This window comes from Pantoea sp. SJZ147 (assembly GCF_007828605.1).
In the GTDB taxonomy this organism is placed as follows: domain Bacteria; phylum Pseudomonadota; class Gammaproteobacteria; order Enterobacterales; family Enterobacteriaceae; genus Pantoea; species Pantoea allii.
Genome location: NZ_VIVB01000014.1, coordinates 1 through 57,671 on the forward strand (window position 1 = coordinate 1; position 57,671 = coordinate 57,671).

The following is a 57,671-nucleotide window of genomic DNA, read 5'->3' on the forward strand; positions in this document are numbered from 1 at the left end:
GTGGGGTCTCCCCATGCGAGAGTAGGGAACTGCCAGGCATCAAACAAGTGAAGAAGCCCTGAACGAAAGTTCAGGGCTTTTTTACGTCCGTAACCTGCGGAAAGCGGGGCGTCAGGACGGTTATGCTGCGCAGCCGGGACCGCGCGAGCGCCGTCCGCGTCATTAAAACCGCCGGGCCGGGATAAAATGGCGCGTGAGAAAGCCGGATGGCGTGTCCGTAATAACGTAAAAAACTTACTCACAGACGCTCTCACTCCCTACAATAAGTGAAGAAGCCCTGAAAGAAAGTTCAGGGCTTTTTTACGTGCGTAATCTGTGAAAAGCAGGGCGTCAGGCCGGTTATCTTGCACTGCACCTGGCGTTATAAACCTGCACCACCGCTAGACCGGCAACGGATGCGTTTTTTTCACTTCTCTCAGTGATATAGAAGAATTAATACTCAGAATTCCGGGTAATTTACGCAATTCCTTTTCAATAAACAGACTGTAATGGTCTAAATCCCGCGCCACGACCTGTAAAAGAAAATCGGCTTCACCGGTGATGTTGTGACAGGAAAGTACGTAAGGATTAGCCGTGATCCGTTCTTCAAAGTCCCGGGTTGCTGCCTCACTGTGCTGACTGCAAACCAGACGGACAAATGCCATCACGCCAAAGCCCACCTTTCTGCGGTTAATCACCGCCTGATAGCCTTCAATAAATTCCTCATCTTCAAGCCGTTTCAGTCGTCGCCACGCCGAGGCTGGGCTCACGTCCAAATCCTGAGAAAGCTTAAGGCTCGATACTCTGCCGTCCTGCTGAAGATAACGCAGCAGCGCCAGATCTTTCCTATCCAGAATGCTCACTGACATATCCACTCATTTTTAGCGTATTTAATGAAGGATAATTTCATAATTAATTATTCAGCTGCAATAGCTGAAAAGTAATTTCCTGATCGAAAGGTATAATTTTAAAGACACCTACGATGAGGGTTTACTGATGAAAGCTGTCATATACGAGTCATTTCTGTCGCCACCACTACTGAAAACGGTGCCGGACCCCACTCCCGAGCCCCACGGCGTGGTGATTCGGGTCAAAGCGACCGGGGTTTGCCGAAGTGACTGGCATGGCTGGGTGGGGCACGATCCCGATATCCCTTTGCCGCATGTGCCAGGACATGAATTTGCGGGCACGATAGAAGCCGTTGGCAGCGCGGTGACAAAATGGCGGCCTGGCGATAATGTCACGGTGCCCTTTGTGTCGGGCTGTGGTTTTTGTCACGAGTGTCACTCGGGCAATCAGCAGGTTTGCGATCGTCAGTTCCAGCCAGGTTTCACTCACTGGGGATCTTTCGCAGAATATGTGGCGGTACAGCAGGCGGACTTGAACCTCATTGCGCTGCCGGAGACACTTAACTTCACTACCGCAGCGAGCCTCGGATGCCGTTTCATCACCTCGTTCAGGGCAGTGGTCGATCAGGGAAGAACGTCTGCAGGGCAGTGGCTTGCCGTCCACGGCTGTGGTGGGGTTGGCCTCTCCGCCATCATGATTGCGAATGCACTTGGGGCAAACGTGGTAGCGATTGATATCGCGGAGGATAAATTGCAGCTGGCCCGGGATTTGGGTGCCGTCGCCGTCGTGAATGCTGCACGTGTGCACAATGTGGCGGAAGCCATCAAAGACATTACCCAGGGTGGAGCGCATGTTTCCCTGGATGCACTCGGTCATACGGTCACCTGCGTGAACTCCATTAACTCGCTAAGAAAAAGAGGCAGGCACATCCAGATCGGCCTGATGGCGGGTGAACACAGTGCACCGCCTATCCCAATGGCCAGGGTGATTGCTAATGAACTGGAAATTATTGGCAGTCATGGCATGCAGGCCCACCGCTATGACGTCATGATGAATATGATAGCGGCGGGAAAACTCCGCCCTGAAAAGCTCATTGGCAGAACCATTAACCTTGAGCAATCCATAGAAGCGTTAATGAATATGGATAAGTTTGAATCGCCGGGGGTAACGGTAGTCACCGCGTTTTAACGGGTTAACACGACCTCTTCCTCGTCATTGATGTGCATGTGGACGGGAAGAGGCCGCTGGCCTCCCCTGCCTGCGCGACTGAAGATTTCAGTTGTTTCAGGGAATTAACAACGCATGTCACATTTTGTCATATTCAGACAACACATCTTTCCGTTTCCGCCATGACCGTGCTTTACTCAACGCTTTAACGCTGCTTATCAGCAAGGAGCCGAGACATAGCATGTCAGACGTGATCAAGAATCAACAAGCGCAGGTGCTTGACCAAAAAAAACGTATCTGGGCCATCGTAGGCGCATCTTCAGGTAATCTTGTCGAATGGTTCGACTTTTATGTGTACTCGTTTTTCTCACTCTACTTCGCCCACATTTTCTTCCCGCAAGGTGATACCACAACCCAGTTATTGCAAACAGCAGGCGTATTTGCCGCAGGCTTTTTAATGAGGCCAATTGGCGGCTGGTTATTTGGCTATATCGGTGACCGCCACGGGCGCAAAAAATCGATGCTGATCTCTGTCTGTATGATGTGTTTCGGCTCCCTGGTGATTGCCTGCCTGCCGGGCTATGACAGTATCGGGATCGCCGCACCGATCCTGTTATTGCTGGCGCGTATGTTTCAGGGACTGTCAGTGGGCGGAGAGTACGGTACAAGCGCAACGTATATGAGTGAAGTGGCGCTGGAAGGGCGGAAAGGGTTTTACGCATCGTTCCAGTACGTGACATTAATTGGCGGACAATTAGCTGCTGTGCTGACGGTGGTAGTGCTGCAGTTTATGTTAACCGATCAGGAGCTACGTACATGGGGCTGGCGCATTCCGTTCTTCCTGGGGGCGATGCTGGCCGTGGTAGCGCTGTGGCTGCGTCGCTCTCTGGACGAAACTTCCGATAAACAGAGCCGTGAGCATCGCGATGCCGGCAGTGTCATTGGCTTATTACGTAACCACACGAAACCTTTCCTGATGGTGCTGGGTTTTACGGCGGGCGGTTCGTTGAGCTTCTACACCTTTACCACCTATATGCAGAAGTACTTGGTGAACACTTCAGGCATGGATGCCAAAACCGCCAGTGGATTGATGACCGGCGCTTTACTGGTTTACATGCTGCTACAGCCCATTATTGGCGGCCTTTCCGATAGGATTGGCCGACGCACCTCCATGATGATTTTTGGTGCGGGTGCGGCGATTTGTACGGTACCTGTCCTGACGCTGCTGCAAAACGTACAAAGTCCCGGTATTGCCTTTGCCCTGATTATGCTGGCATTACTGATTACCAGCTTTTACACCTCAATCAGTGGGATTTTGAAAGCAGAGATGTTCCCGCCGGAGGTTCGAACGCTCGGCGTTGGGCTCTCTTATGCGGTGGCAAATGCGATCTTCGGTGGATCTGCAGAGTACGTGGCGTTACTGATGAAGCACAACGGTATGGAGACCACGTTCTTCTGGTACGTTTCCGTCATGGGGGCGTTGGCGTTCCTGGTGTCGCTGCTGCTACACCGGCACGGAAAAGGCATTAAGTTGTAACAGGGCAGACAGAATGCCGCAGTCAGGCTGCGGCATTCTGGATCTTCACAGGATACGGCTGATGAGCCGATCGATACGAATACGGCGCAGACGGCGAATCAGCTTACGCACCTTCGCCGGGTAGTCAGCAATGCTTTCCAACTCACGGAAGTGCCCAACAACCCTGGTGTGTTGACGAATCAGCATCAGCTCATGCTGTCGCTGCTCGGTCAACTGCTGCAGAGGATCGTGAATCAGGACCGCATTCTCCAGATCCAGTCGCCATGCGCGCGGATTAAGATTGTTGCCCGTAATAAGCTGCCACTCATCGTCAACCCACATGCCTTTCAGGTGATAGCTGTTTTCACCGTCTTTCCAGAGACGCACGGTCAGTTGACCGTTGCTGACGTAATACTGCAGGCGGCTTAAAAAACGACGCAGGTTAATTTCGTAGAGATAGGGCAAGGCACCGATGATTTTAAACGGCTGATCGGGCGCGATATAGAAGTCATTCGCCGTTTTATCCCCCACGATAATCTCAACTTCTTTACCCTGGCGTAAAAGGGCAATGATATTGCGCACCAGCAGTGCTGGCAGGTTGAAGTAGGGGGTGCAGATGGTGAGCTTCTTTTCGGCGCACGGCATTAAATGAAAAATGGTCTTATTCAGCAGGCTGCGCTTACCTAACCCGACCAGCGGTGTGACGGCGAGTTCATCGTTACCGGCATTACCTTCAAACTGATAGTTAAAGCCGCGTAAGTCCTGACGAAACTGACGCGTTTCATTTTTGATTTCCGGGCTGGATGGACGGTCAGCATAGTCCAGGCGATTGACCGCCTCTGCATCTTTCAAATGCACGTTCATCCATTCGAACATGGTATCGGTCAGCGCGGCATTACGGATGAGTTGATAGCGGTCGTAGCGGTATTTGTCGTGCTGATGCAGGTAAACGTCATTAATGCTGGCACCGCTGTAGAGCAAGGTATCATCGATAATGAAACCTTTCAGATGCAGTACGCCCATTGCTTCGCGAGTATTAACCGGAATGCCATAGACTGGAATCACGTTATCGGGATGTTGCTGGGCCATCTCGCAATACCAGTCGGCATTAGTAACACCGCGTGCGGCACCAATGCGACCCCGTTGCGCGCGGTGCCAGTCGACTAAGATACTGATATCCAGCTGTGGACGAGCCATTTTCGCGGCATATAATGCATCCATAACGGCCCGACCCGCATCGTCATTTTCCAGATAGAGTGCGACGATACAAATGCGCGATTGCGCTGACGCAATCTTTTCCAAAAGCGTCTCGCGAAATTCGGCAGGCGAATATAACGTCGACACATCCGCAACAGATTGTGACAGTTTAGGCAGCTGTGCGAGATGTTGTTGGTGTTTATTGCGTTTAAATTTAGACAACATCACAGTGCACTTCTTCTCGGTTCATTGTATGGCCTTTTGCCACCAAATCAGGGTCATAACGCTAAATAATAACATCAACCACGGCGGACGGGGCGATTTTTACTTTTCTCTACACGGCAAAGTGACATTATCCTGTAACAAAAGCTTCAGGCTGACGATGCCATCGTCCATCTGCACATCTACGCTAAAGTTGAGTTTTTTCGCCAGTGTGACCATGCCGCGGTTGCCAGGCATGGTAATGCCATTCAGTTGTTGCAGACCATGGGCGCGTGTGTAACGAATCATTTTTTCAAGTAAACGTCGTCCCATTCCCAGCCCTTTGAGATCCGAGCGCACCAGCACCGAAAACTCCGCGTCAATGTTGTCTGCATCAGAAATGGCGCGAGTGACACCGATAATTTCCGGCTGCCCCTGATGCTGACGAACCGCAACAATTGCCATTTCCCGGTCGTAATCAATCTGCGTCATATTGGCCAGATCCTCATGGGTGAACTCATTAATTTCACTGAAATAGCGGTAGTAGAGATCTTCTTTGGTGACCTGACTGATGAAGTCGCGCAGAAGCGGTTCATCTTCGGGCAGGATGGGGCGGAATAAACAGTGCTGACCGTCCTTCAGTTCTACCTGCTCTTCCAGATGCTGAGGATAAGGACGTATGGCCAGACGCGTTTCACTGTCACCGGTAAAAGGCGCAAGCGTCAGCGTGACGTCCAGTAAGGTGAAATCACTGCCCGCCGCCAGCAGCGGATGAATATCCAGGCGTTGTATTTCCGGGCAATCCACCACCAGGTTAGAGACCTGCACCAGCAGTTGGCTCAGGCCAGCGACATCCAGCGGGATCAGGGCACTCCGGCTGCGGATCTTGCCGCTTTTGATTGCCTGAATCACCAGATAACGCGCCAGCGTCATATTGAGCGGTGGTAAAGCCACGGCAGCCTGCTTCTCGGCCTGCCACTCCACGCCGCCTTCACCCAGCATGATGATGGGGCCAAACAGGGCATCCTGCTCCACCACGACCCGCAGTTCCTGAGCACCGGCCCGGTTGGCCATGCTCTGTACGACCAGCCCTTCAATCCGTGCGTGCGGCAGCGTTTGTGTTACCCGGTCAACGATAGCATCAGCCGCTCGCTTTACTTCCGCGGCGTTACGCAGATAGAGCATTACGCCCTGTACCTCAGACTTATGCGCCACATCGGGCGAACGCAGCTTCAGTGCCACCGGATAACCGATTTGTTCGGCGATAGTGACCGCGTCCTCACTGTCTTTGGCAATCCAGGTCGGTAGCGTCGCCAGACCGTAGGCTTTGAGGACGGGCTGCACTTCATGCGTGTCCAGAGACAAAATGCCCTTGTCCAGCGCCTGGGACAGCAGTTGGTGAGCCTGAGCGCTATCCTGCGTCAGGTTTACCGGCAAGGCAGGGGTTTCCCGCAATAACTTCTGGTTACGCCGGTACTCAACCTGATGCATAAACGCGGTGACGGTTCCTTCCGGCGTACGCCAGGTGGGAATGCCAGCCTGGGTAAAAGCCCGTCGTGCCGCCAGAGAAGAGTATTCGCCGCACCAGTTGGTCAACAGCGTAAGCTGTTTGCCGCGCGGATGCTGATGGATCAGCTGGATGATTTTCTCTGCGGTTTCAGTCGCCGGAGCGACGGCACTGGGGGCATGAATAATCATCAGGGCATCTAAATCGTGGCTGTCGAGCAGAACGGTCAGACAGGCCAGGTAGCGTTCCGGCGTTGCATCATCTTTTAAATCAACCGGATTGCCGTGGCCAACGCCTTCTGGCAGCACGGCATTGAGCTGCTGTACCGTTGGCTCACTCAGCGTGGCGAGCTTCCCGTTGCGGGCATAGAGTTCATCCAGCGCCAGTGCAGCGGGTGCCGCGCCATTGCTAATAATCATTAGCCGATGCCCGCGTGGTGGACGCATATGGCTTAACGACTCCACCGCCGTAAACAGCTCGTGCGTATCCTGTACACGTAATAAGCCCGCGCGCTGGATAGCCGCATCCCAGGCGGCATCCAGACCGCTGTGTGTGCCGAGCAGCGCCTGCGCCTGACGGCTGCGTCCGCTTTTGATGATCAGAATAGGCTTGTTACGGGAGGCGCTGCGGGATGCTGAAACAAAGCGACGGGCATCACTGAGGTGTTCAAGATAAAGCAGAATCGCGCTGGTTTTACCGTCGCGGGCAAGAAAATCCAGCAGATCGTCCACATCGGTATCCAGGCTGTCACCCAAGGCGATAAACCACGAAAAGCCAAGGTTGCGCTGCTGCGCCCAGTCAAGGATGGTATTGGATACGGCTGACGACTGCGAAATAAACGCGATGCGGCCTTTGGCGATAGGAACAGGAGAAAAGCTGGCGTTAAGGCCCTGCCAGGGGGCCAGTAATCCCAGACTGTTGGGACCCAGCAGACGAATCTGCCAGCGGCTGGCACACTGTTTTAACTCGGCTAACTGACTGGCGGGCGCGGAGAGGATAATACAGGCTTTACACCCTTTCTCGCCAAGCTGCTGTAACAGCTCAAGGTTTCTTTTATGATGGGTACAGATCACCGCCAGGTCCGGGGCGAAGGGCAGGCTGTCAATGTCAGGCCAGGCCAGCACACCGCTAACCGCTTTATATTGTGGCGTCACCGGCAGCACCGGGCCGCTAAAGCCACCCGCCAGCAGATTACGCATCATAAAATAGCCTGCCCGTCCCGGCTTGACCGAGGCGCCGATTACCGCAATCGATTTGGGTCGTAACAGCGCTTCCAGCCCACGTTGACTCATCACCTTCTCCATTCATCGAGATTTAGGTGAGTGTAAACGCTTTTAGACTTTTTTACCGTCGGGCAGATCCCAGCCTGAATAACGACAATCAACCTGCCAGGGCGCGCATTACCGCGCCTGGCCGGGATGATGCGGCTTACCCGCAAGGTAAGCCTGACGGAACTGCTCAAAATGCTGTGTTAATGCCTGTGCCGCCTCCGTATCGCCCGCCTGCTCCAGAAGTGCCGCCGCGATCTCTGCGGTACAGTGCTGGCCTTCGCCATGCGCTTCGCGCAGCCGGTAGCGAGAAGGGGCCGTAACATTGAGCGAGATCAGCGGAAAGCGGTCAAGCCAGGGGCTTTTACGAAACATCTTCCGCGCTTCGTTCCAGGTGCCATCCAGCATAATAAACAGCGGCGGTTTACCCGCAAGCGGCGGCGAGTGGATAACCTCGCGGCCTTCATCCGCATACGAGGCAGGAAAAACCACTAGCGGTTGATAAGCCTCATCGGCAACAGCTTCCAGCAATGCGGGATCGGGCTCGGTACGTGACCAGCCAAATGCCTGGGTGTCCGGTAACACATCGGCAATCAACCGGCCCGTATTGCTCGGCTTCATGGGTTCGGTATCAAACATCACCAGGCAAAAGCGACTGCGGGCAGACTGCACCTGGATGCTGGCGCACAGACAATTTATTTCAGGCAACAGGCATCCCTGGCAGCGGAGCACACGATTCCCGCGTGCCAGAAAGGGACGCGTGGCACGGGCCAGGCGTTGGGCTCGTAAACGCAAAACGGCATTATCAGACATGATTATTCAGGACAGGAAAAAGCGTAGTGTAATCGAAGCGTCGAACAAAGGGAAAAGGCCAGCCAGGCTGGCCTGTCGTGCTTACAGGGATTCGTCGAGCCACTCGTTGAAAGGGGCTTTCGGCATGGCACCGTTTAAGACATCCACCATCTCGCCGTTCTTAAACACCATGATGGTCGGGATGCTGCGAATGCGGAAACGACTGCTCAAAGCCGGTTCTGCCTCTGTATTCACTTTGATAAAGCGGACTTTACCGCTGCGCTCCTGAGCGACATCTTTAAATACCGGGGCGAAGTTAACGCAGGGTCCGCACCACGGGGCCCAAAAATCCACCACGACCGGCAGATCGTCCCGCAGATAGCTGTCCAGCGTTGCGGCCGTCGCGTTAATGACATCGCCCGAAAACAAGGCTTCACCGCAGCGACCACATTTGGCACCCTCGGCAAGCCGTTCTTCGGGAACGCGATTGGTTGCCTGGCAAGACGTGCATACCGTATTCATAAAAACCTCTGATAATGATGTAGAGCACTTTGCTCAATATTACCCATTATGAAAGGGTGATAAGATCGGCTCAATGTGGATTGCTCTATAGGTTCAATAGTTGATAGCTAAGCGCAGTCACATCAGGTAATCTTCGCGCTCTCAATGCAGGAGGAAGAAATGAACGACGAATTTAAAGGCAAAAGTGGTAAGGTCAAAGTCATGTATGTGCGTGGCGAAGATGAGCAAAGCGCGCGTGCGCCGAATCCTCGTACAGGCAAAGGTGGCCGTCCTGCTGCTCGTCGTGAAGACAATCGTCGTTCATCTGGCCCGCGTACTGAGCGTAGTGAAGACGGCGGACGCAGTACGGGCCGTCGCAGCGACAGCGCACCACGCCGCAGTGACAGCGCACCGCGTCGCAACGATCGTGGCAGCGACAATCGTGATGCCTACGGCAGCAGCGATTCACCCTGGCGCACCGTATCCCGCCCACCGGTAGCCGAAGATACCAAACCCGAAAATCCTGGGATTGGCGGTAAAGGCGTGGTTGACGTAGAGCAGATTCGTCGTCAGCGTCTGGAAGAAACCCGTGTTTATGGCGAAAACGCCTGTCAGGCACTGTTCCAGAGCCGTCCTGAATGCATCGTCCGTGCATGGTTTGTGCAAAGTGTGACGCCGCGTTTTCGCGATGCGCTGCGCTGGCTGGCGGCTAACCGCAAAGCCTACCACGTTGTGGATGACGCAGAGATCACCAAAGCTTCCGGTACTGAGCACCACGGCGGCGTCTGCTTCCTGATTAAAAAACGCATGGGCATGGACGTGGCCGAGTGGCTCAGCAAGGCCGAAACCAAAGACTGCGTGCTGGCGCTTGAAGATGTCAGCAATCCCCATAATCTTGGCGCTATCATGCGCAGCTGCGCGCACTTCGGTGTGAAAGGCCTGCTGGTCAACGATGCCTCGCTGCTGGAATCGGGTGCGGCGGTTCGCACGGCTGAAGGCGGAGCCGAACATGTTCAGGCCATCAGCGGTACCACCTTCAATGAAGGCCTGGAAGCGTTCCGCAAAGCGGGTTACACCATAGTGACCACCTCAAGCCATCAGGGGACGCCGCTGTCTAAAGCTGAGTTGCCTGCCAAAATGGTACTGGTGCTGGGACAGGAGCGTGAAGGTTTGTCCGACAGCACCTTCCAGCAGGGTGATATGAGCCTGTCAATTGGCGGCACCGGGAATGTTGAAAGCCTGAACGTGTCGGTGGCAACCGGCGTACTGCTTGCCGAATGGTGGCGTCAGAACGCCTGACCGTACTATTAAATGATGGCGCCGTTAAACGCGCCATCCGTTGTCTGTTTCCCGGCGCTGTCCGGGAAACATCTTCCGCGTCAGCCCGCATCTTTTTCAGCGCCAGATGCCGCGCGCTGAACCTGTTCATCCATCTCATCAAGCGCCCGCTGATTATCCAGCCCCCACTGATAAAGCTGTTCCACCGGTTTTGCAAAATGGTTGCCCAGGGCGGTTAACTGGTACTCCACTTTGGGTGGGATCACGTCATAAACATGACGGGCGATTAACCCTCGCTGCTCAAGCTCCTTCAGCGTCTGAAACAGCATCTTTTTCGATATTCCCTGCAGGCTCCGCTGAAGTTCGCCCGTGCGCGCCCGTCCGCCGGGCCAGTGGTACAAGGCATGCAGCACCATCGGATTCCACTTGGCAGAAAAAAGATCCATCAGTCGGCGCGGTGGCGAATCCACATAAAAAACCAGTTTACCTTCTACCCAGGCAGGCATCGTCAGCACACTCCTTTTATGGTCACCAAATGGTAACTACTATCAATAATGAACCCGTTTAAGTAGAGTTTGCCGCCCTCAGTTATATAAAGCCAGTCACTATGAGAGGCACGATGAAAATTAATGCACTAGTCGCCCAGGATGCAACCCAGCCGCTTACGTCTGGGCAAATAGCACTGCGCCCGCTTCAGCCGCAGGATGTCAGAATCGAGATTCTTTACTGTGGCGTTTGCCACTCAGATTTGCACATGGCACGCAACGAATGGGCGGCAAGCCATTATCCCCTGGTGCCGGGACATGAAATTGTGGGACGGGTGGTTGAAACTGGTCACGCTGCCAGTCGGTTTGCGCCTGGTGATATTGTGGGGGTGGGCGTAATGGTGGATTCCTGCCGCACATGCCATTTTTGCCAGCATCAGGAAGAACAATATTGTGAGGCCGGCTTCACTGCCACCTATAACGGTACGGATAAATACACCGGTGACCGCACATGGGGCGGCTATGCCGAGCACGTGGTGGTCGATCAGGACTTCGTGGTGTCGGTGCCACAGCACCTGCCGCTGGCTGGTGTTGCGCCATTGTTGTGCGCTGGCGTAACCGTGTGGTCACCGCTGCGCCATTTTAACGTTAAAGCGGGCGACAAGGTCGGCGTCATTGGCTTAGGCGGGTTAGGGCATATGGCCGTGAAGCTGGCACGTGCCCTGGGCGCTGAGGTCACGCTTTTCACCACGTCGCCAGGCAAAGCCGAGGACGCCCAGCGTCTCGGTGCCCGTCATGTGGTGGTGTCACGCGATGCCTCGGCGATGCAAGCCAGCCGGAATGGGCTGGATCTTATCCTTGACTGTGTGGCGGCCCCTCACGATCTTAATCCTTATCTGGCGACGCTTAAAACCAATGGTCGCCTGGTGCTGGTGGGGATCCCGGACAGTCCGCACGTTTCACCGGACGTGACGCCGATGGTGTTCCGTCGCTTAAGCATTAGCGGCTCATCGATTGGCAGCATTAAAGAAACGCAGGAGATGCTGGATTTTTGCGGCGAGCAGAATATCACGGCGGACATTGAGATGATTCGCGGAGAGCAGGTCGAAGAGGCCTTCACGCGAATGCTGAAAGGTGACGTGAAGTACCGTTTCGTGATTGATATGAAAGCGACGCGCTGGTAGCCAATACAGGTTCTGGCGTGCATCACCGCCACGCCAGAACCTGCCACAAGGCTACGCGCTGTTGCGACTAGTGCGCGCCACCCGCACCGCCACCGGCGGTAAAGGGTGGACGGGCAAACCAGATCAGCACCAGCAGTATCAGAAACACGCCTGCCGAGGCCCAAAAAATCTCGTTGGCAGAGATGATCAATCCCTGATTGGTGATCTGCTGCGCAATGTACGCCGAGGCTTGCTGATGCGTCATGCCCATCCCCTCCAACTGACTGTACGTCTGCTGCGCATTGACGTTATAAGGCGTCACCGATTCGCTGAGAGTACTGTGGTGCATTGCCTCACGATCCGTCCACATCGTGGTGGTGATCGAGGTCCCGATTGAACCCGCCAGCGTACGCACAAAGTTTGACAAACTGGATGCCGCCGCCATCCGGTCGGGTGTCAAACCCGACAGCGTAATCGTGGTAAGTGGCATAAAGAAGCAGGCGACCGCGAAGCCCTGAATAAATTGCGGCCAGGCTGATGCACCAAAATCCATGCCCGGTTCAAACGTGTAAGCGCGCCAGTAGAAACAAACGGCATACATGATGAAACTGAAGGTGACCAGTTTCCGCATATCAAGCTTATGGGAGAACCGACCAATAATGGGCGACAGGATGACAGGGATAATCCCAACCGGAGCCGAGGCCAGCCCTGCCCAGGTGGCGGTGTAACCGTAGACCTCCTGTAGCAGCTGCGGCAAGAGAACGATCGATCCAAAATAGAGCATGTAGGCCAGGCTAAGGGACAAACAGCCTATGGTGAAGTTGCGCGATTTAAACAGGGCCAGATCGACGATAGGGTGATCGTCTGTCAGCTCCCAAATCAGTAACATCACCAGCGCCAACACCGCCGCAATCGTCAGGACGATAATTTCTGTGGAGTTAAACCAGTCCAGCTCTTTACCGCGATCCAGCATCACCTGCAACGAGCCAACCCCGACAACCAGCAGCACCAGGCCAACGGTATCAATGGGGCGAATCTGGGTAGCGGTTTCACGACCACGCAGGGTTTGCAGCGTGAGCATAATGACCACAACACCAATCGGCACGTTGATAAAGAAGATCCAGCCCCAGTGATAGTTATCACTGATCCAGCCGCCGAGAATGGGGCCGCATATGGGGGCCACAATCACCGTCATCGCCCAGAGTGACAGGGCGATACTGCGTTTTGCGGGCGGATAGTTATTCAGCAACAGGCTTTGCGACAGCGGGATCAACGGACCTGCAACGATCCCCTGAATCACCCTGAAGAAAATCAGCATTTCCAGGCTTTTCGACATGCCGCAGGCCCAGGAAGCCAGCGCAAACAGGATGGTCGACCAGGTAAAAAGTTTGACTTCACCGATGCGTTTGGCCAGCCAACCCGTTATCGGAATCGAGATGGCGTTTGCCACCCCGAAAGACGTGATGACCCAGGTGCCCTGGGAGTTTGAGGCCCCCAGATTACCCGCAATGGTCGGTATAGCAACGTTAGCAATGGTGGAATCCAGAACCTGCATGAACGTCGCCAGGGATAGCGCAATGGTCATTAAGACCAGCGGCATCCCTTTGAGCGGTGCTTGTGCCATTACAGCCTCCGGGTCATCATCCGGCGTTCGCGTGGACGATATCGGTAATCAGCTTATTGACCGGTGCAAGGTCAATGGCCAGGGCGTTGCTGCTGTAGGCAGCCTGCTGACGAACGCTGGTAGCCAGTGCGCTGCCGTCTTTATTATCGGTATCAATTTCTACCAATGTTGACAGCCCGATACGCAGAGGATGTTTAGCCACTTCGTCCTGGTTCAACTCAATACGGACCGGCAGTCGCTGAACCACTTTGATCCAGTTACCAGTGGCGTTCTGCGCCGGTAACAGCGAGAACGCGCTCCCGGTGCCCATATCCAGACCCACGACTTTACCGTGGTACACCACATCGTCACCGTAAATGTCCGCCACCACGGTGGCCGATTGTCCGATACGCACGCCAGCCAGCTGTGTCTCTTTGAAGTTAGCGTCCACCCACAGGTTGGTTGCGGGTACGATCGCCATCAATGGGGTGCTGGTGCTGATCTGTGAACCGACCTGCACGCTGCGGCGAGACACATAGCCATCCATCGGACTGCGAATCTCAGTACGTTGCAGCGCCAGCCAGGCGTCACGCAGTTCTGCCGCACTTTGCTTCACTGCGGGTTGGTTTTCCAGAGACGTATTCAGGATCACCGCCTGATTGGCGTTGTACTGCTGAACCGCCACATCCAGCTCCGCTTTCGCTGAAGCCACTGCATCGCGCGCGTGTTGCAGTTCTTCACGCCCAATCAGGTTAGAGGCACCCAACGGCTCGCGACGTTTCAGATCGGCCTGTGCCTGATCTAACGCGGTCTGACGGAGATTAATCGTCGCCTGATATTGCTTTGCATTGATCATCTGTTGGTGCACCTGACGCACGCTGGTTGCCAGCCCGGTCTGCGCTTTTTCAAACGCCTGCTGTGCGTCGGTTTTATCCAGCGACACCAGCACATCACCTTTTTTGACGTAATCGGTATCATCAAACCAGACTTTATTCACGCTGCCTGACACCTGGGCCATGACCTGCACCTGGTTACCGGCGACATAAGCATCATCCGTTTCCTGATAGTGGCGCAACACTAAATACCAGTAAACGCCCCACGCAATGCCAAGCAGTATGACCACCAGCGCCAGTAATATCAGCGCACCTTTGCGCTTTTTCTTCTTGTTATTGACTGGTTGATGCGGGCTTTGCGCCTCTGTTGCACTCATTTATTTCTCCACGTTTTCCACTATGTCGGCGGGTTAAACTCCGTTTTCACCTTCGCCCGAGCCAAAAAAGCCAGCGACTAAGCGCTGGCCGGATAAAAGAGGGTTAAAATAACGATTTCGTCAGGTGATTGTGTCGCAGATCTTGCTATTACCGTGAAAGGGAAGCCGTTAGTTTATCTTCTTCCATTTTATCCAGACGGGTAAGCAGCTTGCGGGTGATGTTTTCCAACTGCGATTTCTCATCGCCGGTCAGAGAAGACCACAGGTATTGCAGGCTCTGATGCTGAGGTGGCAGCACCTGTTGCAGAAACGCATTGCCTTTTTCGGTCAGATGAAGATGCAGGCAACGACGATCCTGAGCGCTCTCACGACGTTCAATCCAGCCGCGCTTTTCCAGCTCATCAGCGATACGTGTTGCATTCGTCCGTGATGAACCCAGCGCGGTGCTCAGTTCAGAGGGCTGGATGCTCTGATCTTCCTGCGCATCAAGCGTCAGTAACGCCATAAACAGGGTTTCATTAATCCCCTGTTCTTTAAGCATTTTGTTGCGATTGTCCAGCAACTTACCCTGCATGTGCATGCAAAGACGCGTCAGGAGAATCTCCTGGAAGGGAAAATCTGCATGACGATTTGCACGGATATTTAACATCTGCTCAATGGGCGTAAACGAACTTTCCATTAGAAAAAACCTCACTAATTTCAACTTTTATAGTAACCACGGTGGCAGCATTATGGGTGAGTGACCGGGTTCTGAAACCCCATCCTCAGGCTGTCGCACTGTGGTGATTCACGATCTGTCCTTGACCCCAGGGTAAAGGTTTTGCGCATCGATTCCATACGCGTTGGTCGTACAGTGAAACGGTACGACATCAAATGATTACGAAAGAAAAAATAACTTACGTGAATAACTTTGGGCCAACGATAGCAAACTCACACTCTGCTGAACAGGCTAAATCACACTATTCGGGCTATTCGCCTGTTCCAGACCACGATTCCGCCACCAGATGATCAAATTCAGTAAAGTCAATATCGCCCCGGCCACACAGACGCCATACCAGCCTGCCAGATGGTAGGCATTTGCCGACAACAATGAGCCTAGCGCACCGCCAATAAAGTAGCTGGTCATATAACCGGCATTCAGGCGATTGCGTGCTTCAGGCAGACGCGCATAAATGACGCTCTGGTTGGTGATGTGCACGGCCTGAACGGCAAGATCCAGCAACAAAATGCCGATAATCAGCGCCACAAGATTCTGCGCGCCCCAGGCGATAGCTGCCCATGACAACAGCATAATCAGCAAGCCTGCGCTGGTGGTGAGTCCGGCCTTACCTTTATCCGCCAGCGAGCCTGCCTTCCTGGCGGCCAGGGCACCGGCTGCACCGACCAGCCCCAGCAGTCCGATTTCCCCTTCCGTGAACCCATAGGGTGCGGAGGAGAGCAGGAACGCCATGGATGTCCACAGGATGCTGAAATTCGCGAAGGTCAGGCAGCCGCTATAAGCCCGGGTACGCAGCACCGGATCGACCGCATACAACTGAAAGATGGAAACCAGAAGCTGGCGGTAATTTAGCGAGACAGACGGCGTAATGCGCGGCAGAGTGCGCCACAGGGCCAGAGCCATCAGCAGCATCAAGACGCTGGCGACCCAGTAGACGGTTTGCCAGCCACCCAACTGTGCCAGACCGCCCGAAACGGTTCGTGCCAACAGGATGCCTAGCAGCAGTACGCTCATCACCGTGCCAGTGACTTTTCCCCGTTTTTCCGGCGCGGCCAGCGTTGCGGCCAACGGCACCAGAATCTGTGCCGCGACGGAAAAGAGCCCGGTGATCACCGTTCCCAGCAGCAGAAAGAGGAATGATGAAGAGAGGGCAATGATCACCATGCCAACCGCAGCCATCACGATCATGCCAACAATCAGGCCGCGCCGTTCCAGCATGTCGCCGAGCGGGACCAGTAACAGCAGCCCACAAGCATAGCCAAGCTGTGCGGTGGTCACAATGAACCCGGCGAGCGCGACAGATAAGTCGAAGTGCTGCGCAATGGTGTGGAGCAGTGGCTGAATATAATAATTGCTGGCGACACACAGGCCGGTGGCAACGGACATCAGTCCCACCAGGGCGGGCGTTAAACCAGGACGAGAGGTTGTCATAGAGAGGCAGAGGTAAAAATTAATAATGTGACGTTAATAATAACCTAAAAAATTATTTGAGGGCTATGTTTATGTGGCGCGTGGATGGATGTGTGATGGCGAAAAAAAAGGGCGAACCACCGTCCGCCCTTCGTCAGTCAGTTGTGCCTTATTTAGCGGCAGCGCGGGCGTCGCTAATCCACTGATCAAACTGGGCCTGATGGCCTGTGATCCAACCGTCTACGTGACGATTGATATCCTCTTCCGAGTTTTGCCCGGCATGCATGGCTGCATTTTCCGCATTGATATCATTAATCGGCAGTTTCATGTCGGCAAACAGTTTGGCCGCGGCCGGATTTTTTTCCGCCCAGGCTTTGTTGGCAACGATGTGCATGGTGTTGACCGGGAAGCCATAGTTCGCGCCGTTAGCCAGTTTGGTATCCACGCCTTTTTGTTCGCCCGGTAATGAGGAGAACGGCACCTGGAGCCAAACGACGTCGCGGCCCGGTTTAAGCACATCACTCAGCCAGTAAGGCGTCCAGGTGTAGTACAGAATAGGTTTTCCCTGTTTAAAGCGCGCCAGGGTGTCCGCCACCATTGCCGAGTAGTTGCCCATGTTAGCGGTAACGGTTTTGCTCAGACCATAAGCTTCATTCTGGTGATTAATCACCGCCTCACAGCCCCAGCCTGGCGTACAGCCGGTCATATCCGCTTTACCATCCCCATTACTATCAAACAGCTGGGCAATTTTCGGATCTTTTAGCTGGGCGATATTGGTGATGTGATACTTCTCAGCGGTTTTCTTGTCGATGAGATAGCCTTGAGCCGCACCGGAGACGTAGGTTCCCTGGCGATAAAACTTATTGCTACCGCCTGCGGCTTTATACATATCGTCATGCAGAGGCTGCCAGTTGGTCGCCAGGAAGGTCGCATCGCCAGACGCAATGGTGGTATAGGCAACGTTGTAATCCACTTCACTGGGTTTCTCGACGGTATAACCCAGTTTCTCCAGGCCACGGCTCACCAGCAGCGTCTGAAACGTTTCTTCAGCAATCGTACTCTGTACCGGTTTAACCGTAATGCCTTTACCGGGCTGATCGGCGGCGAACGTCTGAGAAGCGGATAAGGCCGCCAGAATGGCAACTACGGCAGGGATCGTCTTGCGCATGGTTATTCCTCGTTTTTGTTGTCGCGTTAAAGGCGGCAGATAACGGCCGCCTTTACTGTTCAGGATTTACGGAAGGGACGTGTCAGAAGGCCAATTGGCCCGGTGTGATACCAGTGGCGGCTGCCACGGCTGCGTTTGTCACGCGCCACCGATTGGGTCAGGCGGTCAAGGATGATGGCCAGAATCACGATGCCGACACCGCCCACGGAGGCCAGGCCCATGTCCAGACGACCAATGCCGCGTAGCACCATCTGGCCCAGTCCACCGACGGCAATCATGGAGGCAATCACCACCATCGACAGCGCCAGCATCAGCGTCTGATTCACGCCGGCCATAATGGTTGGCATCGCCAACGGCAACTGGACTTTGAACAGCAGCTGATGCGGGCTGGCACCAAAGGACTCACTGGCTTCGATCAGGTCGGCAGGAACCTGCTTAATCCCCAGAATGGTCAGCCTGACAATCGGCGGCAGGGCAAAGATAATGGTGACGACAACGCCCGGCACATTACCAATACCAAACAGCATGACAATCGGAACCAGATAAACGAAGGCCGGTGTGGTCTGCATCGCGTCCAGCAGCGGGCGCACAATTCTTGCCGCGCGTTCACTGCGCGCCAGCCAGATCCCCATCGGCAAGCCAATGATGATACAAAACAGCAGGGCCGTGAGCACCAGCGCCAGGGTAATCATGGCCTGCGACCAGGCACCAATAGCGCCAATGGCGATCAGCGAAATCAGCGTGGCAATGCCCATTGCCGGACTGGCGATTTGCCAGGCGATTAACGCAAACAGCGTGATAGCAACGGGCGCGGGCATACCCAGCAACAGCTGTTGAAACGCGCTGAGGATATAATCCACCGGCACGCGGATACTTTGAAAGACCGGGCGGAAATGATTCACCACCCAGTCGATCCCTTCGGTTACCCAGTGGTCCAGCGGAATCCAGGTTTTATGGAAGGGGTCCATGAGCGAGAAATGGTCCGCATGGGGCGCGGGCGCGTTGTTCAACCAGTCGGTGCTGCTGGTGGAGCCTGTCGCGGCACTGCCATCCGGGGTGCCCCATGCATCTGCACCGCCAGTGGCTGCATGATGGCTGCTGTCGGCGGCACTGCTCTGGTCTGCGGCACCAGACCAGGGATCGCTACTCTGGCTGCGCTGTGTATCCGTTGCCGCCGCGTTATCCCATGGGGTTGATGTCTCTTTACTCATTGCTGGCTCCTTCACGATCTAAAGCACGTAAGAGCGTGCTTTTGGAGATCACGCCGACGTATTGATTTTCTTCTCCCACCACCGGAACGGCACAGGGTGCCTGCGCCACGTGTGAGAGCAGTTCATTTAACGAGGTCGTGGCAGGAACCGCCGTGGGCGCGTCGAGCAGGGCGCTTTCCAGCCCTTGTCCTGCCGCCAGCGCCGCTTTAAGAGAGTCGGTTGACACTACACCGATGAATTTCTGTTTTTCCAGCACGTAGCCGAACTCACGATCTTCATCCTGCAGCAGTTTTATGGCCGAGCGCGGGCCTAAACCAGCCGCTTTACGGATCAGCGCACCAGCATTACGGCGTGCAATATCGTTAGCGCTGAAAACATGGCTTATATCGACACCGCGGAAGAACGTACGGACGTAATCATTGGCTGGATTATTCAGGATTTCGTCAGGTGAACCCACCTGGACGACTTCGCCATTTTGCATAATGGCAATGCGGTCGCCAATGCGCATGGCTTCATCCAGATCGTGTGAAATAAACACGATGGTGCGCTGATGTCTGGCCTGTAATTTCACCAGCTCATCCTGCATTTCGGTACGAATTAAGGGATCGAGCGCAGAGAAGGCTTCATCCATTAATAAAATATCGGGATTAATGGCTAAAGCACGAGCCAGACCTACACGTTGACGCATTCCGCCTGACAGCTCATCAGGATAGGCATGAGCATAATTTTCCAGCCCAACCTGACGCAACGCCTCAAGGGCTTTTTCCTGCCGTTCCACCAGGGGCGTTCCGGCTAATTCCATACCAAACGCGGCATTATTTAACACGTTAAGATGCGGCATTAATGCGAATGACTGAAACACCATGCTGATCTTATTTCGGCGAACCTCCCGCAGTTCGCTGTCCGATATTTTCGCAATATCGACACCGTCAATAATCACCTGGCCGCGCGTCGGCTCTATCAGACGATTGAGAAGGCGAACCATGGTGGATTTTCCTGAACCGGATAACCCCATGATGACGAATATCTCGCCTTCTTCAATGGCCAGACTGGCATTTTTGACACCCAACGACAAGCCTGTCTTTGCGAGTATCTCCTCTTTGCCACAGCCCTTATCAATATATTTAAATGCCCTCTGTGGATTATCGCCAAATACCTTATAAAGATTTTTTACTTCTAATTTAATTGTCATGCGATAGTGAAGCCCTGATTAAATTATTTTAATGTGAAATGACGTGTCCTGGTCGAATTTAAGCAGGCTATAACCTGACATACTCAGATTATCTGTCAACCCTGACGTGAAATATCCATGGCTAAAAATTACCCGTCATGGCGATAATTTCCAGCGCTCACAAGGGATGAGGGAAGGTGAATTTTTTGTGATTTATTTGAGAAATAGCAGATAATTAGCCTGCTCAGACGAAGGGAATTGCCACAATGGCGTGAGGATCAGAGGAAAGGGATAAGAAATAATGATAGCGATAAGGCTGAAATAACGGATTATAAATCAGTGTCATTAATGATTAATGACTGTGCCGCAGAATCACGGCACAGGGTTCACTAAAAACTCCAGTCTTCGTCTTCGGTTTCTACCGCTTTTCCCATCACATAGGAAGAACCCGAGCCCGAAAAGAAATCATGGTTTTCATCGGCGTTAGGGGACAGGGCAGACAAAATCGCCGGGTTGACGTTGGTCATTTCTGCCGGGAACAGCGCTTCGTAGCCCAGGTTCATCAAGGCTTTGTTGGCGTTGTAGTGCAGGAAGGTTTTGACCTCTTCCGCCCAGCCGACATCGCCATAAAGCGCTTCGGTATAAACCACCTCGTTTTCATACAGCGCCAGCAGCAAATCAATGGCGAACTGCTGCAAGGCTTCGCGGCGACCTTCATCAACCTGCTCAAGGGCTTTCTGGTACTTGTAGCCGATATAATAGCCGTGTACCGCTTCATCACGGATGATGAGCCGAATCAGGTCGGCGGTATTCGTCAGTTTGCCACGACTGGACCAGTACATCGGCAGCCAGAATCCCGAATAGAACAGGAATGACTCCAGAAAAACGCTGGCAATTTTTTTCTTCAACGGATCGTCAGCACGGTAATGGGTGAGGATGATCTCGGCTTTGTTTTGCAGCGCCTGATTCTCTTCGCTCCACTGATAAGCGGCGTCCACATCGCTGGTGTTACACAATGTCGAAAAAATCGAGCTGTATGAGCGGGCATGTACCGCCTCCATAAAGCTGATATTCGACAGCACCGCCTCTTCATGCGGCGTCAGCGCATCGGGCATCAATCCCGGTGCACCCAGCACGTTCTGAATGGTATCCAGCAGCGTCAGGCCGGTAAACACGCGAATAGTCAGCTGCTGCTGCTGTTTATCCAGCGTCTGCCAGGCAGGCAGATCGTTGGACAGCGGCACTTTTTCCGGTAACCAGAAGTTGCTGGTCAGACGGTTCCATACCTCAAGATCTTTCTCATCCTGAATACGGTTCCAGTTAATGGCTTGAATTTGTCTGAGTTGCATAATGTGTTCTCACAGTGCGCAGGAGACGCAGCCCTGAACTTCAGTGCCTTGCAGGGCCATCTGGCGCAGTCGAATGTAGTAAAGCGTTTTGATCCCTTTTTTCCAGGCGTAAATCTGCGCTTTATTAATGTCGCGCGTGGTCACGTCATCCCGGAAGAAAAGCGTTAATGACAGGCCCTGATCCACATGCCGGGTCGCCTCAGCGTAGGTATCAATAATGGCTTCCGGCCCAATCTGGTAAGCATCCTGATAGAGTTCCAGATTGTCATTGGTCATAAAGGGCGCCGGATAGTAAACACGGCCGGTTTTACCCTCTTTGCGGATCTCTATTCGCGACACAATCGGATGAATACTGGACGTGGCGTGATTGATGTAAGAGATCGAACCGGTGGGCGGTATCGCCTGCAAATTCTGATTGTACAAACCGGACGCCATCACCGAGTCCCGCAGTGCCAACCAGTCATCCTGCGTGGGTAAGGTGATGCCCGCACTGGCAAACAGGGCAGCGATGCGGGGCGTGCGCGGTTGCCAGTCACACTGCAGATATTTGTCAAAATAGGCACCGGTAGCATAGGTTGACGCCGCAAAGCCATCAAAGGCCTGTTGGCGCTCTTTTGCCAGCTGATTTGAGGCGCGCAGCGCATAATAGGTCACACAGTAAAAATAGAGGTTGGTGAAATCCAGCGCTTCCGGTGAACCATAGGCGATGCCTTCGCGGGCCAGATAGCCATGCAGATTCATCTGGCCCAGGCCAATAGCATGGGAGCGGCGATTGCCTTCTGCCACGGAGGGAACCGAACCGATATCACTCATATCTGACACCGCCGTTAGCGCACGTATTGCCGTCTCCACCGTGTGCGCCAAATCGCCAGAGTCCATCGCATGGGCAATATTCAGCGAACCAAGGTTACAGGAAATGTCTTTTCCCATCCGGCGATAGCTGAGATCCTCATTGAATTCACTGGCGCTGTTCACCTGCAAAATCTCTGAGCAAAGGTTGCTCATATTGATGCGACCGGCAATCGGGTTATCCCGGTTGACGCTGTCCTCATACATGATGTAGGGATAGCCCGATTCAAACTGGATTTCCGCCAGCGTCTGAAAGAAATCGCGCGGCTGGATATAGGTTTTACGGATTCTGTCGTCCGCCAGCATCTCCTGGTATTTTTCGCTGATGCTGATATCCCCAAACGCCTGACCGTATATCCGCTCAACATCGTAGGGCGAGAACAGCGCCATCGGCTGATTCTCTTTGGCGAGCTGGAACGTAATGTCCGGGATCACCACGCCCAACGACAGCGTTTTGATGCGGATTTTCTCGTCCGCGTTTTCACGCTTAGTATCAAGAAAGCGCAAAATGTCTGGATGGTGTGCATTGAGCCAGACCGCGCCGGCACCCTGACGTGCGCCAAGCTGATTGGCATAGGAAAACGCGTCCTCCAGCATCTTCATCACCGGAATGACGCCGGAAGACTGATTTTCAATGCGCTTAATCGGCGCGCCGGACTCACGCAGGTTCGACAGCAGAAACGCCACGCCGCCGCCGCGTTTTGACAGCTGCAGGGCAGAATTCACCGCCCGGCCAATCGACTCCATATTGTCTTCAATACGCAGCAGGAAGCAGGAGACCAGCTCGCCGCGCTGTTGCTTGCCGCTGTTGAGGAACGTCGGCGTCGCGGGCTGAAAACGCCCGCTCAGGATGGCCTCCAGCACCGATCGTGCCAGCGCTTCATCCCCTTGTGCCAGCGTCAGCGCCACCATACAGGCGCGTTGCTCAAAGGTTTCCAGGTAACGCTTTCCATCAAAGGTTTTTAGCGTATAGCTGGTGTAGTATTTCCACGCACCTAAAAACGTTTTGAACTCAAAGCCCCATGCCTCGGCTTCATCGTGCAGCGCGCACAGGAAGTTAAAATCATACTGATTGAGCACGGCGGCTTCGTAGTAGCCTTCGGCGACCAGATAGCGCAGGCGCTCGGCAACGCTGGCGAAGTGCTGAGTATTAGGTTGCACGTGCTGAATAAGAAACTGACGCGCGGCCTGCTGATCTTTCTCAAACTGGATGCGGCCATCGGCGTCATACAGGTTCAGCATGGCGTTCAGCGCATGGTAGTCCAGCGCTACGTTGTTGAGGGTATCTGTCGTTGCCAAAATTGGGTTACTCCCGCTTTCACATTGGCGATATCGTCGGGGGTTCCCATCAGTTCAAACCGATACAGGTAGGGAACCTGACATTTCTTAGCAATGATGTCGCCCGCCAGGCAGTAACCTTCACCAAAATTACGATTACCGGCAGCGATAACGCCGCGCAGTCCGCTGCGGTTAACGTCATCATTGAGAAACTGAATCACTTGTCTGGGCACGGCCCCGCGATGACTGCCGCCACCGTAGCTCGGCACCACCAGGATATAGGGCTGGTGGAGATGCAGCTGTTGCTTACCATCAATCGGTATGCGGTACGCAGGCAGACCCAGACGGGTAATAAACCGATGGGTGTTTTCCGACTGGCTGGAAAAATAGACCAGTGGAAACATGTGGCTACCCGCCGATCGCAACAGACTGAGACAGGCGGGCTATCTTGTCCGGTCGGAATCCGCTCCAGTGATCGTCACTGGTCATCACGACCGGCACCTGGCGGTAGCCCAGCGCTTTGAGGTTATCAACCGCCTCAGGTTGTGAATCAAGGTTGATCAGGTGGTAGTCAATGCCGTGGCGATCCATTGCATTTTTCGTGGCATTACACTGGACACAGTTGTTTTTAGTGTAAATAATAATGCGCATGATTCGTATTCCTCTCTCATTGCGGTGCCGCTGCGGATAACGAAGTGTATTTCCCTGAATCAGGCTTCGTCCTTGCAAACATCTTGTGGGATGACAATGAAATGAATACTAGATGTAGTGTCTTTGGCGGTCAAGCGTACTATATATAGGGTTAATCGGGGTGAGGGCGGTAAGTCAGTCGCGGCGCGGTCTGCAACGCGAAAAAAAAATTTGTAAAGCCGGTTGTGTAAAAAACAGGCACAAAAAAGCCCCGCTCAGTGAGCGAGGCCGATGATAACGATAAGGCAGGGATTAGCGGCGTGAAACCAGCAGCGCGCCCAGAACAATCCCCACGGCAGCGCCGATACCTACGCCATACCAGGGTTTGTCATGCACATAGGCATCGACCTGATAACCTGCGTCGCGGGCAACCTGTGAGACACGGTTACCGCCGCCATTGAGTTTCGCGCGGGTTTGCTTCAGTAAGGCTTCCGCCTGACTGCGTGCAGAATTAACCTCATCTTTCGCTTCACTGCCGTAAGATTTAAGCAGCGCTTCAAGTGAATCAGCCAGCTCGTTCACATCCTGATTGATATCAATGTCATCGTTTTTTTGCGTTCGATTAAACATTTTTGGCTCCCTTGTAATTAACACGTAATACTTAGTGTAGACCACGTTTTGCGTAACGAGGCGCGGAATGGCCCTTTAGGGAAAATTCCGAATGCCCGTGCAGCCATGCTGATGTAAGGTTGCGTGGCTTTTGAAGAGGAGAGGATCAAGCATGTATTTACGACCAGATGAGGTAGCGCGCGTCCTGGAAAAAGTAGGCTTTGAAGTCGATGAAATTACCCCACGTGCCTATGGCTACCGTCGTGGCGACAACTATGTTTATGTTAACCGCGAAGCCCGCATGGGGCGCACGGCGCTGATAATCCACCCAACGTTGAAAGAAAAAAGTCAGCCGTTTGCCGACCCGGCTTCCGAAATGAAAACCTGTGATCACTACACGCAGTTCCCTCTCTACCTGGCGGGTGATTCTCAGGAACATTACGGTATTCCCCACGGATTCAGTTCCCGAATGGCGCTGGAACGCTACATACAGAGCGTGTTCGACTAGCGCATCCCGCCCCGTTAACGCGGGGCAACGACCCCTTCCCGACGACGCGTTACCGCTTCGCCCGTTGCATTTCAACGCGGTGACGCGTATAAATCTGCTGCATATAGATGTTTAGACGTCCATACGGATGGAGTATATGAGCGAGCAGACGACTTCTTCGCAGGATCAATTCAAGCGAACCATGAAAGTTCGTCATCTGGTGATGTTATCGCTGGGTGGCGTTATTGGCACCGGCCTGTTTTTTAATACCGGCTACATTATTTCCACGACAGGAGCTGCAGGCACGCTGCTGGCTTATCTGATTGGCGCGCTGGTGGTCTGGCTCGTCATGGCCTGTCTGGGTGAGCTGTCGGTCGCCATGCCTGAAACGGGGGCGTTCCACGTGTATGCTGCCCGCTACCTGAGCCCGGCGACAGGTTATACCGTTGCCTGGCTGTACTGGCTGACCTGGACCGTGGCGTTGGGCTCCAGCCTCACGGCGGCAGGGTTCTGTATGCAGTACTGGTTTCCACACGTGCCGGTGTGGATATGGTGCCTGGTGTTCTGTATTGCCATCTATCTGCTCAACGTGATTTCCACCCGCTTCTTTGCCGAAGGGGAGTTCTGGTTTTCCATTATCAAAGTCATCACCATCGTTGCCTTTATCGTGCTGGGTGGTGCGGCGATGTTTGGCTTTATCCCCATGAAGGACGGTACGCCTGCGCCGGGATTAAGTAATATCACGGCTCACGGCTGGCTGCCCAATGGCGTGTTGCCGATTCTCATGACCATGGTCGCGGTGAACTTTGCGTTTTCCGGCACCGAGTTAATTGGTATTGCCGCTGGTGAAACCGAAAATCCACAGAAAGTCGTGCCGCTGGCGATTCGCACCACCGTCGCGCGCCTGATCCTGTTCTTTGTCGGCACGGTCTTCGTGCTGGCGGCGCTGATCCCAATGGACCAGGCCGGTATCGTCAAAAGCCCCTTTGTATTGGTGTTTGAGAAGATCGGCATTCCGTGGGCGGCGGATATCATTAACTTTGTGATACTGACTGCCATCCTGTCGGCCGCTAACTCGGGTTTGTATGCGTCGGGCCGTATGCTGTGGTCGCTGGCCAATGAAAAGACCCTGCCGCGCGCTTTCGCCCGGGTCAACAAACGCGGCGTACCGCTGCTGGCAATCACGGTCAGTATGATAGGCGGCCTGCTGGCGCTGTTCTCCAGTGTTATCGCGCCGGATACCGTGTTTGTGGCGCTGTCTGCTATCTCTGGCTTTGCGGTGGTCGCCGTATGGCTAAGCATCTGCGCATCGCACTACGTTTTCCGCAGGCGTCATGTGCAACAGGGGAAATCGCTGCAGGATTTGGTGTACCGCGCGCCGCTGTATCCGCTCACTCCAGTCCTGGGCTTCCTGCTTTGCCTGCTGGCCTGTGTGGGGCTGGCATTCGATCCTTCGCAGCGCATCGCCCTGTGGTGCGGAATTCCGTTTGTGCTGTTTTGCTATGCCGCTTACCATGTCACGCACAAAAAAACACAGGCTAAGGAGGCCAGGGATGTCGCATAATCCTGTTGCGCACGCACTACAACAATCTGCACCGTTGATTCTGGATGGGGCGCTGGCGACCGAGCTTGAGGCCCGAGGCTGTGATCTGGCGGATGCCTTGTGGTCTGCAAAAGTATTGATGGAAAACCCTGAGCTGATTTATCAGGTGCACTACGACTATTTTGCGGCGGGCGCGCGCTGCGCGATTACCGCCAGCTATCAGGCGACGCCGCAGGGGTTTGCGGCGCGCGGCCTGGACGAACAACAGTCTTTGGCGCTGATCGGACAAAGTGTTGAACTGGCCGCCCGCGCCCGTCGTGATTATCTGGCGACGCAGGCCGATGAAACGATCCTGCTGGTGGCCGGCTCTGTCGGACCCTACGGCGCGTTTCTGGCCGATGGTTCGGAATACCGGGGTGACTATGCGCTGCCCGAAGCCGAGATGATGGCGTTTCATCGCCCACGCATCACCGCTTTACTGGCGGCGGGCGTGGATGTGCTGGCCTGCGAAACGCTGCCCTCCTTTGCTGAAGCGCGCGCATTGGTTGCCCTGTTAGGCGAATTCCCTGACAGCAGCGCCTGGTTCTCGTTTACGCTGCGTGATGCCGAACACATCAGCGATGGTACGCCGCTGCATGAAGTGGCCGCGTATCTGAATGCGCAGCCGCAGGTTGTTGCGATGGGGATCAACTGTATCGCGCTGGAAAGCGTTACGCCGGCCTTGCAACAGCTACAGCGCCTGACAGACAAACCGCTGGTGGTGTATCCCAATTCAGGTGAGCAGTACGATGCCAGCAGTAAAACCTGGCATTCAGCCCCCTCTGGCTGCACCTTGCATGACAAGTTTACCGAGTGGCAGCAGTCCGGTGCCCGGTTAATTGGCGGCTGTTGCCGTACCTCGCCTGCAGACATCGCGGCTATTGCCCGGCATTGTCAACCGCAATAAAGCAGCAGAATCGGGCGATGATAGCCCGATTGAGACAGATGAAAAGGTGGGAAGGGCGGTTTACACTGTGCTTCCTGACTTTTATCGGACCCTTCCATGAAACAGCACATTTTGGCTCTCGCCGCCGCAATGCTCCTGAGCGGCTGCGCCACCATTGTTGGCAATGAAACCCAATCGGTCCTGATCGATTCGCAGCCGCCGGGCGCGCGTTTTACCGTGCAGGATGAAAACGGCCGTCCGGTTGCGGAAGGATACACGCCCAAAACCGTCATCCTGGAGAAATCCAACCACAGCTACTTTGGCAAGAAGCACTATTTGCTGATGCTGGAAAGCCCGGGCTATGTGCCGGTGACGGTACCGATTGAGGCCCGCGCCAACCTGTGGTACCTGCTGGGGAACATTCCACTGCTTGGCTTACCGGGCTGGTTACTGGTCGATCCGTTCTATGGAGGGATGTACAACCTGGAGCCGGAGCATCCTCGTCCTTACATGAATCCGGTTGGCGCGCGCGGCTGATTACTGGGCCGTGGGTTTGACCATGCTGCCCTGGGTTTTATGCCGTTCAAGGTACTGATGCTGGAAGATACACATCCGGATCGTATTGCGGTACTCGCCATTGATGAAGAATTCGTGTTTTAACACGCCTTCAATCTCAAAACCGAGTTTGCTGTAGATGTGGATCGCTTTCTCGTTTTCCTGATCGACAATCAGGTAGAGCTTATACAGGTTCAGTACCGAGAAACCATAATCCATCGCCAGCCGGGCGGCCTGCGTCGCCAGGCCTTTGCCCTGATGTGTCGGATCGATGATGATCTGAAACTCGGCGCGGCGGTGGACATGGTTGATCTCCACCAATTCCACCATTCCCGCTTTTTGCCCCTCATGCTCGACGACAAAACGCCGTTCGGTCTGATCGTGAATGTGCTTGTCGTAAAGATCTGACAGCTCAACAAACGCCTCATAGGGCTCTTCGAACCAGTAGCGCATGACGCTGGCGTTGTTATCTAACTGGTGCACAAAGTGCAGATCTTCTCTTTCCAGCGGGCGGAGTCTGATGGTCATCGTTTTTCCTTACGTTAGGCTGAGGCGGCAATGTGCTCAACGATCCGCCCCTGCGCCATGCGTACGGCACGGTCACACATATGGTCAATCACATCGGGATCGTGGCTGACCAGAACCATGGTCAGGCCATCCTGACGCTTAAGATCGTTAAGCAGATTGAGGATTTCAGCCTGTATTGACATATCCAGTGCTGACGTCGGCTCATCCAGCAGCAGTATTTTGGGTTGCAGTAGCAGGGCGCGAACAATCGCCACGCGCTGACGCTGGCCGCCGGACAGCTGATGAGGATAACGATCGGCTAATGCCGGGTCCAGACCCACATGGCGAAATCCGTCATGAATACGATCCGCAATGTTATCCCGCTTCAGCAGTTTTAGCGGCTCAGCCAGCGTGCGGCGCAGGCGGTGGCGAGGATGCAGGGACGCGTAAGGGTCCTGAAACACCATCTGCACTTCCTGACGCAGCGCACCGGTAAAGGTGTTGCCCGGCAGCACCGGATGTCCCGCCAGCTGCATCTCCCCCTGCCAGTGGGGATTCAGCCCCGCCATGACCCACAGCAGCGACGATTTACCACAGCCGGACGGGCCGACCAGGCCAAAGCACTCACCGGCGTTCACCTGAAGATTCACGTCGTGCACCACGGTGCGAAGATCGTAACCCTGTTTGTGTGACACGCTGAGGTTATGCAGATTAATCATCGTTGTTGGCCTCCAGCGCTGCACGGTCCAGCACCGGCAGCAGTTGTCCATGTGTCGCTTTACTGGGACGGCATGACCACAGCGTGCGGGTGTAAGGATGTGTCGCCTGAGGCAGGTCGGCAGCAGGCAGCGTATCCAGCACCCGACCTTTGTACATCACCATCACGCGCTCGCAGTGTTCTGACACCTGTTGCAGATCGTGGCTGATCAGCAGCAGGCCCATATTACGGGATTCAACCAGTTGGCGGATCAGCGCCAGCACCTGATCGCGCATGGCGTGATCCAGCGCGGAGGTAGGCTCATCGGCAATCAAAAAGGCAGGATCGGTAATCAGGGCGATCGCCAGCATCACGCGCTGGCCCATTCCGCCTGAAAGCTGGTGCGGATAAAACTGCATCAGCGCACGCGGGTCCGGCAAACCCACCGCGTTGAGCATATCGCAGACTTTTTCTTTCCGTTCTGCACGGCTCAGACGGCGGTGCAGAATCAGCGGTTCTTCAACCTGCCAGCCGATCGTCCGCGCCGGATTCAGCGCATACTTGGGGTCCTGCATCACCATGGCCACCCGATCGCCACGAAGCTTACTCCAGCTACGTTCATTCAGGGTCAGGGCATTTTCACCGGCGACCTGCAGCTGGCTGGCGTGCAGATGCAGCGATGGCGACAGTAATCCCATCAAGGTGCGCGCAGTGAGTGATTTGCCCGAACCGGACTCACCGACCAGCGCCACGCGCTCACGTCCGATGGCGAAGCTGATATTATCCACCAGCGTCGCGTCGTCGCTGCGGATGCTCAGCGACTCTACAAGAATGTTATTTTGCATGTCGGGTATCCAGTCGGTCACGCAGGCCATCGCCTGTCAGATTAAAGGCCAGGCTGGCAAACAGAATGGCCGCGCCGGGTGCGGCAGCCACCCACCACTGGTCAAAAATCACCTTACTGCCTTCTGCCACCATGGAACCCCACTCGGCGGTAGGCGGTTGCACGCCCATGCCCAGGAAGCCCAGTCCGGCTGCGGCCAGGATAATCCCGCCCAGGCTGAGGGCGGCCCGCACCACCGCCGTGGGCAGGCACAGTGGCAGAATATGGCCGAACATCAGGCGAAAACCGGTAATTCCCTGCATACGGGCGGCGGCCAGATAGTCACTGCGCCGCAGGGACAGCGTTTCGGCTCGCGCCTGACGGGCAAACGGCGGCCAACTGGTCAGTGCCAGTGCCAGCGCGCCATTCATCAGTCCCGGCCCCATTATCGCGACCAGCGCCAGCGCAATCACCAGATTGGGCAGCGACAGAAAAATATCGGTAATGCGCATTAACACGCGCTCGGTCCAGCCGCCCACATAACCGGCGGTAATCCCCACCAGTAAGCCGACCGGAATGGTCAGGATCAGAATTAACGAGACCAGCAGCAGCGTAGGACGCGCGCCATAAATCACCCGGGACAGCAGGTCGCGGCCAAAACCGTCGGTACCAAACCAGTGTGCAGCCGAAGGCGGCAGCAACCGGCTGGAGATGGTTTGCAGATTCGGATCGTACGGCGCGATCAGCGGAGCCAGCAGTGCCATCAGAATGACAATAGCCACCAGCGTTAACCCAATGGTTAACGAGGTAATCCGGCGGCGACTGCGGCGTGGTCGCACCGTTTCAAGTTCAGTGAGTTGTTGCGTCATCGTGTTCTCGGGTCGGTTAACCAGGTAAGGGCATCCGCCAGCGCGTTAATCAGGATAAAGCAGCCGCCGATCAGTAAGGTGGCACCTAAAATCGCCGGCACATCGCCAGAGAAAAGCGCATTGGTCATGTAGCGTCCCACGCCGGGCCAGGCAAACACGGTTTCCGTCAGGACCGAGCCTTCCAGTAGCGTGGCGTAAGAGAGGGCAATCACGGTAATCAACGTGCCAAGCACGTTAGGGAAGATATGACGCAGCAGAATACGCACCCGGCCCGCGCCTTTAGCACGCGCCAGCACCACATACTCTTTGCTGCTCTCTTCCAGCAGCGCGGCGCGCAGCAACCGTGTAATGCCTGCCATCGCAAGCAGACCCAGGATCACTACCGGTAACCATAAGTGCGCGACGGCGTTCCAGAATATCTCCCGGTCACCTGACAGCCAGCTGTCAATCAGCACGAAGCCGGTTTTCGGCTCCAGCGTATAGGCCCAGATATCATCCAGTCGCCCCGGCCCGGCAGACCAGTGCAGCACCGCATAAAACAGCAACAGGCCCAGCAGGCCCAGCCAGAAGACCGGCACGGAGTAACCCAGCAGGGAGATAAAACGGGCGACGTTATCAATCACGCTGCCGGGTTTCCAGGCGGCCAGCAGTGCCAGCAAGACGCCAAACACCACGGCAAAAATCATCGCGCAGGTGGCCAGCTCAATGGTTGCCGGAAACGTCTGGAGCAGGTCGCTGCTGACCGGCTGGTTGGTCAGACGGGAAACCCCAAGGTCGCCGCGCAACAGGTGCTCGACGTAGTGCCAGAACTGCATCAGTACCGGTTGATCCAGCCCAAGGTCGTGACGCACCTGCGCATAGGTCGCTTCGCTGGCATGATCGCCTGCTATCTGCTGTACCGGATCGATAGGGGACAGATGCGACAGCATAAAGGTGAACGCCAGTAACCCCAGCAGGGTGATCACCAGCGACAGTAAGCCTGATGAAAGGCGGCCAACGCGCCGCCAAATATGCCGGGAGGACCCGGCAGAAGAGGCAGAGTGTGCCATTACTTCGTAACCTGCGAATAGTAAACCATGTCCGGGTTGATGCCCTGAACGTAGCCCTTAAGATTGTCGCGCAGGGCGATAAGGTTTTTCGCCTGCAGGCCAATCACATAAGGAGAGCTTTTCAGCACTTCACGCTGCATGGCCTGGTAGAGCGCAATGCGTTTTTTCGGATCGCTCTCGGCGGTCGCCGCCAGGACCTGCTTGTTCAGCTCCGGAATATGCCAGTCGGAACGGTAAGCAATCGTCTTGCTGCCATCTTCCGGGTTATAGGCAAAGGACGCGGCGTTGGTATTGGGATCAAAGTAGTCCGCGCCCCAGGCATTCAGCGTGCCTTCGTAGTTATGCGCTTTTACGCGCGTCGAGACTTCAGAACTGAGCCCCGGTAACACGTCGACTTTCACGCCGCCCTTGGCAAAGCTGCCCTGCAGGGCCTGCGCGATGTCGAGGTAAGGGGGCTGATTGCTGGTGGACAGGGTGAAGCTGACGTTGGTCAGACCCGCTTTTTTCAGAATCGCTTTCGCTTTTTCAGGATCGTAACTGTAAGGCGTATCGTTTAGCGCACCGAGAAAACCTTTCGGCAGAAATGTCTGGTGAACATCGAACTGTCCTTTCAGCAACTGACCGGCAATGCCTTTATAGTCGAACAGGTAACGTGCTGCTTCCCAGAAGGCGGGGTTTTTAAGCGCGGCATTGTTTTTGTTGCCTACGTTGAACTGGATGTAATACAGCGAGGCCATCGGAAAGGCTTCGGTGGTCACGCCGCTTTTGCCTTTGAGCGAGGCGATCTGGTCTGCGCCCAGATTACGGGCAATGTCCGCATCACCCTGCTCAAGCAGTAAACGGCGGGCAGCCGGTTCCGGCACGTTCTTAATCAGAATATTTTTGATCTTTGGCGCACCCGCCGGCGACGTCGGGTTGGCGGTCAGGATAACGGCCTGGTGCATGACTACCTTGCGGATCTGGTACGGGCCGCTCCCGGCGGAGTTGGTCGCCAGCCAGCCGTTGCCAAAATCGCCTTTGGTGGCATGTGCCGTCACGGTCTTTTCATCCACAATGGAGGAGACCGGGGCGGAGAGCAGGCTCAGTACGTAGGCCGGGCTGACGTCGGCAGTCCAGCTGATTTGCACATGGTCGTCATCGACCTTTTTAAGGAAGCCATCCACGTTATCTTTGTTCCAGCCAAGCTGGGTAAGAATAAAGGAGGGATCAAGATTCAGTTTCACAACACGGCCCAGCGAGAAGATCACATCTTCCGGACGCAGCGGGTTGCCGCTGGAAAACGTCGCGCCTTTACGTAACGCAAACGTCAGGCTGCGGTTGTCACTGCCTGGCTGCCAGGAGGTTGCCAGCGTCGGTTTTAAGTCGGTCGGATTTTGCGGATCGGACTGAACGAGGCGCTGATAAATGTTGGTAAAAGCCTGTACGCTGGTGAGTTCAAATCCTTTAGCCGGATCGAAGCTGTCGGCATCGTCGGTCGACTGAACCACGACCAGCGTGTCTTTCGGTGTGGCAGCGTTTACGCTAAAGGCGGTGGCCAGTGACAAGGCCAGTAGTGATGGAATTATTTTTTTCATGGAAAATCCTTGCCTGAGAAAGTAACGCGAGTGTACGAAAGGGCTCATGCAAAGAATAGTCCATTATGGGCTAATGATATGCAAAAAAGTTATAACCAATGCAGGACGGTTATAAGACGAAATGAAAATCGCAGGGTGTAACAGAAACGGTTAATAAACGAAACGCCGGTTAAACGGCTATTTTTCTTTACCCGCCGGGTGCGGCGTTTATACTACGTCAAAATAGTTGCAGGAGTCATACATTGGACAGTCACCCTAAATACGATTTAACTCCGGCAAGCTAACTGCATTTCGCTGCTTGCCACATGGCGGGCAGCAATCCCCTCTGTAGGTTTCGATTGCTCTCCTTAAAATAAACGCTGTAGTCACCGCGAGAGCACGCTATGTTGATGTATATTCTGGCACTTTTTCCTCCGCCTCGACAGGCGTAGCTGCGGGCTGCGCACCCTTTCACTTTTCGTCTTCCTTTGCTTTGCGTTTATTTCGCAAGGTCCGACCTATGGCGGCCTGATATTACGGCTGCGCGGCGGGAATTATTCATCTGTCCTGAAAGGCGGACGCCTTAAATAAACCGGTCATCACCGGAAAACCGGGCATGCATTATTACGCATGCAGGATATCTGTTGCTTTAAATCAGGGAGATGTCGACATGAGCGACATGAAAATCGAACAAGCCGCAAGGGTTTATAACGCGCAACGTTCAGTAAAAAAATCAAAAACACCTTATGCCATCGAGCGCGAAGCACGCCATCGCACCGATGTGACGCTCAGCAATCTGCACAGCAGCTATGAAGGACTGACGCACGCAGAAGCCAAAGCGCGACTCGGCGACTATGGCCGGAATGAAGTCGTGCACGAGAAAGCGCCTTCTGCGTTTATCCAGTTGATTACGGCATTCAATAATCCGTTTATTTATGTGCTGATGGTGCTGGCACTGGTGAGCGGGATAACGGATTACTGGCTGCCGTTACGTGCCGGTGAGGAAACCGATCTTTCCGGCGTGATAATTATTCTGACCATGGTGACGCTCAGCGGGCTGTTGCGTTTCTGGCAGGAGTTTCGCACCAATCGCGCGGCCCAGGCACTGAAATCCCTGGTGCGCACTCAGGTCACCGTGCTGCGTCGGGAAGAGGGCTGTGCCATCTCCCGTCGCTACGATATTGATATGCGCGAACTGGTGCCAGGCGATGTCATTTTACTGAGCGCGGGGGATCTGGTGCCGGCTGACGTACGCCTGCTGACCTCACGCGATCTGTTTATCAGTCAGGCGATCCTGACCGGTGAATCCTTGCCTGTGGAAAAAAACGATCTCAGCGCTGGCGTGGAGATCGAAGAGCAACCCGGTCGCAGCGTACTTGAACTCAAAAACAGCTGCCTGATGGGGACCAATGTTGCCAGCGGCACGGCCAGAGCGCTGGTCGTCGCCACCGGCAGTGAAACCTGGTTTGGTTCGCTGGCGGCCTCATTGTCTGGTCGCCGGCCGCAAACGTCATTTGACCGCGGTGTGAACAGCGTTTCCAGGCTCCTCATCCGTTTTATGCTGGTGATGGTGCCGATCGTCTTACTGCTTAATGGCTTCACCAAAGGTGACTGGATGGATGCCACGCTGTTTGCGCTGGCCGTCGCGGTGGGCCTGACGCCGGAAATGCTGCCCATGATTGTCAGTGCCAATCTGGCAAAAGGCGCCATTGCCATGTCACGCCGCAAGGTCATTGTTAAACGCCTGAACGCCATTCAGAACCTGGGAGCAATGGATGTGCTCTGTACCGATAAAACCGGCACGCTGACACAGGACAATATTTTGCTGTCGGCGCACCTTAACGGCAACGGCGAAGAAGATGCGCGAGTCTTGCTGCTGGCATGGCTTAACAGCAGCAGCCAGAGTGGGGCAAAAAATTTAATGGATCGCGCGGTACTGAAATTTGGCGAGCAAAGCCTGTCTAAAGCCGCGTGCAGTCAGTTTCAGAAAGTCGACGAGCTGCCATTTGACTTTGTCCGCCGTCGTGTATCGGTAGTGGTGGAAGATCTGCATAACCATCGTCCGTTGTTGATCTGCAAAGGCGCGGTAGAAGAAATGCTGGCAGCGGCGACCTCGTTGCGCCAGGGCGATGCGACGATTCCACTGTGCGAGCAAAAGCGTGCAGCGTTGTTAGCGCTGACCCGTCATTACAATCAGCAGGGTTTTCGTGTGCTGCTGGTCGCTACGCGCGAGGAGGGAATATCGCTGCCGCTGTGCCGCGATGATGAGTGCGAATTAACCCTTGAAGGTATGCTGACGTTTCTGGACCCACCAAAAGAGAGCGCGGGCAAGGCAATCCAGGCGCTGAAAGACAGCGGGATTAAGGTCAAAGTGCTTACTGGCGATAACCCGTTAGTGACAATGCGTGTCTGTCAGGAAATCGGGCTGGCTTCAGAAGCCATGCTGACCGGCAACGACATCGACGCCATGAGTGACGACGAACTGCGTCGGGACGTAGAACGCTGCATGATTTTTACCAAACTCACGCCTCAGCAGAAGTCACGTGTGCTTAAACTGCTGCAGCAAAATGGACACACCGTCGGCTTTCTTGGCGACGGGATCAACGATGCGCCCGCACTGCGCGAGGCGGATGTCGGGATCTCGGTCGACAGCGCGACAGATATCGCCAAAGAGTCATCGGACATTATTTTGCTGGAAAAAGACTTAGCGGTATTGGGCGAGGGCGTGCTGAAAGGGCGTGAAACCTTTGGCAATATCATCAAGTACCTGAACATGACGGCCAGTTCAAATTTTGGCAATGTGTTCTCCGTGCTGATTGCCAGTGCGTTTATTCCTTTTCTGCCCATGCTGTCTGTTCAGCTCCTGATTCAGAACCTGATGTATGACATCTCTCAGCTGGCGCTGCCCTGGGATAAAATGGACCGCGAGTTTCTGCGTAAACCCCGCAAATGGGATGCCGGTAACATCAAACGCTTTATGCTGTGGATGGGGCCAACGTCTTCCATTTTCGATGTCACGACCTTTGCGCTGATGTGGTATGTGTTTGGCGCGAATCATGCGGGTGCACAGTCGCTGTTCCAGTCCGGCTGGTTTGTTGAAGGCTTACTGTCACAGACGCTGGTGGTGCACATGCTACGCACGCAGAAAATCCCGTTTATTCAGAGCTGTGCCCGGTTACCCGTGCTGTTGACCACCGTGGGGATTTCCGCCGCCGGGATTCTGCTGCCATTCTCTTCGCCTGGCGCTATGGTCGGGTTAGTGCCGCTGCCATGGCACTATTTCCCCTGGCTGGTGCTGACGTTGTTGAGCTACTGCCTGGTGGCGCAGGGCATGAAAATGTTTTATATCAAACGTTTCGGGCGCTGGTATTAATCCCCCAGCGAGCGGTAAACCCATAACCTAATCAACCGCAGGTGGATGTCAGCAACGCTTTGCCCAGGCATCCACCTGTCTTCCCGCAAAATCCCCACGTTTTTCTGCATTGCACACGTTGTTATGGATCAATTTATCAAAAGCGATGCCATAAATGTAAACCAGCCGTTAGTCATTCCCTCTCTCCCGTCGGATTTCTCTGATACAATTTGCAAAAAATTCACCGCCCCAGCGTCGGGGAATCTTCAGGTAAGCCGATATCTGCTATACCGCGTCCACCACAGCGGGCGTGGGTCGTTAACATTCCGTGTTGGTCTTCACGACGATAAGGCTGCTGTATCTGAATACGCATTTATCGTTCGGGCATGGTGCTCTACAGCGAATAATTGCGCGTCTTTCCCTGAGCAGATAAAGGTTCGTTGCCACGTATGTGTTTTTTATGGGTTATCCACGCTGTTTGTTGCCGGAGGACAGAATGCAACAGACAGAGTATGTGATTGATGAGTTGGTTCGGTATATACCGGCTCAGAGTTTGCTGTGTCTGGTGGATTCCAGCGAAACCAGCGTGCCGTTATCGCCGGCCTGCAACCATTTACTGGAAATGTTTCTGAAAAGCTCCGGCGTCGTGCTGTCCCGGGAACAGATTCTGGATAACTTCTGGCAAGAAACGGGCGCAACGCCGTCTTCTAACAGCCTGAATGCTTACGTTTCAGCAATACGGCGTGGGTTGTCCTCTCTTGGCATCGATCAGGAGGCGATCACCACCGTCTACAAAGTGGGGTTCGTTTTTAATCCGGTTATCCGTATCCAAAAAACGGAAATCCAGCCTGAGTCTTCCCCGGAGGACATTCCTCCCGCCTCCTTACCGGTTACACGCCGCAGCGCGCGTCGTTACTGGGTGTTTTTCGGCATCCTGGTGCTGGTGGGGGCTGGATTTCTGCTCCCGCAGCTCATAAGAGAAAAGACGATGACGCCCATCAGCGTCGGCCAACTTAACGGCTGTGATGTGTTTTATCTCCCGGTTCACCCTGGAGAATCGACGTTTCCGACTGAAGCGGTGTGGCGCAAAATAATTGCGAGTAGCCAGATGGCCTGTCAGAAGGGCGGTCGGTATATGTTTTATGCCGACAGGAATGTTATGGCCGGACACCCTGGCAACATGTATGTCTCTTACTGCGTCAGAACAGAGAACAAAAAAATAGCATGCTCAAATTATACAGAGCTGGGATGGAGGCCGGACAATGACAATCCGTAAAAAACGCCTTGCCTCGTTGCTGGGTCTGATAACTGTCTTGGTGGGCTTGCTGGTTTATGTCAGCTATTACTACGTTAAATCGCACAGTGAAATGTTTGAATTTACCTGTGCGGCCAATTTACAACAGCGCGATGCGACGACCGACTTTCATCTGGATGCCAGCTTTGTGCTGACGCTACGTTATTCAGGCGAGGCAATGGTCTCTGTTGATGGCACCGTGCATAAAAACGGTAAAGATTACGTATTAAGACGTAATGCGGAGTTCCAGTATTCTCCCTATATCCAGTTTCTCTATAAACTCAATCATTTCACCGTCCACCGGGGCCTGCGGGATAATGTGCCTGCTAACGTCCTGAATACTGATTTTTCTTACCTCTATATCACCAAAATAACCGATATGGATGATGCGGTATTAATTGGCACGCGCGTTTTACCGCTCATTGTCTGCCATACACGCTAACTGATTTACCCAACGTGCACGTTATAGCGGGCTGCATAAAATGCGGCACGTTCGCCTGAGTGCGCGCTTTTTTTGCTTTTCTGGTGCGCCTTGCGCGAGCTTCATGTCGTCTTTTTTAGATGATAGTTTTGCATTTATTTATAAAATTAGAATTTTGTATCTAATATTGGTCTCGTTTGAGTGTTTGTGGTTGTCCTTTGGCGTCATTGTTAAATTAAGCCGTCGGTAAGATTGCCGTCAGTGAGGTTTGTTGCTGTTACAGACAGGCGATCTTATCCGGGCGTTTAATTTCTTCAATGAAGTCAGGTTTTGACCTTTATACGGAGCCAGCGATGAAAAATTTAGCATATAAAATTCAGTGTGAGGCGAAATGGAATCAGCTTCAGGAAACGGAAAGAAAACCCAAAATGAAAGACGTGATGATGTGCCTGATTAAACGTCAGGCTGAAGGCATTGTGACCCGGGACGTTGCGGATGAATGTGATATGTCTATTTATGCCGCGAGAAACTGGTTACTGAAGCTGGAAAACAGTGGCTTATTAAAAAAAGAGCCAGGACGTAAATCCTGCAAATGGTTCATCCTTTAATAATTAATACATCTTATCTCTGTTCTTATAAAATACGCGGTGCGATTTGGCCTGCCTTTTATTCTTTAATGGGCGACAAATAATCAGCAGGGCGACAGCACTCAGAAAAGGAAAACTTGCCAGTTGTAACCCTGCCGGGGTGGCTTCTGGAGACGGCGTCAGCACAGCATTTAGCGGGTTGCCCATCATGACATTCTCGGTCAGCGCAGCGCCCCCGACCTGAAACATTTCCTGTTGCGCGAAGGTGCGCAGCCCCAGGAGCAATCCACTCAGGCTGCCCGACAGGCGCATATCATTGCGCAGAAAGAGCGCCAGAAAGGGCACCCGCGCATAGAAGCCGATAGCAAAGACAAACTGGCTGACTGGCAGAACCGGCGCCCATAAGCCTGGAGGCGCGGCGGTAACGGTGACACAGATTTAAAAACGCAGCGCGGCGTCAGGCATAGTAATGAATATGCTTCTTGCCATGTACTGGCGATGGCTCAATTTTAGCTCTGACCTTGAACACCTCCCACAGCAGGGATTCGGTCAGGATCTCATCTGGCGATCCCTGGGCAATCAGTTCCCCCTCCAGCATCACAATCAGCCGGTCACAGAAGAGTGCCGCATGATTCAGATCGTGGATGGCAACAATACTGGTAACCGGAAGTTCGCTGATCAGCTTCATCAACTGGAGTTGATGGTGAATATCCAGGTGGTTAGTGGGTTCATCAAGCAGAATTTCATTGGGTGCCTGCGCTAACGCTCTGGCGATATGCACGCGCTGCCGCTCCCCGCCGGAAAGACTTTGCCAGCCCTGATCGCAGCGTGAGCACATATCCACGCGCTTCAGTGCGGCTTCGACTATCTCGTCGTCCTGATGTGTCCAACTGGAAAAAGGCGAATGATGCGGGATTCGACCCAGTTTCACCACGTCACGTACGGTCATATTGGCGCTGGTTAACGCATGTTGCTCCACAAAGGCAACGCGACGGGCAAGTTGCTTTCTGGCAATGGATGACAGATCTTTGCCGTCCAGCAGTACCTTGCCTTTATGTTGTTTACGCAGGCCAGCCAGCAGGCGCAACAGTGACGACTTACCGGAGCCGTTCGGCCCCAGCAAACCCACGGTTTCGCCCGGTGACACCGCCAGGGAGACATCGTTAACGATAATTTTTTTCCCTACCTTCCAGGTAAGGTTTTGCGCGCTGATGCTCATTATTGCGTCCTGGAGCGATAAATAATAATTGCAAAGAAAGGCACGCCGACCAGCGCGGTGACTACGCCAACCGGCAGGCTTTGTGGCGCAATCAACATACGTGATGCGATATCCGCCAGCACCATCAGAATTGCGCCCGCAATGGCACAGGCCACCAGCAACCGGCTGTGCAGCGGCCCAAAAAAGAAGCGCATCACATGGGGAACGACCAAACCGACAAAGCCGATCGAGCCTGCCATGCTGACAATCGTCGCGGTCATCAGGGCGGTCGCGGTGAACAGCACCAGACGGACCACGCCGACCGGAATACCCAGCGAGGCCGCTGCGTCGTCACCAAAGGTAAAGGCATCCAGCGCGCGGGAGTAGTACAGGCAGACCGCTAAGCCGATCAGCACAATCACCAGAACCAACTGAAACTCAGGCCAGCGCACGCCACTAAAGCTGCCCAGCAGCCAGAACATCACGTCACGCGCCTGTTGGGCGTTAGCCGAGGTACTGATAGTGTAAGCGGTAATGGCATTAAAGAGCTGCGATGCCGCCACACCGGCCAGAATGGTACGTTCTGTTCCGCCGCGCGCGCCGTTGGTCAGCAGAGCAACAAACGCAAAAGCGGCAAAGGCACCGGTAAAGGCACCCAGAGACAGAGAGATGGCGCCGGCCCCGACGCCCGATACCACGATCAACACCGCACCTGTTGATGCGCCAGCCGAAACGCCCAGTACATAGGGTTCGGCCAGCGCATTTTTCAACAGGCTCTGCAGGACGGCGCCGCAAATGGCCAGGCCCGCACCGCTCAGCGCCGCAACCAATGCCCGGCTTAAACGGAAATCCCAGATAACGCTTTCATGAATGCGATTAACGGGCACATCCGTCATACCCAGTTTATTGGTCACGGTGTACATCACCGATTTCAACGGTATCGACAGTTCGCCCACGCTGACGCCCAGCGCGATAACGACAAACAGCACGACGATGGCGATGAGCGCGATAGCAATAAAGCTCACATTGCGTCGCACCAGCACAACCTCTTCACGCATTAATTCAGGCCCATCTTACGTAACTGTTCGCCAACCTGTTCTGCACCATAAATTGTCCGGATCGTCGGGTTCATCGCCTGACCGTCCATCACCACAATATGGCCTTTCTTCACGGCATCCAGCTGGCTGACCGCCGGGTCGCTTTTCAGGAACTTGATCTTTTCTTCGGCGTTATCCAGTTTCCAGCGGTTACGGTCAAGGCTGGTGACCACGATGACATCCGGATTGGTGGCAATAATGCTTTCCCAGCTTACGGTGGGCCACTCGGTTTCCGTGGTAATCGCGTTATGACCGCCTAACACATTGGCAATAAAACCCGATGCGCCGTTTTTACCGCCCACGTAAGCATCGGCAGACGGCGAGGAACTGGAGAACCAAAACACGAAGGAGAGATCTTTCTTGCCTTTCGGGAAGGCTTTTCTCAGGGCGCTTTCGCGGGCTTTGAAGTCGTTGATCACCTGCTGGCCGCGATCTTCTACGTTAAAGATTTTGGCAAAATCGGCAATCTCTTCATAAACGTAGGACATATTCCACAGCGTGGCACGGCTACCGTAAATGTCGCCGGTGTTCTGTTTGGTGGCACACATGCCCGGAGACAGATAGGTATTCATCCCCACTGACTCAAAGTCTTCACGTTTGGCGACCTTGCTGTTAGGCCCCATCAGCAACTGAATCTGTGCGGCAACAAAGTCGGGATTCTTCGCCAGGATGGACTCCAGCGTGGGGATCTCCACCGTCAGTACCGGCACTTTGGCGTTTTGTTCCGCTAACTGGGGTAAGACTTTGGTCGGCCAGAATGCGCTGGCAACCATTTTATCCTGTAGCCCCAGCAACAGCAGAATCTCAGCGGTATTCTGCCCAAGCGCCACCACGCGTTCGGGGGCCTTAGTAAAGGTTTCTTTCTGACCACAGTTTTCAATCGTCAGAGGATAAGTGGTTGCCCAGGCGGAACTCGTCGTCAGGAAAATAAAACTCAACAGGCTAAGCATTTTTTTCATTTGTTTTGTCCATCAATAAAATGAGACTGCGTGCTTTTAACATTCTGGCGCGGCGAATTTTATCAGACATAAAATGTAAATAGAAATCATTATTAAATGGGTTATCTTTTTGCCGAAATGTATAAAAATAACTTGAGTGATTAAAAAGACGTAACCTGACCAGTGGCTATAGAAATAAATAACATTGAGCTAAAACAGGGGCGTAAATAATCCGCAGAAGTGAAGGTGGTGATGATTAACCTTATGATAGATAAAATAATATTAACCATATGAAACGTGATAAACGCGACGGCAGGGCGTTCCGGGGCGCGGGTTGACCCGGCCGCAGGTGCGTACAGCGCCAAATGACCCGGCTGCTGCCTGGGCAACGTCCGCAACGCTATCGGCAGGGCCCGTCTGCTCCATCTCTGCTCCATCATCCACACAAACTCCAGCAATCTATTCTGCTTATCATCCTGCCACTTTCGTGGAGGATGAAATGAATACGCTGAACTACATCGCTAAATATGTGGAATATAACCTCAAAGTCGCGAGGTATTTCCTCATCAATGACACACGTTTTCATACGCAACGACTGCGCACGTTGCTAAACAGAGAGCCGAATCTGATTCATCCTGTCACGCTGAATGAAAAAATGTGCTATCGACTGATTTATGACAGGAACCCGCTTTATACGCGGCTGGCAGATAAACTCGCCGTGCGTGAATATGTGCTCAGTCGAACCGATGAACTGATGATCGCGCCGTTAATTAATACCTATAAAAACACCAGAGATATTGATTTTAACACCTTGCCAAATAGCTTCGTTATTAAGTGTAACCACGACAGTGGCAGCACGATAATTTGCAAAGATAAAGGTACGTTCAATACGCAAGCCGCGTTATTAACGCTGGATTTTGCCATGAAGAAAAATATGTATTACTGCACACGAGAATGGCAATACAAAGACATCGTGCCAACCCTTCTTTGTGAAGAATATATTGAGCTGTTCGAGGGGCGGGACAGAGGCACGACGCCTGAAATGTTGCGTATCCACTGCTTTGCGGGTTGTGCGAGTTTTATTGAAGCCGACTTCACCGATGAGCAGGGCAGGGAATATGTGAATGTCTACAACAGAAAATGGGAACTGCAGCCATTCCAGATTGAGTATCCCAACCATCCTGCTTCGATACCGGAACCTGCGCTGTTCTATCGCGCACTCTCTGCTGCCCAGGCGCTGGCAAAAGACATTGACTACTGCAGAGTGGATATAATGCTCAAAGACGACAGCCTGTATTTCAGCGAAATAACCTTAACGCCCCAGCGCGGCAAGCTCAAAATCCTGCCTCAGGAATGGGATGCTAAGCTCGGCGCGATGTGGCAGCAGCAGGCGTACCATAAAACCCACCGCTTTCCTTCCAGCCCAGCGGTGGATCTACGCTAAAGGGCAACGGGCCAGCGCAGTAAAAACAGTGAACCGCCCTGAGAGGAGGTCTGATAACTGATGTCGCCACCGTGGGCCTGCATAATCGCCTTCGCGACCGATAAACCCAGCCCACATCCCGCTGGGTTTATCGCCCGACCCGCCGTGCCGCGTTGAAATGGCTCAAACATATGACGCTGGAAATCCTCGGGCACGCCGGGGCCAGCATCTTCCACCTCAATAAAAAACGTGTTGTCCCGGTGTCCGCTGCGCACCCGGATGACGCCCGGCGTGGCGTAATTAAGTGCGTTATCAAATAAGATGGTCAGGCACTGAATAATCCGCAGCGGATCACATTGCGTAACGGCAGTATTTTGCTCAATGATCAGGTTAAATCCCTGCTCGCTAAACTGATGGCAAAACGAGGCGCTAACGTTCTCCAGCACGTCGTTAAAGGCGACGGGTTTAACATCCAGCATAAAAGAACCGCCTTCTGCCGCCCCCACGACGCGTAAATCGTCGATAAGCCGGGATAATCCCTCTGTCTGCCGCAAAAGACTTTTAAACAGCTGCGGATCGGGCTCAAATACCTCTTCTACCAGCCCCTGTAGCCTGCCGCGTAAAATCGTGACGGGCGTTCTGAGTTCATGGGCAATCGCGGCATTCCAGGACTTGCGTTCGTTATCCAGCGTCTGCAACTTTTCTGCCATTTCGTTAAAGTCTCTGACCAGAATATTGACCTCACCAAGGCGGCTCTGACTGTTAGCGGCGCGGGCACTTAAATCCCCCTGAGAAATGCGGCGTAAACTGGTGGCAACGGAGCTGAGTGGATTAAGTATTTTGGCGGAGAGCTTAAAAGCAAAAAGTAAGGCAATCAGGAAGCTGATTACAGAGCTGATCGCTATCCAGACCCAGTCAAAGACCGTCATGCTTTCACTGTTGCTGGCGGATAAACCGCCGGGGAAATTATCGATGATAAAGCTGTAAAACAGGTAGGAGCCCACCACGGCCACGATAATAATGGTAAATGTCAGAGACAGCATAAACAGGAGGATTTGCCGACTGAGCGCTTTGTCTTTATTCACTTCTGTTCACCCAGTCGATAGCCTATCCCACGAATACTTTCTGGCACGCCGGATAAGCCACAGCTTTCAAATTTTTTACGTAACTTGCTCATATGGCTGTCTACCGTTCTGTCGAGCGTATCGCTTTCGGGCAGGCAGGCATTAAGCAACTCTTCGCGGCTAAAGACTTTACGGGGATATTTTGCCATGTGCGTTAGCAGCTTAAATTCTGTGGTCGTCAGAACGGGCGTAAACGTCTGTCCATCGCTATGGATCTCAACAGAGAACTCATCGGGATTGATGGTCATAAAGCGGGTTCTTATCAGGGTTTGTGGTGGGGCCTGCGTTTTGGCTCTGCGCAGAACGGCTTCGATGCGGGCGACCACTTCCGACGGGTTAAAGGGCTTAACAATATAGTCATCGGCACCCAGGCGAAGCCCCATCAGTTTATCGATATCCTGATCCAGCGCGGTAACCATAATCACCGGCGTGTTGCTCTCTTTACGCAAGGTGGAAAGCACGTTCCAGCCATCGATTAACGGCAGTTGAATGTCCAGCAGCACCAGGTCAGGCTGTAAGCTTTTGATTAAGGCCAGAGCGTTTTCGCCATCTGCCGCATGTACGGCTTTCATTCCGGCGCGTTTGATGTAACTGATTAAGATATCAGAAATTTCAAAGTCATCCTCTGCCACCAGGATTAGATTATCGTTACTCATAACGCCCTCAAAATGAATAAAACCTGTTGCGGATGATGAGGGCAGCACAGTCAGACATTAAGCTCGCCCTTGCATCAGGAACATTACGCCTGTCAGTACAGGCAGACCAGCAAAAGCACCGGGCCGGGAAGCAGAATAAAACGACCTGCCTGCCATTCGCACACCGCGAGGTGACCGGGTCGCGCGGTGATGCGGCGACGGGGGACGCTATCAGCGTCCGCACCACTCTTTCTGCAAGATGGCGAAAATCAGCGTGTTTTCATAAAGGGTTATGCCGTCATCATCAGTAAATGACACATGCTCTTTGAAACAGCCCTCCAGCCGCATTCCCAGACGCTGGCATAACTTTTGCGAGCCGTCGTTATAATCCGCAACGTAGGCGTAAATGCGCCTCACATTTTTCACCTTGAATAAGTAATTAAACAGGCAGGTTGCGGCTTCCTGAGCAAAGCCATGACCGTGATATTCAGGATTAAGATACCATCCCACGCTCATTGTCTTCGCGTCAGGTTCGTCGTCGTTAGAGGCAAAAAAATGGCCAATTAAGGCATCCGTCTGTTTCAGACACAGGGCAAACTGCGTCGCGTCGCGGCTTCTGTTTTTTGCTTCCTGCACGGCGGCGGCAAAATCCTCCAGCTTCTCATCCAAAAAACAGGCTGGATAAGGATCGGATAAATACGCAAACAGGCCCGCCGCATCCTGTTCCATAAATTTTCTGATGATTAACCTTTCGGATTCGGCTATTTTCATATCAGATTTTTCCCGGTGAAATAGACAGGAGGGTTATTTTTGTCCTGTGCTGTATTAATCTGTTTAATGAATGAATTTTGGCGTATATTACGTCCTGCGCTTTTAGGTTGTCTATCTAATATATTAATTTATGAATAAATTTTTTTAACTTTTACGCATCCATACTCTCTCCATAAATTTTACATAATAGGTCATTGTTAACGGATTACACTCCGGGACAATGCGCATTATTAGAGAGTATGTGTGATGACGCCCCGGAATTTAATAAAATTAAACTTTTGTGTTTTATTTTTGTTACTGTTCGCCACCGGTTTAAATCCCGCAACAGTTTTATCACAACATCCTTATATGACCGTTCAGGGGAAAAGCGTCATAGCGACGCCGTACCGTCCTGTGAAACCCCTCAGTCGTTCTGCCGGGCGTACAGCCCAGAAAACGCTCTGGGAGGCGGTGGCTACCCATGCACTGGCCTGCCGGGGAGGCCGCGCAACCCGGCTTTTATATAAGGCTGCTCTGCGCCGACTCAGGGAGCCGTGAACGCATACAGCAGGCAAGCCAGTCACGATGATGTTGGTTTGACAGACAACGTTTTACATCAGAAATCACGCGAGGGCGCGTGAATAACAGCACAACAGATGAGGGTTTTGGCCAGCATCTTTCTTTTGTTCAGTCAGGGTAAATCATGCCTCAGTTTTTTATTAATCGACCCATCTTTGCCTGGGTAATTGCCGTCTTTATTATCTTGTTTGGTCTGCTCTCCATTCCAAAATTGCCTGTCGCACTTTACCCCTCGGTCGCACCGCCAACCATCAGCATTAACGCTTCTTATCCAGGCTCGACGCCGGAAAGCATGAATAACAGTGTAGTGGCGCTGATTGAGCGCGAGCTTTCATCGGTTAAGCATGTGCTGTATTACGAATCGTCCAGCGATACCAGTGGCATGGCGACGATAACGGTGACTTTTGCGCCAGGCACCGATCCGGAACTGGCCCAGGTGGACGTGCAAAACCGCATCAAAGTGATTGAGTCACGGCTGCCACAGGTCGTGCGGCAGAATGGACTGAGCGTTGAAGCCTCAGGCGCTAACTTTTTAATGATCGTCGGACTGACGTCGAAAGATGGCAAACTTACCGAGGCCGATCTCAGCGATTATTTTTCGCGTAATATTTCCGAAGAGCTTCGTCGGGTTGAGGGCGTCGGTCGCGTTCAGCTGTTTGGTGCAGAGAAAGCGATGCGAATCTGGGTGGACCCGGTAAGGCTTAGCCAGTATCGCCTGACCATCAGCGATGTCAGTCGGGCCATTACTACCGAAAATACCCAGATTGCGCCCGGACGTACCGGCGACTCGCCAGCGGTTGCCGGTCAGCAGGTTAGCTATCCATTACTGGTTAAAGGACAGCTTGGTTCACCGCAGGCGTTCGCGAATATCACGCTGCGCGCAAATCCGGATGGCTCACGCGTGGTGCTGAGCGATGTGGCGCGAGTGGAACTCGGCTCACAAACGTACAGTTTTGCCAGCCGTGAAAACGGACATGTTTCGACCGCCGCGGCTATCCAGCTTTCGTCCGGTGCAAATGCGGTAAAAACCGCAGAGCGGATCAAACTCCGCCTGAACGAGCTGAGGCAGGCAATGCCAGAGGGCATGGCTTACAGCATTCCTTTTGATACCACGCCGTTTGTGAAGATCTCTATCGAGAAGGTGATTCATACCTTTATAGAAGCCATGATTCTGGTCTTCCTGGTGATGTACCTGTTCCTACAGAACGTTCGCTATACCTTTATCCCTGCCATCGTTGCGCCCATCGCCCTGCTGGGCACCTTTACCGTTATGCTGCTGGCCGGTTTCTCGGTCAACGTGTTAACCATGTTCGGTATGGTTCTGGCGATAGGGATTATCGTTGACGATGCGATAGTGGTGGTTGAAAACGTCGAGCGAATCATGGCGGAAGAGGGGCTCGGTCCAAAAGAAGCGACGCAAAAGGCGATGAAAGAGATAACCGGTGCGGTAATCGGTATCACCCTTGTGCTGAGTGCCGTCTTCATTCCCATGGCGATGGCCAGCGGTTCCGTCGGGGCGATTTACCGGCAGTTTACGCTTTCCATGGCGGTTTCCATCTTAATCTCCGCCTTCCTGGCGCTCAGCCTGACGCCTGCGCTGTGCGCCACGCTGTTAAAATCCACTGATAAGCATGCCCATCAGAAAAAAGGCTTTTTTGGCTGGTTTAACAATAAGTTTGCCGCCATGACTCACCTTTATGGACGCGGCGTAAGCCGCTTATTAAAACGGGTGGGCGGCGCACTGGGGGTTTATCTGGCCCTGTGTCTGCTGCTTGTCCTTGCGATGAAAAACCTGCCTTCTTCGTTTCTGCCGGAAGAGGACCAGGGATTCTTTATGACCTCTATTCAGCTACCGTCAGACGCTACGAGTGAGCGCACGCTAAAAGTGGTTAAAGCGTTCGAACAGCAGGTGCTTTCAAGCCCCGCTATCCAGTCAAGCATCGCGATTATGGGTTTCAGCTTTGCGGGGTCCGGCCCCAACTCCGCCATGGCCTTCACGACGTTAAAAGACTGGGGCGAACGGCAGGGGGCCACTGCCTTTTCCGAAGCCGAACGTGCTCAGAAAGTGATGTCGGCTAATCCCGACGCGGATACCTTCAACCTGATCCCGCCGGCCATTGACGGACTGGGTAATTCATCGGGTTTTACCCTTCGCCTGCAGGATCACGCTGGTAAAGGCTATGCAGCGCTGAAACAGGCGGAAGAGCAGCTACTGGCCCTGGCGGCGAAAAGCCATGTGGTGCGGGATGTGTACGTTGACGGTTTACCCGATGGGCAGATGATCAGGCTTAATATCGATCGGCAAAAGGCCTTTGCCATGGGGGTTTCTTTTGACGAAATCAGCCAGACGCTGTCCGGTGCGATGGGGTCACTTTACGTTAATGATTTCCCAAACAGCGATCGTATGCAGCAGGTCATCATTCAGGCCGACGCGAAATATCGTATGCAGCTCGACGATATACTCGGATTGTATGTCCGTAATGCGACGGGCGGGATGGTTCAGCTCTCTGAATTCGTTCATGCCGACTGGGAAACAGCACCATTGCAGTTAGTCCGCTATCAGGGCTATCAGTCTATAAAGATAAACGGCAATCCCGCACAGGGATATTCAAGCGGCGATGCGCTTAACGAGATGAGTCGCCTGGCTAAACAGCTGCCTGAAGGATTCGCGATTGAGTGGACCGGTGGCTCGTTGCAGGAGCAGCAATCGGCTTCCGAAGCGCCGATGCTGATGGTGCTGTCCATGCTGGTGGTGTTCCTGGTGCTGGCAGCCCTTTATGAAAGCTGGTCAGTCCCGGTCTCCGTTATGCTGGTTGTGCCGCTTGGGCTGCTGGGCGCGGTCATTGCCGTCAGCCTGATGAATATGCAGAATGATGTTTTCTTCAAAGTCGGCATGATCACTATCATTGGACTGTCCGCAAAAAATGCCATTCTGATTGTCGAATTTGCTAAACAGATGCACGAAGGGGGAAAAGGGCTGGTTGAGGCAACGCTGGAAGCTTCGCGTATGCGTTTACGACCTATCCTGATGACATCACTTGCCTTCACGTTAGGCGTGATGCCATTGATGCTGGCTAGCGGGGCCAGTGCCAGAACGCAGCAGGCGATTGGCAGCGGCGTGTTTGGCGGCATGATCAGCGGCACGCTGCTGGCAATATTCTTTGTACCGCTGTTCTACTTTTCCGTTATGAAAGTCACAGAGAAGTTGGCGCGTAAAAGGTCTTAACAGTCCTTGAAAAACGGACGTGATGGCAAGCCTGAACCCGGTATGCTGTCGCGTCCTTTCCGTCTGCATCGCAGCCAGGCCTGCCATAAAAGTATAAAAAACCGTTCGAGAGCCTCATGCTATACGGCGCGGCTTGTCCGGTGGGCTGTGGTGATATGGATTACCACGATTGGCGGCGTGCGTTCATGACAAAAAAGCCAGCCCACAGGAGCTGGCTTTGTACGAGTAAGGTCTTATCAGAACTGATAAACCAGACCTACAGCAACGATATCATCCGTTGAGATACCGGCTGCTTTGGTGAAGTCATTGTCATCCAGCAGGTTGATTTTATAATCGACAATCGCTGACATGTTTTTGTTGAAGTAATAGGCCGCGCCCACGCCCACGTATTTCACCAGATCCTGGTCGCCAAAATTGCCTTCAATATCCTTGCCTTTGGACTGCAGGTAAGCAAGGGTTGGACGCAGGCCAAAGTCGAACTGGTACTGCGCGACCATTTCGAAATTTTGCGCTTTGTTAGCGAAACCGATGGCACCATCACCGATGCGGGTGGCGTTATAGGTCTGAGTGAACTGCGCTGCCAGGTAAATATTATTGGCATCATATTTCAAACCGCCGGTATAGGTTTCGGCATTATCACCTTCACCCAGTGCCATACCATTTTGGTCCAGAGTACGTTTGGAGTGAGAATAGGCCAGACCTGCGCTGATACCGTCCCAGAAGGTATAGGTTACAGCCGCACCGTAGCCATCACCATTTTGCTTCTGAGCATTACGCCCGTTATTGGTGGCGCCTTCTCCGCTATTGCCCCCGTTTCTGCCCTGATACTGCAAGGCAAAGTTCAGGCCGTCAACCTGACCGAAGAAGTCGGTGTTACGGTAGGTCGCCAGGCCGTTGGCACGCTGCTGCATAAAGTTATCAGAACCGTAAGTGTCGCCGCCAAACTCAGGTAACACATCGGTCCATGAGGTCACATCGTAAACCACACCGTAATTACGGCCATAGTTAAACGAGCCATAGTCACCGTATTTCAGACCTGCAAAGCCCAGGCGGGTCCATGACTGATCGTTGTCACTTTCCGTTTTATTAGCCTGCATATTGTATTCCCACTGACCAAACCCAGTCAGTTGATCGGTAATCTGCGTCTCGCCTTTAATGCCCAGACGAGCATAGGACTGATCACCATCTTCACCTTTGTCATCTGAGAAATAATGTAAGCCCTGTACTTTGCCGTATAGATCAAGTTTGTTTCCATCTTTGTTATAAACTTCAGCAGCATTTGTTGTACCTGCTGCTAACAATGTAGTTACTGCCACTGCAACTAATTTAAGTTTCATGTGAGAAGTCCTTTTATTTATCTTTTGTATTTACCTGAGCCATTGATGAATGAGGCGCGCTTAAATGGCTCACTACTTTTAAATGACAATGCGGTACGAATTCAATAATAAGTTTCCTGTGTGTGTGACTTATTTGTCTTTATATGATCTGGATCTATATGATTGGAGCTGTATGTTATCATTGTGTTTTTTAATTATTGTTCTTGGTTGGTTTGTTTTTTAATGTCTTTGTTGTTTTTTTAATATGATTTTTTATGACTTTATTTTGGTTGGGTGGTTGGTTTTACTTTGCGGTGTTTTTTAATTGTTTTGAATGATGAATGGAAGGGTTAATTTCCTGCTCCATATGTAAGTTAATGACTTCATGGTAGGTTGGGTTGTTAGGTTGGTATTATTGAATGGTGGATTTTATGTTGAAATGAACGAAGATTGAAGTCGGTATTCAATATTAATTTTTTAAAATAAATATTAATAAATTTGGCAATGGACATAAACGCATCATTAGTTGCCAGTAAAAAATATATCAGCGAATTGCGCTCTGTTGTTTCCCCTTATCATTTTGCTGAGGTGCTGAGGTGCTGAGGTGCTGAGGTGCTGAGGTGCTGAGGTGCTGAGGTGCTGAGGTGCTGAGGTGCTGAGGTGCTGAGGTGCTGACCGTCATCACAAGCTGGAAAATGGATTGCAGTGATAATGGTTAATAATTTACTTCCGATTCGTTACGTGCTTTAGAAAAAGCGTTAATCATGTTTCTTTTAAATTAAGATAATTTTCACTTTTTTTTTTATTTATTGAGTTTTATTTTTGGTTTTATTATTTATGTTTATTCCTCTCTCTGTGACTGAATTCATGATCTCCAATTGCGTGTTAACTGATTCACAACGCCAATTTAAAAATGAAAATTTTTAAAGAAATGCCTTTTCTTTTTGAAATGCCATTTTTATTTTCGTGAGGCTAATCACTTTAAAATTGTTAGCTGATGGTGCTGTTGTTTTTTTATTTTCATCTAAATCAATCACTTGAGTGATTTAACTCAATCTCTTTTTATCCTGGCACGTCCTCTGCAAAAGATATGCTGAGTTCAACACAGGAGATCATTAAATGACGTATAAGATTTTGCTCCCTCAGGAAATTATGGCGGAAGGGCGCGCCTATTTAGAAAGTCGAGGCTATGAACTGATTACGGGTTCAGGAATGGAAGAGGAAGACATCATTCGAGATATTCCTGACTGTGACGGCATTATTGTGCGTCTTTCAAAAATGTCCGATCGCGTATTCGAGGCGGCTAAGAAACTCAAGGTCGTGGCCAGACACGGTGCCGGATATGACACCGTCGATCTTGAATCCGCCAAACGTCACGGTGTTGTGGTGCTGAATGCGCCCATTGCTAACAGCATGTCCGTTGCGGAACTGGCTATTTTCTACATGCTGCACTGCTCGCGTAACTTCAGGCTGGTCGAAGAGAAGATGCTGGAGGATTACTACTGGGCTAAATTACGTACGCCAAAGGTCGAACTGGACGGTAAAACGCTTGGCTTAATTGGCGTCGGTAATATCGGCTCACGCGTCGCGCTCAAAGCGTTGCACGGTTTTAACATGAAAGTCATTGCTTACGATCCTTACAAAACCCAGGCGGAGATGCCAGAAGGTGTCGAGCGTACCGACGATTTTGATCGTATTTTCCAGGAAAGCGATTTTGTCTCTCTGCATTGCCCTACCACCGCGGAAACTCTGGATTTCGTCGGCGAAAAGCAATTTGCGATGATGAAGCCAACGTCTTACTTCATTAATACCGCCCGCGGCAAGCTCGTTGATGAAAAAGCGCTGTATCACGCGCTCGCTAGCCATCTTATCGCTGGTGCCGGCCTGGACGTCTTAAAGAAAGAGCCATTCGATCCGAACGATCCGATTTTCTCACTCAGTAATGTCGTTATTGGCCCACATATTGGCGCCGCCACGAAAGAAGCCACAGACAGAGCTTCACTGCATACCGCAATCGGTATCGATGAGGTTTTGTCGGGTAAAAAACCCACCTGGCCCGTTCCCGGCTTTGGAGAATAAGATGACTATTGGCAACCGTATTTATTTAAAACGCCCCGAAGGTAACCCTGATTTACTTAACGCGTACGCGCAACTGCCCGCCGCGAATATTGCTGACACCATGAATCGTATCGCCGTACTGGGTAACGGTATTCAGCGCATATCTTCACCACAGAAACCGGTGATGGCGGGTTATGCCATTACGGTTAAAGCGCGGGCTGGCGACAACCTGATGCTTCATGCCGCACTGGATATGGCCACGGAAAATGACGTCATCGTGGTCTCCAACGAAGGCGACCGTTCCCGCGCGCTGATGGGCGAAATCATGGTGGCTTACGCCCATTACTGCAAGAAGATCGCCGGTATCGTGCTGGATGGCCCCATCCGCGATATTGATGCCTTATCGGTATTGGACTTTCCTCTGTTTGCCACGGGGTCAAATCCGGCAGGTCCGTTTAAAGAAGGTCCGGGTGAGGTTAATACGCCGATTGCCGTTGGCGGCGTTGCCGTATGTCCTGGCGATCTTATTGTTGGCGACGCAGATGGCGTGATTGTTGTTCCCCTGCGTGATGCGGAAGCTCTGCTTGAAAAAGCACAAGCCTATGCAAAATTTGACGCCAGCAAAGTCGAGGCGGCTAAAAACGGCACGGCAAATCGCGCGTGGGTGAAGAAAACGCTGGATGAGAAGGGCGTTGAATTCATCGATGACGTTTACCGTTGATCGGCTGACATAATATCCATTCGCTCAAGCCACGGAAGTGAATCTTCCGTGGTGATAAAGCAAAGGTAATCATCTATGTTCTATTTAAAACTTTTACCGATCGTTTTTTTTCCGGTTTTATTTTGGATAATACCCAATCCTGACGCTGTGTCAGCGACCACCTGGCATATGGTCGGTATTTATCTGGCCATGCTGTGCGGTTTAGTGCTTCGCCCTTTTACTGATGCGATTATCATGCTGATTATTTTAGGCATCGCATCAATCTTTATCGATCCCCATATTCTGTTTGCCGGTTACGGCACCTCTATGGTCTGGTTTATCATCAGCGCCTTTATTATTTGCAAGGCGTTTGTGATCACGGGGCTGGGTAAACGTATCGCTTATGTTTTATTAAAGCGCTACGGCAAAAATACGCTGACGTTGGGCTATTTAATGATGGTAACGGACACGGTGCTGGCGCCCGCTACCGGGTCGAATATGTCGCGCTCTGGCGGTATCGTATATCCCATCTTCAGAAATATTGCCGAGGCACTGGGCTCTAAACCGGACGACGGCAGCCGCAGAATCGGTGCTTACCTCACTATCCTGATGTATGTCGTATCAATGGGGACATCCAGCCTGTTTTTAACCGGGATGGCAACCAACGCCATTACCGTGTCGCTGGCGAATGAAATCATGAAGGTCAATCTGGACTGGATAACCTGGTTTAAAGCGGCCGTCATTCCTGCTGGATTGATCCTGCTGCTTTGCCCATGGATTCTCTATAAAGTTTATGCACCTGAACTGAAGAAGATCGATAACGTCAATGAAATTGCCGAGCAGGGGTTGCGTGAACTTGGCCCGGTAAAGCGTGAAGAGAAACTGCTGATCGTGTTCTTCATCATGGGGGTTTTGGGATGGATGACGGGCTCGATTACTGGTATTTCTTTTATTCCCGTGGGGTTTGCCTTCCTCGCCTGCCTGCTGTTATTCAAAGTCTTAAGCTGGGAACATGTCGCCAGCGAGAAAGCGGCCTGGCAGACCTTTATCTGGTACGGGGCTTTTTACGGCTGTGCCGTCGCGCTGTCTAAAGGCGGATTCTATGTCTTCCTGGTCGGCGTGATTAAAAACTATCTGGACCTGTCTCATCTCAGCGAATTCAGCGCAATTGGCGTACTGATATTTATCAGTCTTGCGGTGCGTTATTTCTTTGTATCCAACACTGCGTTTGCGGTCTCGTTCTATCCCGTACTGTTTACCCTCGGTATGACCACGCAGGCTGATCCCATGTATATCGCGCTGTCACTGGCGTTTTCGGCGGGATACGGCGCGCTCCTGACGCATTATGGTAACGGGGCTGGCGTATTTACCTTCTCCAGCGGCTATGTTCCGCAAAAGACTTTCTGGTTTTTGGGCACGATGATGGTGCTGATTAACGTCATTGTTTATTTCCTGATTGGTATCCCTTACTGGAAGTTAATTGGTATTTAACCGGAGGATAAACATGAAACTGGATATGCTTATCAGGAATGGCCTGACTGTTGATCTCGATAAACACGATTATATCAGGCGGGATATTGGCATCATCGGTAACCGTATTGTTGGCCTAAATGACGTCGATGGTACTGATGCTGAAACGGTAATTGATGCCGCGGGCTGTCTTGTTCTGCCAGGGCTTATCGATTTCCACGCCCACGTTTTTCACGGCGGCACGGCTATCAGCGTCAACCCGGATGTCGTTTGTTTACCCAATGGTGTAACCAGCGTGGTCGATGCCGGCAGCAGTGGCTGGGTAAATTACAGGCTGTTTCGTAATAGCGTAATTAACACCGCGACCGTAAAGATAAAAAGCTATCTCAATGTGGTCAATGTGGGCCTGTCGACGCTCGGCGGCGGGCCGACGGGTTACCTGGAAAACACCAATCCGGCGAACGTTAACCCGGAAAAAATTGAGCAGGTCTTAACTGAAAACCAGGACAATATTCTTGGCTTGAAACTGCGTTACAGCCAGGATATTGCCAAAGGAAAGCCCTACAGTAGCGATCCGTTTTTGGCGACCGTTGCTCTGGCGCGTAAGCTTAATACCTCACTCTGTGTACACGTAACGGACTCACGGCTACCGGCAGATGAACTCATCCAGCATTTCAACGTGGATGATATCTATGCGCACTGTTTCCACGGCACAGGTCATACCATTCTCAACGGTCAGGGCGAGGTGTACCCGTCTGTTCTGGCGGCACAGCAACGAGGCGTAATCTTTGACTGTTCAAACGGTGTGGCGCATTTTGATTTTAACGTTGCCCGCAACGCGATGGATCAGGGGTTCTACCCGGATATCATCAGCACCGACTTAACTCAGCGCAACAGTCTGCGTACCGATAAGGTCTACAGCCTGCTACATGTCATGTCTAAATACCTGAATATGGGGATGTCGCTGTTTGAGGTTATTCGGGCGGTTACGAGCACGCCGGCCAGACTGATGAAAATGCAAGGGCAGACAGGTACGCTGGAGCCGAATGCATTTGCCGATATTTCAGTGGTAAAGCTGCGCAATGAAAAAATTGTTTTCGAAGATACTCAGGGTGCCAGACTGCAAGGTGAACAGTATATCGATAACTGCGTCACAGTGAGTAATGGCCAGATCTGCTATCGACGCCTGCATTACTAATCGTTAAATACTCCGCCTCGAAAGCCTTGTGACCTAAACGTAGCAAGGCTTTTTTTTACTCAAGCTGGAATGACGTCTGTCAATATCTCATTCATCGTTATCCTTATACTCGATGAAATAGCGATCGACAAAAGCGAATCTTTAATGAAGTCTAATGAAATCGTCATTTTCTCCGTTTCGAAAACCAT

Annotated in this window: 52 protein-coding genes and 1 pseudogene (1 of these 53 running past the window's edge); 19 read left to right on the forward strand and 34 right to left on the reverse strand. The window is 52.9% G+C overall.

Going from position 1 to position 57,671, the window contains the following annotated elements; translation table 11 throughout:
- Positions 1–242: hypothetical protein (locus FBY13_RS23580; RefSeq protein WP_222430272.1), on the reverse strand; the 242-nt coding region annotated here is incomplete at its 3' end.
- A 138-nt stretch (positions 243–380) separates the two neighbouring features.
- Entirely contained in the window at positions 381–848 is a 468-nt protein-coding gene (locus FBY13_RS18880) for an Lrp/AsnC family transcriptional regulator (protein ID WP_186440838.1), read from the reverse strand.
- Positions 849–975: 127 nt separating this feature from the next.
- Here FBY13_RS18880 and FBY13_RS18885 point away from each other — a divergent pair, with 127 nt between their 5' ends.
- Together FBY13_RS18885 and FBY13_RS18890 are read left to right on the forward strand one after the other, a co-directional pair.
- Positions 976–2,016 (forward strand): zinc-dependent alcohol dehydrogenase family protein, encoded by a 1,041-nt coding sequence (locus FBY13_RS18885; RefSeq protein WP_109717449.1) that lies wholly within the window; start codon positions 976–978, stop codon positions 2,014–2,016.
- Between the two features lie 220 nt (positions 2,017–2,236).
- Complete coding sequence (locus tag FBY13_RS18890; RefSeq protein ID WP_096012736.1) at positions 2,237–3,532, forward strand: MFS family transporter; 1,296 nt, start codon at positions 2,237–2,239, stop codon at positions 3,530–3,532.
- Positions 3,533–3,577: 45 nt separating this feature from the next.
- On the opposite strand, the gene pssA is transcribed toward FBY13_RS18890, so the two are convergent.
- The 4 genes from pssA to trxC all read right to left on the reverse strand — a co-directional run bounded on the left by pssA (position 3,578) and on the right by trxC (position 8,998).
- On the reverse strand, positions 3,578–4,936 hold the full coding sequence (gene pssA / locus FBY13_RS18895) for a CDP-diacylglycerol--serine O-phosphatidyltransferase (protein WP_172897293.1): 1,359 nt from the start codon (positions 4,934–4,936) through the stop codon (positions 3,578–3,580).
- Between the two features lie 96 nt (positions 4,937–5,032).
- Positions 5,033–7,708, reverse strand: coding sequence for a bifunctional acetate--CoA ligase family protein/GNAT family N-acetyltransferase (locus FBY13_RS18900; protein WP_145394879.1), 2,676 nt, complete (start codon positions 7,706–7,708; stop codon positions 5,033–5,035).
- Between the two features lie 108 nt (positions 7,709–7,816).
- A complete protein-coding gene (locus FBY13_RS18905) occupies positions 7,817–8,497 on the reverse strand; it encodes a tRNA-uridine aminocarboxypropyltransferase (protein WP_096012738.1) in 681 nt (226 codons plus the stop codon).
- Positions 8,498–8,578: 81 nt separating this feature from the next.
- The gene (gene trxC, locus FBY13_RS18910; RefSeq protein ID WP_063880693.1) at positions 8,579–8,998 is read right to left on the reverse strand and encodes a thioredoxin TrxC; all 420 of its coding nucleotides are present in this window, start codon (positions 8,996–8,998) and stop codon (positions 8,579–8,581) included.
- Positions 8,999–9,157: 159 nt separating this feature from the next.
- Here trxC and FBY13_RS18915 point away from each other — a divergent pair, with 159 nt between their 5' ends.
- Entirely contained in the window at positions 9,158–10,276 is a 1,119-nt protein-coding gene (locus FBY13_RS18915) for a tRNA/rRNA methyltransferase (RefSeq protein ID WP_063880692.1), read from the forward strand.
- Positions 10,277–10,356: 80 nt separating this feature from the next.
- Here the strand turns inward: FBY13_RS18915 and FBY13_RS18920 are convergent, their stop codons facing one another.
- Positions 10,357–10,761, reverse strand: a complete 405-nt coding sequence (locus tag FBY13_RS18920) for a helix-turn-helix domain-containing protein (RefSeq protein WP_145394880.1) — start codon at positions 10,759–10,761, stop codon at positions 10,357–10,359.
- A 113-nt stretch (positions 10,762–10,874) separates the two neighbouring features.
- On the opposite strand from FBY13_RS18920, the gene FBY13_RS18925 reads away from it, so the two are divergent.
- Positions 10,875–11,924 carry an NAD(P)-dependent alcohol dehydrogenase gene (locus tag FBY13_RS18925; protein ID WP_145394881.1) on the forward strand — a complete coding sequence of 350 codons (1,050 nt, stop codon included), beginning with the start codon at positions 10,875–10,877 and terminating at the stop codon, positions 11,922–11,924.
- A 67-nt stretch (positions 11,925–11,991) separates the two neighbouring features.
- Here the strand turns inward: FBY13_RS18925 and emrB are convergent, their stop codons facing one another.
- The 12 genes from emrB to FBY13_RS18985 all read right to left on the reverse strand — a co-directional run bounded on the left by emrB (position 11,992) and on the right by FBY13_RS18985 (position 25,130).
- A complete protein-coding gene (emrB, locus tag FBY13_RS18930; protein WP_145394882.1) occupies positions 11,992–13,527 on the reverse strand; it encodes a multidrug efflux MFS transporter permease subunit EmrB in 1,536 nt (511 codons plus the stop codon).
- A 16-nt stretch (positions 13,528–13,543) separates the two neighbouring features.
- Positions 13,544–14,716, reverse strand: coding sequence for a multidrug efflux MFS transporter periplasmic adaptor subunit EmrA (gene emrA, locus FBY13_RS18935; protein ID WP_145394883.1), 1,173 nt, complete (start codon positions 14,714–14,716; stop codon positions 13,544–13,546).
- 148 nt (positions 14,717–14,864) lie between these two features.
- A complete protein-coding gene (mprA, locus tag FBY13_RS18940) occupies positions 14,865–15,395 on the reverse strand; it encodes a transcriptional repressor MprA (RefSeq protein ID WP_145394884.1) in 531 nt (176 codons plus the stop codon).
- Between the two features lie 270 nt (positions 15,396–15,665).
- Complete coding sequence (locus tag FBY13_RS18945; protein ID WP_145394885.1) at positions 15,666–16,865, reverse strand: MFS transporter; 1,200 nt, start codon at positions 16,863–16,865, stop codon at positions 15,666–15,668.
- A 148-nt stretch (positions 16,866–17,013) separates the two neighbouring features.
- Complete coding sequence (proX, locus tag FBY13_RS18950) at positions 17,014–18,012, reverse strand: glycine betaine/L-proline ABC transporter substrate-binding protein ProX (protein WP_145394886.1); 999 nt, start codon at positions 18,010–18,012, stop codon at positions 17,014–17,016.
- Between the two features lie 59 nt (positions 18,013–18,071).
- Positions 18,072–19,223, reverse strand: coding sequence for a glycine betaine/L-proline ABC transporter permease ProW (gene proW, locus FBY13_RS18955; RefSeq protein ID WP_145394887.1), 1,152 nt, complete (start codon positions 19,221–19,223; stop codon positions 18,072–18,074).
- The gene (proV, locus tag FBY13_RS18960) at positions 19,216–20,415 is read right to left on the reverse strand and encodes a glycine betaine/L-proline ABC transporter ATP-binding protein ProV (protein WP_096012745.1); all 1,200 of its coding nucleotides are present in this window, start codon (positions 20,413–20,415) and stop codon (positions 19,216–19,218) included. Before proV ends, proW begins: the two co-directional genes overlap by 8 nt.
- 368 nt (positions 20,416–20,783) lie before the next feature.
- A complete protein-coding gene (gene nrdF / locus FBY13_RS18965; protein WP_063880683.1) occupies positions 20,784–21,743 on the reverse strand; it encodes a class 1b ribonucleoside-diphosphate reductase subunit beta in 960 nt (319 codons plus the stop codon).
- Positions 21,744–21,752: 9 nt separating this feature from the next.
- A complete protein-coding gene (nrdE, locus tag FBY13_RS18970) occupies positions 21,753–23,891 on the reverse strand; it encodes a class 1b ribonucleoside-diphosphate reductase subunit alpha (protein ID WP_109717457.1) in 2,139 nt (712 codons plus the stop codon).
- On the reverse strand, positions 23,861–24,274 hold the full coding sequence (gene nrdI / locus FBY13_RS18975; protein ID WP_063880681.1) for a class Ib ribonucleoside-diphosphate reductase assembly flavoprotein NrdI: 414 nt from the start codon (positions 24,272–24,274) through the stop codon (positions 23,861–23,863). The genes nrdE and nrdI overlap by 31 nt, the downstream gene beginning before the upstream one ends.
- Before the next feature lie 4 nt (positions 24,275–24,278).
- Positions 24,279–24,521 carry a redoxin NrdH gene (locus FBY13_RS18980; protein WP_063880680.1) on the reverse strand — a complete coding sequence of 81 codons (243 nt, stop codon included), beginning with the start codon at positions 24,519–24,521 and terminating at the stop codon, positions 24,279–24,281.
- A 291-nt stretch (positions 24,522–24,812) separates the two neighbouring features.
- On the reverse strand, positions 24,813–25,130 hold the full coding sequence (locus FBY13_RS18985) for a DUF883 family protein (RefSeq protein ID WP_063880679.1): 318 nt from the start codon (positions 25,128–25,130) through the stop codon (positions 24,813–24,815).
- A gap of 151 nt (positions 25,131–25,281) precedes the next feature.
- On the opposite strand from FBY13_RS18985, the gene FBY13_RS18990 reads away from it, so the two are divergent.
- The 4 genes from FBY13_RS18990 to FBY13_RS19005 all read left to right on the forward strand — a co-directional run bounded on the left by FBY13_RS18990 (position 25,282) and on the right by FBY13_RS19005 (position 28,601).
- Complete coding sequence (locus FBY13_RS18990) at positions 25,282–25,617, forward strand: DUF2002 family protein (protein ID WP_063880678.1); 336 nt, start codon at positions 25,282–25,284, stop codon at positions 25,615–25,617.
- Positions 25,618–25,753: 136 nt separating this feature from the next.
- Positions 25,754–27,160 carry an S-methylmethionine permease gene (gene mmuP, locus FBY13_RS18995; RefSeq protein WP_063880677.1) on the forward strand — a complete coding sequence of 469 codons (1,407 nt, stop codon included), beginning with the start codon at positions 25,754–25,756 and terminating at the stop codon, positions 27,158–27,160.
- The gene (gene mmuM, locus FBY13_RS19000) at positions 27,150–28,085 is read left to right on the forward strand and encodes a homocysteine S-methyltransferase (protein ID WP_096012746.1); all 936 of its coding nucleotides are present in this window, start codon (positions 27,150–27,152) and stop codon (positions 28,083–28,085) included. The genes mmuP and mmuM overlap by 11 nt, the downstream gene beginning before the upstream one ends.
- 96 nt (positions 28,086–28,181) lie before the next feature.
- Positions 28,182–28,601, forward strand: coding sequence for a hypothetical protein (locus FBY13_RS19005; protein ID WP_063880675.1), 420 nt, complete (start codon positions 28,182–28,184; stop codon positions 28,599–28,601).
- Here the strand turns inward: FBY13_RS19005 and speG are convergent, their stop codons facing one another.
- The 6 genes from speG to FBY13_RS19035 are packed head-to-tail and all read right to left on the reverse strand — an operon-like array spanning position 28,602 to position 34,138.
- Positions 28,602–29,147, reverse strand: coding sequence for a spermidine N1-acetyltransferase (speG, locus tag FBY13_RS19010; RefSeq protein ID WP_013026855.1), 546 nt, complete (start codon positions 29,145–29,147; stop codon positions 28,602–28,604).
- A 14-nt stretch (positions 29,148–29,161) separates the two neighbouring features.
- Positions 29,162–29,845, reverse strand: coding sequence for an ABC transporter ATP-binding protein (locus FBY13_RS19015; protein WP_096012747.1), 684 nt, complete (start codon positions 29,843–29,845; stop codon positions 29,162–29,164).
- On the reverse strand, positions 29,838–30,668 hold the full coding sequence (locus tag FBY13_RS19020; protein WP_063880673.1) for an ABC transporter ATP-binding protein: 831 nt from the start codon (positions 30,666–30,668) through the stop codon (positions 29,838–29,840). Before FBY13_RS19020 ends, FBY13_RS19015 begins: the two co-directional genes overlap by 8 nt.
- Complete coding sequence (locus FBY13_RS19025; protein WP_063880672.1) at positions 30,658–31,515, reverse strand: ABC transporter permease; 858 nt, start codon at positions 31,513–31,515, stop codon at positions 30,658–30,660. The genes FBY13_RS19020 and FBY13_RS19025 overlap by 11 nt, the downstream gene beginning before the upstream one ends.
- Positions 31,512–32,564 carry an ABC transporter permease gene (locus FBY13_RS19030; protein ID WP_063880671.1) on the reverse strand — a complete coding sequence of 351 codons (1,053 nt, stop codon included), beginning with the start codon at positions 32,562–32,564 and terminating at the stop codon, positions 31,512–31,514. Before FBY13_RS19030 ends, FBY13_RS19025 begins: the two co-directional genes overlap by 4 nt.
- Positions 32,564–34,138, reverse strand: a complete 1,575-nt coding sequence (locus FBY13_RS19035; protein WP_145394888.1) for an ABC transporter substrate-binding protein — start codon at positions 34,136–34,138, stop codon at positions 32,564–32,566. Before FBY13_RS19035 ends, FBY13_RS19030 begins: the two co-directional genes overlap by 1 nt.
- Positions 34,139–34,787: 649 nt before the next feature.
- Here FBY13_RS19035 and mgtA point away from each other — a divergent pair.
- A complete protein-coding gene (gene mgtA, locus FBY13_RS19040) occupies positions 34,788–37,490 on the forward strand; it encodes a magnesium-translocating P-type ATPase (protein ID WP_096012748.1) in 2,703 nt (900 codons plus the stop codon).
- 220 nt (positions 37,491–37,710) lie between these two features.
- Here mgtA and FBY13_RS23780 read toward each other — a convergent pair whose 3' ends face one another.
- Complete coding sequence (locus FBY13_RS23780; protein WP_255474508.1) at positions 37,711–37,842, reverse strand: hypothetical protein; 132 nt, start codon at positions 37,840–37,842, stop codon at positions 37,711–37,713.
- A 123-nt stretch (positions 37,843–37,965) separates the two neighbouring features.
- Here FBY13_RS23780 and FBY13_RS19045 point away from each other — a divergent pair, with 123 nt between their 5' ends.
- The 3 genes from FBY13_RS19045 to FBY13_RS19055 all read left to right on the forward strand — a co-directional run bounded on the left by FBY13_RS19045 (position 37,966) and on the right by FBY13_RS19055 (position 39,792).
- Complete coding sequence (locus FBY13_RS19045; protein WP_145394889.1) at positions 37,966–38,745, forward strand: helix-turn-helix domain-containing protein; 780 nt, start codon at positions 37,966–37,968, stop codon at positions 38,743–38,745.
- Positions 38,732–39,205: a hypothetical protein gene (locus tag FBY13_RS19050; protein ID WP_096012750.1), complete on the forward strand. Its 474-nt coding sequence runs from the start codon at positions 38,732–38,734 to the stop codon at positions 39,203–39,205. The genes FBY13_RS19045 and FBY13_RS19050 overlap by 14 nt, the downstream gene beginning before the upstream one ends.
- Before the next feature lie 332 nt (positions 39,206–39,537).
- Complete coding sequence (locus FBY13_RS19055; RefSeq protein WP_063881235.1) at positions 39,538–39,792, forward strand: FaeA/PapI family transcriptional regulator; 255 nt, start codon at positions 39,538–39,540, stop codon at positions 39,790–39,792.
- A 210-nt stretch (positions 39,793–40,002) separates the two neighbouring features.
- On the opposite strand, the pseudogene FBY13_RS19060 reads toward FBY13_RS19055, so the two are convergent.
- The 4 genes and pseudogenes from FBY13_RS19060 to FBY13_RS19075 form a co-directional block, all read right to left on the reverse strand.
- Positions 40,003–40,161: pseudogene (locus tag FBY13_RS19060) on the reverse strand (MFS transporter); the annotation flags it as partial.
- Positions 40,162–40,228: 67 nt separating this feature from the next.
- Positions 40,229–40,990: an ABC transporter ATP-binding protein gene (locus FBY13_RS19065; RefSeq protein WP_145394890.1), complete on the reverse strand. Its 762-nt coding sequence runs from the start codon at positions 40,988–40,990 to the stop codon at positions 40,229–40,231.
- Positions 40,990–42,027 carry an iron ABC transporter permease gene (locus FBY13_RS19070; RefSeq protein ID WP_063880664.1) on the reverse strand — a complete coding sequence of 346 codons (1,038 nt, stop codon included), beginning with the start codon at positions 42,025–42,027 and terminating at the stop codon, positions 40,990–40,992. The genes FBY13_RS19065 and FBY13_RS19070 overlap by 1 nt, the downstream gene beginning before the upstream one ends.
- Positions 42,027–43,025, reverse strand: coding sequence for an ABC transporter substrate-binding protein (locus FBY13_RS19075; RefSeq protein ID WP_109717466.1), 999 nt, complete (start codon positions 43,023–43,025; stop codon positions 42,027–42,029). The genes FBY13_RS19070 and FBY13_RS19075 overlap by 1 nt, the downstream gene beginning before the upstream one ends.
- Positions 43,026–43,503: 478 nt before the next feature.
- Between FBY13_RS19075 and FBY13_RS19080 the strand changes: the two genes are divergently transcribed.
- Positions 43,504–44,448, forward strand: coding sequence for an ATP-grasp fold amidoligase family protein (locus FBY13_RS19080; RefSeq protein WP_145394891.1), 945 nt, complete (start codon positions 43,504–43,506; stop codon positions 44,446–44,448).
- Here the strand turns inward: FBY13_RS19080 and FBY13_RS19085 are convergent.
- From FBY13_RS19085 to FBY13_RS19095, 3 genes are all read right to left on the reverse strand, one after another.
- A complete protein-coding gene (locus tag FBY13_RS19085; RefSeq protein ID WP_063880660.1) occupies positions 44,445–45,512 on the reverse strand; it encodes an ATP-binding protein in 1,068 nt (355 codons plus the stop codon). The two genes, FBY13_RS19080 and FBY13_RS19085, sit on opposite strands and share 4 nt — an antisense overlap.
- The gene (locus tag FBY13_RS19090; RefSeq protein ID WP_145394892.1) at positions 45,509–46,207 is read right to left on the reverse strand and encodes a response regulator; all 699 of its coding nucleotides are present in this window, start codon (positions 46,205–46,207) and stop codon (positions 45,509–45,511) included. The genes FBY13_RS19085 and FBY13_RS19090 overlap by 4 nt, the downstream gene beginning before the upstream one ends.
- A 210-nt stretch (positions 46,208–46,417) precedes the next feature.
- Positions 46,418–46,957 carry a GNAT family N-acetyltransferase gene (locus tag FBY13_RS19095; RefSeq protein ID WP_096012755.1) on the reverse strand — a complete coding sequence of 180 codons (540 nt, stop codon included), beginning with the start codon at positions 46,955–46,957 and terminating at the stop codon, positions 46,418–46,420.
- A 682-nt stretch (positions 46,958–47,639) separates the two neighbouring features.
- Between FBY13_RS19095 and FBY13_RS19105 the strand changes: the two genes are divergently transcribed.
- Positions 47,640–50,741 (forward strand): efflux RND transporter permease subunit, encoded by a 3,102-nt coding sequence (locus FBY13_RS19105; protein ID WP_145394893.1) that lies wholly within the window; start codon positions 47,640–47,642, stop codon positions 50,739–50,741.
- 236 nt (positions 50,742–50,977) lie between these two features.
- On the opposite strand, the gene ompC is transcribed toward FBY13_RS19105, so the two are convergent.
- Positions 50,978–52,078: a porin OmpC gene (gene ompC / locus FBY13_RS19110; protein WP_145394894.1), complete on the reverse strand. Its 1,101-nt coding sequence runs from the start codon at positions 52,076–52,078 to the stop codon at positions 50,978–50,980.
- A 1,098-nt stretch (positions 52,079–53,176) separates the two neighbouring features.
- On the opposite strand from ompC, the gene FBY13_RS19115 reads away from it, so the two are divergent.
- The 5 genes from FBY13_RS19115 to FBY13_RS19135 all read left to right on the forward strand — a co-directional run.
- Complete coding sequence (locus tag FBY13_RS19115) at positions 53,177–54,136, forward strand: hydroxyacid dehydrogenase (RefSeq protein WP_145394895.1); 960 nt, start codon at positions 53,177–53,179, stop codon at positions 54,134–54,136.
- 1 nt (position 54,137) lies between these two features.
- Positions 54,138–54,836 (forward strand): RraA family protein, encoded by a 699-nt coding sequence (locus FBY13_RS19120; protein WP_063880646.1) that lies wholly within the window; start codon positions 54,138–54,140, stop codon positions 54,834–54,836.
- A 75-nt stretch (positions 54,837–54,911) separates the two neighbouring features.
- Positions 54,912–56,306, forward strand: a complete 1,395-nt coding sequence (locus tag FBY13_RS19125; protein ID WP_145394896.1) for a DASS family sodium-coupled anion symporter — start codon at positions 54,912–54,914, stop codon at positions 56,304–56,306.
- 13 nt (positions 56,307–56,319) lie between these two features.
- Positions 56,320–57,483, forward strand: coding sequence for a metallo-dependent hydrolase (locus FBY13_RS19130; protein WP_145394897.1), 1,164 nt, complete (start codon positions 56,320–56,322; stop codon positions 57,481–57,483).
- Between the two features lie 144 nt (positions 57,484–57,627).
- Positions 57,628–57,671: the start of a sigma 54-interacting transcriptional regulator gene (locus tag FBY13_RS19135; RefSeq protein WP_145394898.1), read on the forward strand. Its footprint extends 1,840 nt past the window's final position; 44 of the gene's 1,884 nt are visible here — the first part of the coding sequence; the start codon lies at positions 57,628–57,630; the stop codon falls past the right edge of the window.

What these genes read in the sequence shown, in the direction of transcription:
- FBY13_RS19115 (WP_145394895.1), top strand. Translation starts at nt 53,177, where the DNA reads ATGACGTATAAGATTTTGCTCCCTCAGGAAATTATGGCGGAAGGGCGC.
- FBY13_RS19070 (WP_063880664.1), bottom strand. Translation starts at nt 42,027, where the DNA reads ATGCGTGAAGAGGTTGTGCTGGTGCGACGCAATGTGAGCTTTATTGCT.
- FBY13_RS19015 (WP_096012747.1), bottom strand. Translation starts at nt 29,845, where the DNA reads ATGATTAATCTGCATAACCTCAGCGTGTCACACAAACAGGGTTACGAT.
- FBY13_RS19065 (WP_145394890.1), bottom strand. Translation starts at nt 40,990, where the DNA reads ATGAGCATCAGCGCGCAAAACCTTACCTGGAAGGTAGGGAAAAAAATT.
- FBY13_RS18915 (WP_063880692.1), top strand. Translation starts at nt 9,158, where the DNA reads ATGAACGACGAATTTAAAGGCAAAAGTGGTAAGGTCAAAGTCATGTAT.
- FBY13_RS18985 (WP_063880679.1), bottom strand. Translation starts at nt 25,130, where the DNA reads ATGTTTAATCGAACGCAAAAAAACGATGACATTGATATCAATCAGGAT.
- nrdF (WP_063880683.1), bottom strand. Translation starts at nt 21,743, where the DNA reads ATGCAACTCAGACAAATTCAAGCCATTAACTGGAACCGTATTCAGGAT.
- FBY13_RS19130 (WP_145394897.1), top strand. Translation starts at nt 56,320, where the DNA reads ATGAAACTGGATATGCTTATCAGGAATGGCCTGACTGTTGATCTCGAT.
- FBY13_RS19075 (WP_109717466.1), bottom strand. Translation starts at nt 43,025, where the DNA reads ATGAAAAAAATGCTTAGCCTGTTGAGTTTTATTTTCCTGACGACGAGT.
- FBY13_RS18920 (WP_145394880.1), bottom strand. Translation starts at nt 10,761, where the DNA reads ATGCCTGCCTGGGTAGAAGGTAAACTGGTTTTTTATGTGGATTCGCCA.
- FBY13_RS19125 (WP_145394896.1), top strand. Translation starts at nt 54,912, where the DNA reads ATGTTCTATTTAAAACTTTTACCGATCGTTTTTTTTCCGGTTTTATTT.
- FBY13_RS19030 (WP_063880671.1), bottom strand. Translation starts at nt 32,564, where the DNA reads ATGGCACACTCTGCCTCTTCTGCCGGGTCCTCCCGGCATATTTGGCGG.
- mmuP (WP_063880677.1), top strand. Translation starts at nt 25,754, where the DNA reads ATGAGCGAGCAGACGACTTCTTCGCAGGATCAATTCAAGCGAACCATG.
- emrA (WP_145394883.1), bottom strand. Translation starts at nt 14,716, where the DNA reads ATGAGTGCAACAGAGGCGCAAAGCCCGCATCAACCAGTCAATAACAAG.
- FBY13_RS19050 (WP_096012750.1), top strand. Translation starts at nt 38,732, where the DNA reads ATGACAATCCGTAAAAAACGCCTTGCCTCGTTGCTGGGTCTGATAACT.
- emrB (WP_145394882.1), bottom strand. Translation starts at nt 13,527, where the DNA reads ATGGCACAAGCACCGCTCAAAGGGATGCCGCTGGTCTTAATGACCATT.
- FBY13_RS18890 (WP_096012736.1), top strand. Translation starts at nt 2,237, where the DNA reads ATGTCAGACGTGATCAAGAATCAACAAGCGCAGGTGCTTGACCAAAAA.
- FBY13_RS19055 (WP_063881235.1), top strand. Translation starts at nt 39,538, where the DNA reads ATGAAAAATTTAGCATATAAAATTCAGTGTGAGGCGAAATGGAATCAG.
- FBY13_RS19080 (WP_145394891.1), top strand. Translation starts at nt 43,504, where the DNA reads ATGAATACGCTGAACTACATCGCTAAATATGTGGAATATAACCTCAAA.
- proW (WP_145394887.1), bottom strand. Translation starts at nt 19,223, where the DNA reads ATGAGTAAAGAGACATCAACCCCATGGGATAACGCGGCGGCAACGGAT.
- mgtA (WP_096012748.1), top strand. Translation starts at nt 34,788, where the DNA reads ATGAGCGACATGAAAATCGAACAAGCCGCAAGGGTTTATAACGCGCAA.
- FBY13_RS18905 (WP_096012738.1), bottom strand. Translation starts at nt 8,497, where the DNA reads ATGTCTGATAATGCCGTTTTGCGTTTACGAGCCCAACGCCTGGCCCGT.
- proX (WP_145394886.1), bottom strand. Translation starts at nt 18,012, where the DNA reads ATGCGCAAGACGATCCCTGCCGTAGTTGCCATTCTGGCGGCCTTATCC.
- FBY13_RS18885 (WP_109717449.1), top strand. Translation starts at nt 976, where the DNA reads ATGAAAGCTGTCATATACGAGTCATTTCTGTCGCCACCACTACTGAAA.
- trxC (WP_063880693.1), bottom strand. Translation starts at nt 8,998, where the DNA reads ATGAATACGGTATGCACGTCTTGCCAGGCAACCAATCGCGTTCCCGAA.
- speG (WP_013026855.1), bottom strand. Translation starts at nt 29,147, where the DNA reads ATGACCATCAGACTCCGCCCGCTGGAAAGAGAAGATCTGCACTTTGTG.
- FBY13_RS19090 (WP_145394892.1), bottom strand. Translation starts at nt 46,207, where the DNA reads ATGAGTAACGATAATCTAATCCTGGTGGCAGAGGATGACTTTGAAATT.
- FBY13_RS19095 (WP_096012755.1), bottom strand. Translation starts at nt 46,957, where the DNA reads ATGAAAATAGCCGAATCCGAAAGGTTAATCATCAGAAAATTTATGGAA.
- FBY13_RS23780 (WP_255474508.1), bottom strand. Translation starts at nt 37,842, where the DNA reads ATGCGTATTCAGATACAGCAGCCTTATCGTCGTGAAGACCAACACGGA.
- FBY13_RS18980 (WP_063880680.1), bottom strand. Translation starts at nt 24,521, where the DNA reads ATGCGCATTATTATTTACACTAAAAACAACTGTGTCCAGTGTAATGCC.
- FBY13_RS19025 (WP_063880672.1), bottom strand. Translation starts at nt 31,515, where the DNA reads ATGACGCAACAACTCACTGAACTTGAAACGGTGCGACCACGCCGCAGT.
- proV (WP_096012745.1), bottom strand. Translation starts at nt 20,415, where the DNA reads ATGACAATTAAATTAGAAGTAAAAAATCTTTATAAGGTATTTGGCGAT.
- mmuM (WP_096012746.1), top strand. Translation starts at nt 27,150, where the DNA reads ATGTCGCATAATCCTGTTGCGCACGCACTACAACAATCTGCACCGTTG.
- FBY13_RS19120 (WP_063880646.1), top strand. Translation starts at nt 54,138, where the DNA reads ATGACTATTGGCAACCGTATTTATTTAAAACGCCCCGAAGGTAACCCT.
- FBY13_RS19105 (WP_145394893.1), top strand. Translation starts at nt 47,640, where the DNA reads ATGCCTCAGTTTTTTATTAATCGACCCATCTTTGCCTGGGTAATTGCC.
- FBY13_RS18945 (WP_145394885.1), bottom strand. Translation starts at nt 16,865, where the DNA reads ATGACAACCTCTCGTCCTGGTTTAACGCCCGCCCTGGTGGGACTGATG.
- FBY13_RS18925 (WP_145394881.1), top strand. Translation starts at nt 10,875, where the DNA reads ATGAAAATTAATGCACTAGTCGCCCAGGATGCAACCCAGCCGCTTACG.
- nrdI (WP_063880681.1), bottom strand. Translation starts at nt 24,274, where the DNA reads ATGTTTCCACTGGTCTATTTTTCCAGCCAGTCGGAAAACACCCATCGG.
- mprA (WP_145394884.1), bottom strand. Translation starts at nt 15,395, where the DNA reads ATGGAAAGTTCGTTTACGCCCATTGAGCAGATGTTAAATATCCGTGCA.
- FBY13_RS19035 (WP_145394888.1), bottom strand. Translation starts at nt 34,138, where the DNA reads ATGAAAAAAATAATTCCATCACTACTGGCCTTGTCACTGGCCACCGCC.
- FBY13_RS18990 (WP_063880678.1), top strand. Translation starts at nt 25,282, where the DNA reads ATGTATTTACGACCAGATGAGGTAGCGCGCGTCCTGGAAAAAGTAGGC.
- FBY13_RS19020 (WP_063880673.1), bottom strand. Translation starts at nt 30,668, where the DNA reads ATGCAAAATAACATTCTTGTAGAGTCGCTGAGCATCCGCAGCGACGAC.
- FBY13_RS18880 (WP_186440838.1), bottom strand. Translation starts at nt 848, where the DNA reads ATGTCAGTGAGCATTCTGGATAGGAAAGATCTGGCGCTGCTGCGTTAT.
- FBY13_RS19045 (WP_145394889.1), top strand. Translation starts at nt 37,966, where the DNA reads ATGCAACAGACAGAGTATGTGATTGATGAGTTGGTTCGGTATATACCG.
- FBY13_RS18900 (WP_145394879.1), bottom strand. Translation starts at nt 7,708, where the DNA reads ATGAGTCAACGTGGGCTGGAAGCGCTGTTACGACCCAAATCGATTGCG.
- ompC (WP_145394894.1), bottom strand. Translation starts at nt 52,078, where the DNA reads ATGAAACTTAAATTAGTTGCAGTGGCAGTAACTACATTGTTAGCAGCA.
- FBY13_RS19005 (WP_063880675.1), top strand. Translation starts at nt 28,182, where the DNA reads ATGAAACAGCACATTTTGGCTCTCGCCGCCGCAATGCTCCTGAGCGGC.